The organism is Phormidium sp. FACHB-592 (genome assembly GCF_014695795.1).
In the GTDB taxonomy this organism is placed as follows: Bacteria; Cyanobacteriota; Cyanobacteriia; order Leptolyngbyales; family Leptolyngbyaceae; genus Stenomitos.
In genome coordinates this window covers 57672-114839 of the sequence record NZ_JACJOZ010000074.1, presented here as the reverse complement: position 1 = coordinate 114839, position 57168 = coordinate 57672, and the positions used below count along the sequence as shown (strand labels likewise).

Genomic DNA, 57168 nt, shown 5'->3' with positions numbered 1-57168 from the left:
ACGTATCGCTTCAATGAGTCTTGCCAGGAAACCGTACCAGAAGCGATCGTTGCCTTTCTAGACTCTACTGATTTTGAGGACGCGATTCGCAATGCAGTGTCTTTGGGGGGCGATACCGATACACTCACCTGCATTACGGGTGGCATTGCTGAAGCCTTTTATGGCGATGTCCCAGCGGCGATCGCGCAGGAAACGATCGCTCGACTCGATCGACATTTGAACGGCATTGTCGAAAAGTTCGCGACGCAGTATGGCAAAAACCCTTAGCAGGCAAATAGACTAGTAGACGGCTAGAGTAGAAATAATTGCAGGTAAAGTGCTAGCTGAACAGGACTGCTGGCGGTAAACAGGCTTTCCTACACTAGCCTTCGCTGCCGCGCAGACCTTGACCTACACGAAACCTGAGTATAATGACCAACTCACAACTCGTAAACTTTTACTTAGGGCAGAGTCCTGATACAGAAGGGCGCAAAATCGAGAGCATTTGGGCGTGGGATGATATGTGGCTGGAACACGAGCATACCTATATTCAGTGGCTCTTCCCGCTTACTGAAAAGAGCCGCTTTAATCCAGACGCTCCTGTGCTAACTAAGGTCGATATTGAGACATTTAACGCGAGTGACGACCTCAAAAACCGTTTGCTCAAGTCATTCAAGCATCTATTGCGGTTTTACGGCTTGCAGTATGCTGAAGACAATGGTGCAATTAGCGTTACAACGGCTGAAACGTTTCCAGCGCGACGAGAGAACTGGTTGAACTGGGGCAACCACAATCACCTTCGCATCACTAGAATTTTGACTAGCTTACGACTGCTAGGGTTGGACGCTTACGCGCAAGCCTTTTTCCAATGTCTCACTCAGATTTATAAGACTACATCTGATGCAATCGATTCGCGTAGTTACGCCTATTGGAAAGATGCTGTCAGCAAAGTGCTGTAGTGCTTCAAGGTTGCGTTAAGTGGTATGGAGTCTCTAAGCACAAACATAGACCTGAATTTGGTTGTGCTTCGTTCTGTTGATCTAGAAAGAGCACTCCGTTTCTATGCAGCATTGGGGATAGCGTTGTCTCGTGAGCAGCATGGCTCTGGACCAGAACATCTAGCCGCTACGATCGGTACGCTTGTGCTAGAAATTTATCCACAGGGTAGTGCAAACAAAACGCTAGGAGTTCGTCTTGGCTTTCGGGTCAAATCTTTGGTGACGACGATCGCACGTTTGCAGGCGATTAACGGCGTGATTGTATCGCCAATGCAGGAGAGCCAGTGGGGGTTACGGGCTGTGGTCTCTGATCCAGATGGACATCAGCTAGAGTTGGTTGAAGGGAACCGCTAGCTACTTTACTAAACTGTTAGCGATCAACCGTCAAATATGTCTGTAACTGCTGATTGCGTTGATTGGTGAGTCGCGTTAAGCATTGATTACGTGCTGCGTTGCCACCGCCGCTTGCCTCAAAGCCACAGGCAGAGTCACGAAAAGCAATCCAGGCAAATTGGGCGGTTGCTAGTTTGCGTTTGCGATCGGGTTCTAACCCTTGCCTGAGTTTTTGGTAAAGCTGATTAAGCTGACGATCGGCTATTTTATAGCTGACACCACTCGTACGCTGCCGTCCGGACAGATAGGCTTTCAAATCAGTGGTGCGCTGTTGTGTCACATGCCCTTTACACCCTGAGACGATCATGGGTTGCATCGAGCCGCCTTCTACCAGACTACCCACAAAGGTGCATTCCATATCGCGAAATTTAATCCAGCGCAGTTGAGCATCGGTCAGCTTTTGGCGGCGCATGGCGGAAAGATTAGGCATTAGCGCTTGATAAGCGCGATTTAAGGCGCGATCGGCTGCTTCATATCTCAAGTCAGTACAGAGGTTCATCACTGTCTGGGTTGGAGGGTTGTTGCAATCGGGTTGCTGGGCAATAAGCGATTCTCCCTCAAAGAGGCTCTGCCAAGGCGCTGATAGTAACGTGTTTGCAGCCAGTTGGGTTGCCTGACTGAGGACGATAACACTAGCTAGACCAGCCAGAGCGGTGTAAAGCCCAAAGCGATTGATAGACGTTGACATAGACGTTGGCAGAATGATGACATTGTGTGGTGGCAACAGACTGCTTCAACAGGTGTCAGAGCAATTCCCGACGCAGGCAGAGCGCGATCGCGTAAAGAGATATGTGCAGGTGGCAGTTCTAAGCATTCTGTGTCAAACCTGGTTTTAAATAGTAGTAGGGTTTTTGTGCCAGTTGGAGCCGTCCGCGACCAAACGCGGTTACACTCCAGTAAGCTTTAAACCGATCATTTTCTAGCTGCGATTTGAGTTGAGCCTATGAAGTCCTATCTGGCGGCTGCTGTGCAAATGACCAGCCTGCCTAATCTCGAAAAAAATCTAATTCAGGCAGAAGAATTAATTGACCTGGCGGTGCGTCGGGGCGCTGAACTGGTTGCTTTGCCAGAAAACTTCTCGTTTCTGGGTGACGAACACGAAAAACTGGCTCAAGCAGAGACGATCGCCGCTGCCAGCGAAAAATTTCTCAAAACGATGGCGCAGCGCTTTCAGGTGACGTTACTAGGCGGCGGTTTTCCAGTGCCCGTCGGTAACGGCAAGGTTTACAACACAGCGTTGCTCATTGACCCCAGTGGAGCAGAATTGGCGCGATACGAAAAAGTGCATCTGTTTGATGTCAACGTCCCCGACGGCAACACGTATCAGGAATCAGGCACTGTGCTGGCAGGTATACAACTACCACCTATGCATCCGTCTAAGGAACTCGGCAACCTGGGGCTATCAGTTTGTTACGATGTCCGCTTTCCAGAGCTTTATCGTCATCTCGCGCAAATGGGTGCAGAAGTGTTGTTTGTTCCTGCTGCCTTTACGGCGTTTACAGGCAAGGATCATTGGCAGGTGCTACTACAAGCACGGGCGATCGAAAACACTTGCTACGTTCTGGCTCCCGCTCAAACGGGACGACACTACGCCATGCGCCAAACCCACGGACATGCAATGGTGATCGACCCCTGGGGCATGGTGCTAGCCGATGCTGGGAATGAACCGGGCGTGGCAATCGCGGCGATCGAACCCTCTCGGTTAGAACAAGTCCGTCGTCAAATGCCCTCTTTGCAGCATCGGGTCTTCCTCTAGAGGTTAGCCGTGTTGCGGAAGATGTAAGCGCAAAACGCTTGTCTGCCACCGTTCAGGCAACGGCTTACGAACTAAACAACGTCCCTTTCGCCACTTACACCACTTAACCTTCTGCCATAGAAACTGTACATTGGGAGGGAAAAATTATTTCCAGAGCCAATGGTAGATTGCATGACTTGGTTAATGGTTCCAGCCGCAACCGACAAGGCTAGCTGGTTAGGCACATCGCTACTGGCAGCAGTGGAGGCGGGTGCTGTTGCCAGCGAAGTGGAGGCGAGTAACGGCTCTCTGGTTTTAGCTGGAGTGCTGTTAAGCCTGGTTGTTATCTTTTTGGCAAGCAAAATCGGTGGGGAACTGTGCAACCGCATTGACCTGCCGCCTGTGCTGGGAGAGCTGGTAGGTGGTGTGGTGGTTGGGGTGTCGGTACTGAATCTGCTGGTGTTTCCAGAGGGGGGCGAAGACGGTAGCCACTCGCTGATTATGAGCCTGATGCAGATGACGGCACACCTTAGCCCAGCCGCACTTACGTCTGTATTTGAAGCACAGAGTGAGGTCATCTCCGTTCTGTCAGAGGTAGGGGTGATCATTCTGCTGTTCGAGATTGGCTTGCAGTCTGATTTGAAGGAACTGCTGCGGGTCGGACCTCAGGCAACCGTTGTGGCAGTCGTTGGCGTTACGGCTCCGTTTGCTCTCGGAACAGCTGGACTGATCGTGATCTTTGGTATTCCAACCGTGCCTGCCATTTTTGCTGGAGCCGCCTTGACAGCTACGAGCATCGGCATTACAGCCAAAGTGCTAGCAGAAATGCAGCGTCTAAGTACGCCCGAAGGTCAGATCATCATCGGTGCGGCAGTGATGGATGATGTGCTGGGCATCATTGTTTTAGCAGTGGTCGCCAGCCTTGCAAGAGATGGCAAGGTGGAGCCAGCCAATGTGGCTTACCTGATTTTTAGCGCGGGTGTCTTTTTAGTCGGCTCAATTTTAGTCGGTCGCTTCCTCAGCCCGTTTTTTGTGGCGTTAGTAAATGGGATGAAGACGCGGGGGCATTTGTTACTGGTTTCCCTGATTTTTGCGTTCATCCTTGCGTATATTGCCGCAGTCATTCAGCTAGAAGCGATTTTAGGTGCCTTTGCAGCAGGACTGGTATTGGCGGAAACGGAGAAACAGCGAGAGCTAGAGGAAAAAGTTCTCCCGATCGCCGATATGCTAGTGCCCGTCTTTTTTGTTGTTGTTGGCGCTCGCACTGACTTGAGCGTGCTGAATCCGCTGGTGCCCGAAAACCGCGCCGGGTTAATCATTGCTACCTTTTTGCTGGCGGTTGCCATTTTTGGGAAGGTGATCACGGGGTTCAGCGTTTTTGGGATGCCAGGCATCAATCGGTTGGCGATCGGCGTTGGCATGATTCCTCGTGGTGAAGTGGGTCTGGTGTTTGCCGCAGTAGGGTCTGAAAGCGGTGTCCTCTCCAAGCCCTTAGAAGCTGCCGTGATTGTGATGGTGATTTTGACTACCTTCATGGCTCCACCGTTGCTGCGTGTTGTGTTTAGCCAATCCGATCAGGCTACTGCTACAGCTCTGGGAGTGCAAACAAATCCGTCTGTCACCTTAAATCCAGGTTTGGTCGATTTAGAGAATGTAGAGCCAAAATCGGAGTAGCGTAGAAAATCCGATCGCACAATTCACACATCGGTTATATTCTTACAGACGTTTCGTGTCGTAGATGTTACCGCTACCCATCGCTGACCGCTCAGAACGCTTAGTGATGACAGCTTTTCGCGCTCACAAAGCTAAATGCTGGCACTTTCGTTGACAAACTTAGATCACTGCCTTGAAACGCAACTGTTCATCGTGGAGCATTCAGAACGGAGGTTAACGACTGGCGATCGTGTCACTGTGTGATGGCAAAGCACTGTCATGGTATGCCTGGTGGATCTCATAAATGGGAAAAACCTTAGACATGAAACTAAATCGCTGCCGTCGCGTCAGGCATCTGTACGCGTCGCTTAGCCACTAACGGCAGTAAGGCGGTTCCACTTAAAAACAACCGGATTAGTTGTTTGGCATAGCGGAATGGTTGAATAGAAGGCTCTTAACATCAGCCACTGCTTGAGAACAGTGCTGATAGTCGTTGGCTCTCATTGGGTAGAGATACTGTCACCTAATGCCTAGGTCGCGACTGCTGGTTGTTCAGCCGCCTTGAAGGTGCGATCGGCACCCATTTAAGCGATCGTCCCCGTGTGAGGAGAATTGGTTAGAAAAGAATCCTTGGCTGATGTTCAGCTCTTTGAGAAATTGACGATACACCGTGAAACATCTTCCCCATTTTCTGCTCACTGCTACTTCTCTCTTGCTCCTTGCGGCTCCAGCGCAAGCCTCGCGGCTAGAATCCTGGCGATTTGACTCGACCAACAATCAGTTGGAATTCACGACTGATGAAGATGTGCAGCCTAAAGCACAGTTAATTTCTGATCCTACCCGTCTGGTGATTGACTTGCCAGGGGTTATCCTCGGTCGTCCTGCCTCTACGCAGTCCTATGGCGGTGCTATTCGCTCGGTGCGTTTGGGGCAGTTCGATCGTAGTTCGGCACGGCTGGTAGTAGAACTGGCTCCTGGTTATACGATCGACCCCAATCAGGTACGTTTTCGAGGTATTACAGCGCGTCAGTGGACAGTGCAGCTACCAACGCCCCAACTGGTATCCACAGGCGTAGCCACTCCCCCAATTGGCCGCTTGCCTGGCAGTACCAACCAGACGGGCAGCACTCAAATACCAGGCAGCACTCAAATACAGAGTGTACGGGTCACGCAAGATGGTATTTTCGTGCGTACCAATGGTGGCTCACCAAAGCTGGATGTGCGCCGGAGCAGCGATCGCGGTCAAATTACAGTGGATGTAGAGGGCGCAACCATCGCCCTGGCTGCGACACGCGATTTGCTAGTCAACCGTCTGGGCGTTAACCGCATTACGCTTAACCAACAGCAAGCCTCACCGCCTGTTGCCCGCATTACGCTCAGTGTCGATCGCTCCAGCCCCGACTGGCAAGCGTCCGTCAGCAGTGCTGGTGGTTTAGTGCTACTGCCGTCCGGTCCTGTTGCAGCCGGTGGCGTTAGTCGTCCGTCAGCCAATCTTCCTGCTGCGGCTCGTCCGGGTACATTGGCAACGATCGAATCCGTCGCGCTAGAAAACAACGACACCCAGCTAATTGTCCGTGCTAATCAGCCGTTGCGATACACCACCGGATGGGATCGAACCACAGGTGCGTATCGCGTCACGATTAATGCCGCCCAGCTAGCCAAGAATGTTAAGGGACCGCAGCTTCAGGCTTCTAGCCCTGTACTTCAACTGCGGCTGCGCCAGGAAACTGCGAATACGGCTGTTATTCTAATCACACCTGCGTCTGGCGTGCAGATTAACGACCTGAATCAGCCGAGCCAGCAAACGTTAGCGCTACAACTTCAGCGTAATCGCCCGTCTGTTGCCCCATTGCCCAATCCCTCTACTGCCAGCATTCCTGTCCCTACGCCGCCTCGCACTAACCCCTTACCGCCCCGAACAAGTCCTCCTAATCCCGTCATTCCTAGAGCAACGAATGGGCGACCCGTTATCGTGATCGATCCGGGGCATGGGGGACCTGACCCAGGCGCGATCGGCGTAGGTGGGCTGCAAGAAAAAGGCGTTGTGCTAGATATTAGTCAGAAGGTCGCCACTATTCTTGAACAGCAGGGCATACAAGTCGTCATGACACGCAGCGACGATCGCGATCTTGACTTGGAGCCTCGTGTGCAACTGGCGCAACGGGTTGATGCCACGGCGTTTGTGAGTATCCATGCTAATGCCATTAGCTTGAGTCGACCAGATGTTAACGGTCTGGAAACCTACTACTATCAGAGCGGTTTGGATCTAGCACGCTCGATCCACCAAAGTGTGTTGGAAGGCACAGGTGTCCCAGACCGGGGTGTGCGATCATCTCGCTTCTACGTGCTGCGCCGCACTTCGATGCCGTCTGTACTGGTAGAAGTTGGCTTTGTCACCGGGCGAAATGATGCTGCTAGACTGGCTGATCCAAACTTTCGCAACCAGATGGCAGGGGCGATTGCCCGTGGCATCTTGCGGTATCTGGGGCGTAGTTCCTAAACTTTGCAAAAAACAGAATTTGTGAGAATTTGGGGCTTGGCGCGTAATAAGTGACTGCTTTAGTAATTGGATTACCTCGCAGCCTTCGAATAATAACTAAAAGCTAGCCAGCTTAGCCGCAATTAAAGTGTTTGTATGAGTAGGAGGTGTGTGGAGTGTCAAGTAAACGTTTCGCAGATAGCCAAGCCAGCATAGGTCAAAGTTCTGCCCCCATCGGGTTGTTTGATAGCGGTGTCGGTGGTCTAACAGTGCTGCGCGAAGTGTATCGTCAGTTGCCCTCTGAGTCAGTCATTTACTTCGGCGATACAGCGCGGTTGCCCTATGGGAAGCGATCGCCCGCCGAAATCTTGCAGTACGTCCGGGAAATCCTGACCTGGATGGAGCAACAGGGCACCAAAATGGTCATTATGGCGTGCAACACCAGTTCTGCATTGGCGCTGGAAGCGGTGCGTTCCGAATTTAGTGTCCCTGTGTTAGGGCTGATTTTGCCAGGAGCCAGAGCCGCCGTGCAACAGGGGCGCCGCATTGGTGTCATTGCTACCCCTGCCACTGCTGCTAGCCGAGCCTATAGCCGCGCCATTCTTGAAATTAATGCAGACACCGAGGTGTGGGAAGTAGGCTGCCCTGAATTTGTGCCGTTGATCGAAGCTGATCGACTGCATGACCCGTATACGACTGCGATCGCCCAAGCGTACCTCGAACTACTTCTTCAGCAGCAAATTGACACTCTCGTCTACGGCTGTACCCACTATCCTTACTTAGCGCCCATCCTGCGTCAGCTCTTGCCAGCCAGCGTCAAACTAGTTGATCCTGCCGTTTCAGTCGTTGCTGCTGCGGCTCAAGAGCTAGATTTACTCGCGCTTAGAAATCTCCGCCTGCCGACACCCACTCGCTTTTGTGTCAGCGGTTCCCCACAGACATTTAGCCAACTGGCAGCACCCTGGTTAGGCTATACGCCGATCGTCGAATCAATCGTTCCGGCTCAGTTAATTGCTCAAGCGCCTATTTTAGAAGCCATTGATTAAACCCTTTGCGATCGCTGAATGAGCAACTTCCCGCGCCAATGCTGACTGCTTCAAAACAGCATCGGCAGTGTGTTTAACCTCTACTAAGTAGACGCAATAAATGATCGTGCTGTGCAACCGTAAACCGCTTACCTGTCATCGCCTCGTTGTATTGGGAATGAGGCACAGCTTTCAAAGCAATCACACTTACCTCAAAAATGAGAGAACTACCTATGTTAGAGACAGCACTTCGAGTTTTTCTCCAGTGCAAGTAATGCAGAATGGAACTGAACGTTGGCTGAGCCGCACTGCTAAAAGCTTAATCTGCAAAATGCTTATAACCCATGCTGACACGACGTTGGACTCTCTGCACAAGCCCTTTGACAAATGGTTGCTTTTTGCGAAAGCAGCGTTTGAGCATACTGACAAGCTTGCTCAAACGCGACAAAAAGGAAGTTTTATGTTCTAGAGGTCGGTAGTTTAGCTTAAGATAGATGGAGAATAGTTAAAGTTTCGTAATCTTATCATCTCGCCTGAGTCGGACATCCATGACCTCAGCTACTTCCTTATTTTCTCCTGTCGAAGCAGATTTGCAGGCGTTAACGGACAACCTCAAGAACCTCATCGGGGCACGCCATCCGGTTTTGTACGCCGCCGCCGAGCATCTCTTCGGAGCGAAGGGAAAGCGAGTCAGACCCGCGATCGTGTTTCTCGTTTCGCGTGCCACTATGCTCGACCAGGAGATTACGCTTCGCCATCGGCGGTTAGCTGAAATCACTGAGATGATCCACACAGCAAGCCTGGTTCATGACGATGTTGTAGATGAATCAGAACTGCGTCGCGGTGTGCCAACTGTTCATAGTAGCTTTGGCAACCGGATTGCTGTGCTAGCAGGCGATTTCTTATTTGCTCAATCATCCTGGTATCTGGCGAATCTGGATAACCTGGAAGTGGTCAAACTGCTGTCACAGGTCATTATGGATCTGGCAGAAGGTGAAATTCAGCAGGGGCTGAATCGCTTTGCGACCAGCCTGTCAATCGATGAGTATTTGGAGAAAAGCTACTACAAAACGGCTAGTTTGCTTGCCAACAGCGCTAAAGCTGCTGCGACTTTGAGTGAGGCTCCCCCAGCGCTTGCAGAGGATTTATTTCACTATGGTCGCCATATTGGGCTAGCCTTCCAAATTATTGATGACATTCTGGATTTTACAGGTTCGACAGACGCGCTAGGCAAACCAGCCGGCTCTGACCTGAAAAGTGGTAACTTAACAGCGCCCGTCCTTTATGCTCTTAAAGAGAAACCCTATTTAGAAGCCTTGATTGAGCGCGAATTTGCCCAAGCAGGTGACTTAGAGCAAGCGTTACTGCTGGTACGCGATAGTCAGGGTATTGAGCAATCGCGAGCGCTAGCAACTCAGCATACACGCAGCGCGATTGAGCATTTGTCTAACCTACCACCATCCGAATCACGGCAGGTTTTGGTAAAACTGGCAGACTATGTTCTGAGCCGTCTCTACTAGCCCCTAGCCCGCACTGCTGCTAGTACTACTCTGAGAAAGTGCCGCCAGGAAAGGGTTGCTTGTAAATTTGTAAAATGCTGTGCCAGTCGCAATAAATTTGGGTGGCGGGGAAACCAAAGTGGTAGTGGTCTAAGCCGAAATGGTGCTCGTAGCACTGCTTTTTGTGGTTGCTCAAACAGGTACGCATTGTGTACGACTCCACGTCCGGACGCAATGGTCTCTAGTGAGTTTTCTGGAAACGCCCCCCACGGTAAGGCACCCAGCGAAAAAATAACGCCTGACCAGACATTGACCCCAATCGCGCCATAGCGTAGTCGGTCGATCGCCGTCTCAACTTCAGTATTCCACTTCGCCTGCGTTTGCGAATCGACTAGCAGCGTGCAGGACAAATTGCCCCAGACCTGCTTATTCACAAAGTCAACTGCCTGCGTCAAGAAGACTCCTGTGTTGGCGGCATCCAGGCTTACGTCTGCCAGCACTCCACAAAACGCCTCTTGGGTAAGCGCATACTCCCCGGCATTAGCTGGTATCCCTGGAATGACCGTCCACGGAATAACAGCGTTGTCCATCGGCTCATCCGAAGGCTTAAGCACGATCGCCTGCGGATACTGTGCTAAAAACGCTTGATAACGCTCTTGTGCACCGGGATAGTAAGCCACTCGTGTTGGCGTTTGAGCTAACTCTTGCCGCAACTGCGACCAAAAAGCGTCTCGTTGTGCCCAATTACTGGCTGTGATAACGACCTTTGCTGCGGCACAGTTGAAGCTAGCGTTGTGAGTCACCATACCGGCTATGTGTCGTGCTTGAAACGCCAGATCTGCCTCTGACCAGACACCTGGGATAACAATCACCGGAGTGACACAACCCAGCTCAGAGGTGATCGGTTTCGTCAGTAACGGTTGTTGTGCTGCCTTGCGCTGTGACTGCTCAACGGGTGTCGCGCCCCAGACGATCGCGTCATGGGTGTGGTGTGACCCTGTAATGTGAATGGTTTGAACCAGCGGATGCTGACAAAGATGGCAACCCAACTCGGCTCCTCCATAAACAATTTCAAGGAAACCATCCTGCCGCAATGATTGAAACGCCGTTTCTAGAATGACTCCCATGTACTCGTTCACAGGATTCATTTTGAGTAAGACGACAGCATCTTCAGCAAACAGCTTGTAAAGGGCATCAAGCGGTGCGATTGATGATACATTGCCTGCTCCCAGTACCAGCGCCAGGGTGCCAGCAGTTAGCTTTTGCCGATACACTAATCCTTGTGTTGGCAGTTGTCCCGGTTGTAGCCATACCTCTCCCCTAAAGCCAAGCCACAGCAAACGATCGATCACATTGTCGGGAAAGACCTGCGCGACCCATTGCCCGTTTCGCAAGTGCTGCTGTACGGGTGGCGGTTGCCCGTTTGCCTTTAGAGCCGTCATCAACGAGCGTAGATACGCCATCGTTGCGATCGGTCCAACAAACCATTCTTCTCCAGCTAACATTGCTGCTGGATCAATACCTTTGGCACGGCACGCCGCCGCCGCCCACGCTGGTGCTACTGCTTTCACATCCTCCAGGCAGCGTTGCAGACAAAGAATACGATCAGGAATACTAACGTGCAACCAGCGATCCTTACGCTCAGTAAGACGAGCAGCGATCGCATCTGCCTGCTCAAATGTTGTAGCGGTCACTGACATAACCTGCGCCTAGCGGGATTAGCAGTTACAGCGACAAAACCATTCAAAACCTCGGGAGTAGAGAGTGAGGAATCGGGAGTAGGGTAAAACTCAACACGCCTCATTCTTCATCCTTTAGACCTCATCCTCACTTCTCTGTCATCATCCACGACCCATCCCACTCCTCTGGTGGCGGATTTTTGAGCCAGTGCTGGCAGCGTTCCAGATGCAGGTTGGCAGATTTGTCGTCTTTGTCGATCTCCAGCACCATACCAAAGGCACCCATTGCCAGGGGGAATTTGCGATCGCGGTAGTGCTTTAGCCCAGTGCCGTAATACTCAATAATACGTTTTTTAGCGTCAGGGATAGGCTCTGATTGTAGCCCTACTAATTCGTAGACGGCGACAGGGCGATTTTTGCCTTTGACTTTGATGTAATCAAGTTCGCGCGTCCAGATGCGATCGGCACAGGGTTTGAATGTGTTCTCGCTAATTACAATATCAATGCCATATTGCTTACTGGCGCTTTCAAGCCGCGATCCCAAGTTAACACCATCGCCGATCGCGGTGAACTCCATCCGCTTACTAGAGCCAATATTGCCACTGATGACGCTATCAGAATTGATACCAATGCCGATTTTGATCGGTGGTTGGTTCTCAGCAAGGCGATCGGCATTAAAGAGTGTCAGGCGACGACGCATTTCGATCGCGGTTTGTACTGCCATCCAGGCATGGTCATCCAGCGGCAGCGGTGAGCCAAACACAGCCATAATGGCATCGCCAATGTATTTGTCGAGGGTGCCCTTGTGTTGAAAGACTGCATCCACCATCGACTCGAAGTACTTGTTGAGCATTTCGACGACAGCTTCGGCTTCCAGCGTTTCAGTCAGAGTGGTGTAGCTGCGGATGTCGGAAAAGAGGACAGTGACATCTTTGCGATCGCCGCCCATTTTTGCTGCATCAGGATTTTCGAGAAGCTGTTCGGCTAGCTCTTGAGTCATGTAGCGATACATCGTGCTTTTGAGCCGTTTTTCATCGCTAATGTCATCCATCACCACCAATGCACCCGATACCGTCGCCGCATCTTTGGCATCAGCGATCGTGTTGATCGAGATATTAATGCTGTGTTGCTCGTCACCCTTGTAAGGGTGCAAAAGCTGGTCGGGGTAGTATTGCTGACGGCTCTTTTCGTCTTTGCCACTCAACCCCGTCGCAAACCATTTGGTAAAGTCAGCTTTATCGAGCTTAATAAGGTCACTAACGACTTTGCCTTCAAGGGTGTCGCCCTCGCTGAGTCCAAGTAGTTTTTTGGCACTTTCATTCGCGGCGATAATGTTGCCCTTTTTGTCGGTCGAGATGACCCCGTTGCTGAGCGATCGCAGAATGTCTCGCTGCATCTGCTCTTGCTGCTTGACCGTCTCAAACAATTTGGCATTTTGCAGAGCGACACCCGCCTGGATGTTAAATGCCTGCATAAACTCCTGATCGTTACGGTTAAAGCTTGCTCTCCAGCAGTCTGGTGCTTCGGGGTAATTGGCAGGGTCATAGGCAGGATAGTCGCCCTGCTTTTTCTTGTTGATAAGCTGCGTTACGCCAATTAGTTCGCTGTTAGCGTTAAAGACGGGCATACAGAGGATGCTGCACGTTCGGTAGCCTGTTTTTTTGTCAGTATCTTTCGACGTTTGGGAGTTGGGATCATCGTACAGGTCGAAGGGGATAATGACAGGCTCACCTGTAGTTGCCACCTGTCCAGCAAAACCTGCACCCATAGGAATACGGAGTTCCTGAAGCACACCGTTAATTGGGATTTTCGTCCAAAGCTGGTCACGATCGCGGTCTATGAGCCATAGAGTACTGCGGTCTGCCTGCATCAGTTCTTGCGCTTCATCCATCACCTTTTTCAAGGTTTCCTGGAGATCGAGACTGCTCTGGCTAAGAGATTTGGTTGCCTTCATTAAGGCGGAAGCTGCACGTTGTTGCTGTGTCGCTTTGTAGAACGAGCGCGATGATTCAATAATCAGCCGAATCGAAGGCGCAAATTCTTCAAACACCTGCTCGTCTTTGTAGGTAAAACCATCGCGATCGATTTTTTCATCTAACGACGCATAGGGATCAAGGTCTTGCTTCAGCTTGTTGATCAACTGCACAACCGCAACCAGCTTACCAGTCTCATCCAACAACGGCATTGCTAGCATTGTGTAGGTGCGGTAGTGGTTCTTTTCATCAAACCTCCGCGCTGCTTCAGAACGATGATCGTCGTAGAAGTCGTAGGGAATATTCACAACTTCCAACTTGGTGGCGACTTCACCAGCGATCCCTACTGTGGCAGGAAGTCGTAGCTCTAGATTGTTGCCCCGTTCGTCTTTTGCCACGATCGCCCAAAGCTCGTTTTTGTCTTCGTCGAGCAAGTAAATCGTGGCGCGATCAGCGTTCAGTAGCTCACTCGTTTTGAGCGTAATAGAGCGCAGCATCTCCTCTAAAATCGCGTCAAACCCTTGTGCATCAAGCAAATTGTCCAGCATGGACAGGGTTTGATGTACGACCTGGAGCTTTTGCTCGACATCGTTAACTACTTCTTTAAATCTGTCCTTTGTCAGAGGAGCTAGAAAAGCACCAAAGCTACGCTTACCTGTGACAAGCGACCCTCCTGGTGAGTGTTTCTGTCCTGTTTCTAATAGCTCTAATGAATGGTTGCCACGATGCGGCGCAGGCTCGGCATACACTGATTCGACCTGAGCTGCTTCAATGTGGCTGCGATCGCTACCTGCTTGACGGCTAGTGACGCTTTTGTTAAGCGCATCGGGCGTCATTGAGACAATTTCCACCTCTCGGTGTGCAACGTCAATCGTGATGTCTCTAGGATTGGGATCAGGCAGATGCGGCGATCTAGCGTTCATAAGCACCAACTAAGGATTGAGAGTCAAAGCGTCTATACAAGTACAAGCCTCTAAAAGGACTATGTGCCAATGCCGCAGTCAAAGGGCTAATGTAGTGGTCACGCAGGTTGACCTTAAAACTACTTTAGCCTGCATAATCTGCACTCTAAATCTAGGATGATTCTGGCACTATGGCATAAGAATGTGTGTACTGACGCTTACCGTTATGCGTATTGCTTAACTAGCTCTTCTTGTCAGAATGCCCCATAGCAGCCATCTTTGATCACTAAAGCGCTCACAGGTTGCAGTTGAGGTAAGAGATAGAAAATAACGGTACAGACACAGTCACTTCGGTAATCTCATCTGTCTCAGTAGTGTTCTCACTAACTTCAGTGGACTTTAATCACTGTATATTGTCAATTGTAAGCAAATATCCTTTAGCGGGAGACGGTTAAGATGCAAAGTCCTGGAGTATTCGATCCCGATAAACGTAAGCTGCTGTCGGCTCTAAGTCATGGGTCAATTTTTCTAAGTGGCTTAGTGATCTCTATAGCCATCCCGATCGCTGTTTTGTTTGTCTCTGATGATCCTGTGGTGAAGGACAACGCTAAAGAAGCCATTAACTTCCACTTCAATGTGTGGTTGTATGGCTTGATTCTTGTGCCGCTCTCGTTTATTACCCTTGGTTTAGCTGGGGGCATTTGGTGGCTAGTGCATTGGGGTTTGACGCTCTGGGCAATCTCTCACAGCCTCAACAAGCCTGACCAAGCATTCCGTTATCCATTCATTTTCCGGCTGCTTTAATGACTTTTACAGTTTTGGCTAGAACACTTAACGGGTAGCATCAACAAGCAAAATTGCCGCAAAAAATAAATTGCCCCCCAGGTGTAGTGCTGAAGGGCAACGGAGACAGTTAAACGCTTATGGACAGTCTCAGGGGCTTTGAGGATGAGCATGAGATTGAATGTGACGGTTTCTACAGTGTCCCTCACATGATGCCCTCTCAAGTCATGCTGGTTCTTGAGGCGTTGCAAATACCGTAACTGTACTTGGCTTTGGGCTAAACCATTTTACGATTGCTGTATCCTCATGCATTTCTTTAAGCAGCCAAACGGCTGCTTTTTTTATGCGTTAACGCGACTTCAAATAGCTAAACGCATAACCCATCCAAGACCTAAGCCCATGGATGAAAGAATTACGAGAATCCAGAAAGCTTGAGCTGTGCTGAACCCTAGTGTTTGCAGGTCAATTCTTGCCAACGCTTCACTTGCTAAAATCGTTGTAATGTGGAGAAAAAGTTTCAGCCAGAATAGAATAAGCGTTAGCATTCCTGCAATAACGCATAGAGACAAAAAAGCCACTGTGTCGGATTTGAACCAGCGAACAATGAAACGGCTAAAGCTGGTTAACGGCGATCGAAACGCGATCGACGCAACAATAATCCAAGCAAACGCTAGTGCTGCCCCGAAAAGATTTTCCTTTACTATTAGACGGCAAATACTTCGCGGCTGCACTGTTGCCGACAGCGTGCCCCTAGCAAGATCAAACGTTTGGTAGCAAGCTGAGGCTAGCCATGCCGGACTAGTCAGGTCTGGACTTGCTAACAACCAACCGAGCGAAGCATAGGCAACAAGCAGTAAGCCGAAGGAAACCCAGGGAAATTGTTTCTCCGATTCAGTATTCATGCAGTCTGACTAGAGCTGACGTTTTTCTAAGGTATCTTAAATTGACTTGTAACCGTTCTCTATCTTGATGTCAGAACACTTGTTACCTGCCAAAGTTTCCTTAGTTTAGAAAAGATTTAAGCCACGGATTGTATCCTATGAAATCCTATGAAAAGCTTGCTCCCGCTTTCAAAGCAGCGATCGCTAGTGGTCATTACTTGGATTCACAAATTACTTCTTAGCGCTACTCTTCTTGGCGCTACTTTTGGTTTTGCTACTTTTCACTTTGCGAGCTGAATCAGCACTGCGCGCACTATCCACTTTATTTGTGCTGCTGCGAATGGGTCGATCGCCACGAAGATCCTGTTCACGACGACGGCGATCGCGCCATTCTGCAAAAGTGAGATAACCAACACCACCACTGATAATGACCAGCAGCCCAAAGGTTATTAGAACGAGAACATTAAAAGCAGTAGTTTCCACGCTCGAGTTACCAACCTATCGTTCTGCCATACTAACAACGTCACACTAGAAGCCGTTGCGACCCCAGACGACGAGCGAGATAGAGAATGTAAATACTACCAACAAAGAAACCCAACCCAACGTCACAATATCCATGACCGTAGCACTACAAAACAACGTCAACGCTGATCATAGTGCAAAGGGGTACCTCTAGGCACGGTGTAGCAGAGAGATATTAGCTGATGGGCAACAGACAGGGGTGGACGTTTCGCTTTAGAATCAAATTTCTGGAACTTGCAAAGCTGCCCCATGACTGCACGGATGGAACGCGATGAATTAACCGAAACAGCGATCGCGCCCTTAAGCGCCACTACCTCTGTGTCAACCGAAACTCCGCTGGCTGAACGGCTAGAATCGGTCAAAGCCGGACTGATAGGAGCGCTGACAGCTAGTGTGATTTTTGGTGCGCTGGTACTGGCGCAGGGGTGGTTGTCGCTCCGTTTTGCCCAGTTTGCAGCATGGTCGCCTAGCGCAGATAGCTTAAGGCTGCTGATTGGTGGCGCGATCGCGGCTCTCTCTGGCTTCCTCTTTGGTATTACCTACCGCTATATCATCCGACAAGACCAGAATCCACACCTCAAATCTGGTGCTGTGCTAGCGTTTGGGCTGGTGCGTGGACTGGCACTGATGGAAGGGACGCTGCATGAGTCGATCGCCCTTTTACCAAGTGCTCTGCTGCCGCTAGTTCTCCTGGGCGCAGAAAGCCTCTTACTGTTTGCAGGGACTCGTCTTGTGCTAGATAGCGCCCTTGCCGACGGGTGGCTGAAGCCCTTTGGGGCACTCAACTCCAACAAGCGATGAAGCAGATGAGTGCTCAATCTCTTACAGCGCAAAGTCTTCAAATTCTGGCTGACCAAACAGCATCGTACGATCGACGGCTGACAAAATCTTGTTGTTGGCGCGATCAGATGTGAGAGCACTAACAACCAGATGCGCGACATCCGCACGATGAATGGAGCCAGCAATATTAGGATTTTCGGTTAGCACCGCACTCCCTTTGGGTGGCTCCGATTTCAACCCACCGGGACGAATGATTGTATAAGTTAAGCCACTGGCAGTAAGGTGGTTTTCTGCCTGTTCTTTTTCTGCCAGGACAGCACCCAAGGTTTCGAGCGCCTGTGGTGGTAAGGCCGCAGCACTGTCGCCTGTGCCAATTGACGACACTAGAATAAACCGCTTCACGCCAGCCTTAACAGCGGCATCAATTAAATTGCGGTTGCCTTTAAAGTCAGCCCGCTCGCCGTCCGTTGGCTTGCCGCCCAAGGTGCTGATGATCGCATCAAAAGGCTGTTTAGCTACCAGAGACGCGATCGCGTCAGCATCCAGTGCATCGCCAATTGCCACGGTAATACCCAGTGCTTCCAAATCTGGACGGGCAGACTCCGATCGCAGCAGTGCAACAACGTGGTTTCCTTGGGTGATAAGGCTTTTTGCAATTTCCCGCCCTACGCCTCGGCTTGCTCCTGCCAAAAAGATTTTCGTCATAGCTGGCTTCTATCCTTATAAACCGACACTTTCACCAAAGTTTACTCGATTACCCAGATCCCTGACTTTTTAACAAAGCCGGGGATCTAAGCAAACAAAGGAGGCATTGAAGTCCCTCAAACCTCAACAATCAAGGTTAAGGTATCTTCTACACCAATGATTGTGACTGTCTGACCAGGCGTTAGCTGAATGACCTGCCCGACTGAGACCAGAAGCTTGAAACGCCAAGACGTACCGCCGTAGGCGACTCGCAATAGCCCTGTATCACAGACTTCTAGTCGGGCGGCAACTCGTTGTGGTAAATGTCGGATGGGTTTGGGTCGAAAGGCATCGAGATTCATGACCGTTGCTCTCCTAATCGATATTTTTAAACCAAAAAAAGCCAGCAAGTGATCGTCACTTCGCTGACTGTGGACTTCAAGCCGCTTAGAGCCAGACGCAATGGTTGCGTAAATGGGTTGTTGTCTTTCAGCACGCAGGGGTTCTAGCCTGTACAATCGCGCCAGAAAGGGTTTTCTTAACTGCAAACACTGAGGGATGCTAGTGAGATCGCCAGTGCCCCAGTTGTTGTTCGATCTGTTGATAGAGTTGCTGTACCGCCTGCAATTCCGTATCGCTGAGACATTGCCGCTGGCAAACGTGTCCCCCTACCTCTACAAACGTTTGAAACTTGCCCTTTCGGCTACTGGTTAAAAATTCGCCATGCTGGGTTACAGACAACATTTCGATCAGACGGAAGGTTGTGTGAGAAAAAACAAACGGTAAGGCAACCAGCGTTGAGTGCGCGGTCGGTTTCGTTGGTGAGCGGCGATCGTTCTGTTCCAACGTTAGAGGCTGTGGCGCAAGTCCGACAAAGAGTTGAATTGCATCCGCGCCAGTCAAAAATTTTGCAATCGTTGGGGGCATAGCAGAGTCCTTAATGTCGATAGAGGGCAGAATCGAGTTAACTGGAGCAACCTCCACGTTTGTGGTATGGCTCCTGACTTCAGACAAGTTTGAAACGGCATCGTCACTCTCACACAACGTTAACCAAGCTATAATAAAAAGATAAGAGTCCAGATTTCTCAGATGCGAAAAGCCTTTCTCAGACTGAGATATTTTAGATTATGACTCATTTTTCTTTACTATAACTTCATTCTCACAAACCTATAAAACTCATTTTGTAGTAAAAGTTACAAAGATCTTAAAGTGGCGCTGAAATTGTCCAGAAACTTCTTACGTGAGTGAGCAAGGCTGCTTTTATGTCTAATTTCTAGCAGTAAGCGTTTTTTAATCTATCTAGTTTTGTAAGCATCCATGCAGAATCGGCGTACCATGCAACCTATAAAGAAGCTTGACACAATTTATTGTGTCAGTTTTATAAAGATTGCAGTGCTGATTTTGAGAGAATGATAAAACCTTTTTGCCTCGGTTTAAGTAACGTTAGCCCTCATGCTATAACGGGCATCTCACACAAAGATAGTTGACATCACATAGAGATAGCTGACAGACAAGTGTGTGCCTTAGGAGTGTACGATTTCATGCTCACTCTCCCTGATACCTTTATTGCCGAAGTGGCAACCCGGCATGGAGTGACCCATACAGAGCTAGAGGCACTTGTGCTAGCGCTTGCCGATCGCCCTGGTGCCGAGATTGCAAAAACTCTTGAAATTAGTGAAGCGGCAGTCCGCAAGCGCCTCGGAGAGAGCTACAAAAAATTTCGCATTGAAGTCGGTGGCAATAAGAAGCTGAACCATCTCAAGCAAAAGCTACTGGTTGAGTACGAAGCGCAGCAACCTGCTCAGTCTGAAATTTATCAGGATTGGGGTGAAGCGGTCGATGTAGAAGATTTTTGTGGACGCGAAGCAGAGCTTACTGAGTTAGATGAGTGGATTGTCGGTGATGCCATTGGTAGCAATCGCGCTGCCAATCGCTGCCGGTTAGTTGTTGTGTTAGGCATTGGTGGGATCGGCAAAACTACACTTGCTGCCCGCATTGCCCAACGAGTGCAGTACGATTTCAAATACTTGATCTGGCGATCGCTCCGCAACGCGCCACCCCTTACCGATACCCTGGCAGAACTGCTGAAGTTTCTACCTAGTGGCTCTGATGACTTGCCAGACGACGAAAACAGCCGCATCTTACGTTTATTGCAAGTGTTGCGAGAGCATCGCTGCCTGATTATTCTCGATAATGTGGAATCCATTCTGCGGAGTGGTGAAGGCAAAGATTACGATCGCGCAGGCGAGTACAAAGATGGGTACGAAATGTATGGCTACCTGTTCAAAAAACTGGGTGAAACTGCTCATCAAAGCTGTTTGCTATTGACTAGTCGCGAAAAGCCAAAGGATGCCGCTGCGTTAGAAGGAAAAAATCTTCCTGTAAAGGTGCTGCAACTGGATGGACTGAACCAGGCAGAAGCACGTTTGATCTTTAAAGATAAAGGGTTGGATGGCTCTGATGCCGAACTTGGTGAGCTGGTCGATCGTTACTCTGGCAATCCCCTGGCGCTTAAAATTGTCGCCACCACAATTTATGATCTCTTCAACAATACGGTCGCTGACTTTCTAGCGCAAATCAAACAAGAGACTGCCGTTTATGGAGACATTCGCGCCCTTCTAGATCAACAGTTTGAGCGTCTCTCCAATTTAGAAAAACGGGTGATGTATTGGTTGGCGATCAACCGTAACCCTGTTTCCTTGGCCGCTTTAAGGCAAGATATTCCCATTCCAGAATCGTCCATGCGCTTGCTAGAAGCTGTGGAATCATTGTCACGTCGATCGCTGATTACGGGACAATCTGATTCAGGCAAACTTGGTCAACTGCCTGTAATTATGGAGTACATTACCGAACAGCTAATAGAGCAAATTACAACTGAAATTGAGCAATTGCTCGAACAAACAGAAGAGGCAGTTTTAAGCTGGAAAAAGCTGCGCTTTCTCAACAGCTACGCTCTCGTGAAAGCAGAAGCGCTGGATCATATTCGTAAAGCACAAGAGAAAGAGATTCTTGCACCAATCAAGACAAAATTGCTTGATTTGTATGAAGCGGATCTCGAAGCCTCGATTCGTCGTAGTTTCGATCGCCTGCGCGGGCAGTCATTTGCCAAAAAGGGCTATGCAGTCGGCAATCTTATCAATTTACTCTGTCAAATCCAAAGCAGTTACCCTCAGGCTGATCTCAGCGGGCGCGATTTTTCTGCCTTAACGATCTGGCGTGCTTACTTAAAAAACGTCAAACTTCAGGACACCAGCTTTACAAATGCCGATCTCAGCGGTTCAGTCTTTGCCGAAATCTTAGGCTTAGCCAGTTTGGTCTCTGTTCAGTACAGTCCCGATGGCAATTTTTTTGCCACAGGGGTTGGTGATGGCGAAATTCGGCTTTGGCAGGCAGCGGACAACAAGCAAATTCAGCTTTACAAAGGGCATACAGCGTGGGTATGGGCACTCGCCTTTAGCCCTGACAGTAAGCGACTGGTCAGCGGCAGTGCCGACTACAGGATCAAAATCTGGGATGTGCAAACAGGTGTCTGTCTGCATACGCTCAACCAGCACGGCAGTAAGGTGTATAGCGTTGCCTTTAGCCCAGACGGAAAGACGATCGCCAGCGCCAGCGAAGATCAAACGATTAAACTTTGGGATGCAGCTAGTGGTGACTGTCGCGTAACGCTTAAAGAACATACTGGTTGGGTATGGTCGGTTGCCTTTAATCCGATCGATTCCCATCGCCTGGTAAGCAGCAGTGCTGATGGCAGCATTAAGCTATGGGACAGCCAAGGAAAGTGCCTCAAAACGCTGCTTGGTCATACCAGCCAGGTCTACTCAGTCCGTTTTAGTCCCAATGGGCAAATCCTTGCCAGCAGCAGCGAAGACCAGACCGTTAAACTCTGGGATATCCACACTGGGCAGTGCTTTGGAACCCTTAAAGGGCACAGCAAAAAAGTCTACGCTGTGCGGTTTAGCCCTGACGGCAAAACTCTTGCTAGCAGTGGCGAAGATCGCACTATTAGGCTCTGGAATAGCCAAAGTAGCGAATGCCTGAAAGTATTAACAGGGCACGTTAGCCAGGTCTGGTCGATTTCCTTTAGCCCGGATAGCCGCACGCTTTTGAGCAGCAGCGATGATCAGGCAGTACGGTTATGGGATGCCACCAATGGCAAGCTGCTTAATGTGTTGCAAGGATACTTGCGAGGTGTATATGCGGTTGCCTTTAGTGCAGATGGTCAAACCGCTGCTAGTGCTGGTGATGACAATATTGTGCGGCTCTGGAATATCCATCACGATCAGCATGGCACGCTACAAGAACCTAAAAGCAGAGGACGACTGCGATCGATCGCCTTCAACCCCACTGAACCCATACTTGCTACGGGCGGTAGCGATAACATCATTCGGCTATGGGATCTGAGCGATCGCCAAAGCCAGCGCTGTCAGACCTTAGAGGGACACACTAACTGGATTTGGACTGTCTCCTTTAGCCCTGATGGTCGCTTGCTTGCCAGCAGCAGTGAAGACCGCACAATTCGTCTGTGGGATATAACCACTGAGCAATGTCTCAAAACACTGGAAGGACATACTCACTGGGTTTGGACAGTAGCATTCAGCCTGGATGGGCAGATCCTTGCCAGTGGTGGTGCTGATAGCAAAGTAAAGTTGTGGGATGTGGCAACAGGACAGTGTGTGAAAACGCTGGCAGACCATGAAGAGATTGTTTGGGCGGTTGCCTTTAGCCCGGATGGTTGCACCATCGCTAGCGGTAGCGAAGATCAGACCATCAAACTGTGGGACGTTGCTACTGGCAACAGCATCCAGACGCTCAAAGACCATACCAAACAGGTGTACGCGATCGCCTTTAGCCCCGATGGTCGCCTGCTTGCCAGCGGCAGCGGCGATGCCACTGTAAAGCTATGGGATGTTTCCACAGGAGCTTGCTTAGATACACTTCGCTGGGGACATACCGCTGCTATTCGGTCAGTTGCCTTTAGCCCTGATAGTACGTTGCTAGTCAGTGGTAGTGAAGATGGCTCGGTGCAGCTTTGGGATGTGCAGAAGTGTAGTCGGTTACGCCAACTTAAGTTCGATCGCATCTATGAGGGCATGGATATTACAGGCGTCACTGGACTTACAGAAGCCCAAAAATCCTCGTTGAAAGCACTGGGTGCTGTGGAGTCGGAAGTGAGCGGGCGATCGCAACTAGATGGGTAAGGAGCGATTGCCCAACAGCTTCCTAGAAAACGCATCAACGCTTAAAGAACTTTTAGCTCAAAAATAATTATGTGCTGTAGTGCTTACTCCCCAGGCACTACAGCCACTGCCGTAGCCAATTTTTAACTTAATCGCAACATAACTTAATTTTCTGTAACATTTCGTGATAATTTAACGAGTGGAGAGTAAATCTGTATCTCCGGAGACTATTGCTTCACCTTTGGTCAATTACAAACTTAGTGGGGTAGACCTCCGATGGCAATTACGATCGATTCCGCCCGTAGTATTTTTCCCGGTACATTATCGGCTGATGCCGTGCCTGCTTTAACTGCACGGTTTAATCAACTAAGTGCCGAAGATCAACTGGCATGGACATGGTTTGCTTTTCTAGAGATGGGCAAAACCGTCACCGTGGCAGCCCCCGGTGCAGCCAGTATGCAGTTTGCTGAGGGAACCCTGAACCAAATTAAGCAGATGACCTTTGAGGAACAGACTCAGGTCATGTGTGATCTAGCAAATCATGCAGATACCCCTATCTGCCGCACCTACGCCACTTGGTCACCTAATATTAAGCTCGGCTTCTGGAATCAGCTTGGGGAATGGATGGAGCAAGGCACTGTCGCGCCGATTCCGGCTGGCTACAAACTTTCAGCCAACGCCACCGCTGTTCTGGAAACCCTTAAAACCCTGGATCAAGGGCAACAGATTACTGTCTTACGGAACTCTGTTGTAGATATGGGTTTTGATGCCAGTAAATTAGGCAGCTACACCAGAGTTTCTGAACCTGTGGTTGTGCCTAAGGAAGCCTCTCAGCGGACTCAAGTGACCATTCAAGGTCTCGACAACGTAACCGTGTTGAGCTACATGAATAACTTGAATGCCAATGACTTTGATCAACTCATTACGCTCTTTGTCGAAGACGGCGCTTTACAACCTCCCTTTCAACGACCGATCGTTGGCAAAGAAGCGATCATGCGGTTTTTCCGGGAAGAGTGCCAGAACCTCAACCTGCTGCCAGAGCGCGGCGTTGCTGAACCCGCCGATGATGGCTATCTTCAGGTGAAAGTTACCGGTAAGGTTCAAACCCCCTGGTTTGGTGCAGCGGTAGGCATGAATATGGCTTGGCGGTTCTTGCTCAACCCTGACGGTAAAATCTTCTTCGTAGCGATTGACTTGTTAGCGTCTCCAAAGGAACTTTTGAATCTGGTTCGTTAAGTAAACGAGCGATCGCTGTCAAGCGTGAGCGATCGAGCGACTGCAAGCCTATTGGCTATGGACTTGTACGGGCGTAGTCTTGAGCAGGTAAGTTCCTGCAACCAGTTCAGGGATTTTTGCTCTAAGCTTGCGCCCTACGTCATTCCAAGCGATCAATTCTCATTCCTAAGGATCGTGACTTAAAGAACCTGAGGAAATCCCTTCCTCAGGTTTCCTTTGCTTCAATCCTTCCAACTATTGTAGAGAGCGCTCTTTAAACAGCAGTGCTGAGACCGACTTAACAAACGTAATTATTCCATCCCCTTTAACGATCACACAGGTTTTAGATTGAGTCATGCAAGCAAGTGAAGCTGAGTGGACTGACATTGAAAAAACGATCGCTCGAACGGCTTTTGATCAAGCTTATAAGCGAGAAGTTGAGGCGCTACTAAAACAAGTTCAAGAAGAAACCAGTACACTCACAGAGCTAGGTGAACTCTGGCGTTTACATGACTTTTTGAGCGCTAAAAGGCACCAGGTTGAGGGTAAGTACGACTACGAATATTCCGCTTTGCCCTTTGTCTTTGCTGGGTTAGTCAAGGAAGGCTGGCTTCACCTGAGTGAGCTAGAAGGGCTAAGTCAAGACAAGCTTGCCAAGATCAGTTCTCTAGCAAGAATGTAAGACATTAAAAATCTGTGATACAGCGCTTTGCGTGAATACTGTGAAGCGGCATCTAACCGTATTGCGCTTAACATTGAGTGTTGTGGCGATCGTCTTGCTCAAGAGGGCAATTGCATTGTCTATCGCTTAGTAATGCTGTGAGCCTAGTAAGGCTTAAGCAAGCTCTGCCTGATAGTTCTCCTGTAAGAAGTTTACCAGCCAAGCTTTCGCATGATAAGTGGCGCGGCAGTCGTCTTCGTTATAGGTAAGAATTGCGTCGAGATAAGCGCGATCGCCGGTTGAAAGCCACTGAGCATACCAGTAAATCGATTGGGCACCGTTGGCGCTGGGGTCACGCCAGTCAAAACCGAGCCATCGGGCGATCGGCTTCAGCGCATAGCTTTCAACAGGCAGCGTCACCATACGTGTAACCCGCTCGTGCAGATCGACGAAGCGGGCTAATAAGGGGCGTATGCGTTGTGGTGGAGTGCCGTAGAGTTTGGCGAGTCGCTCGACCGTCTGCACTTCAAACGGGCAAAAGTGATAGACGGGAGCAGTGGGATATTGCCAGACCAAATCGAGAAACTGCTCCCACACAAGTCCCTCATCTTCAGGGCGTTCTGCCAATAACGGGTAGAAGCGTTCGGTTTGGGACTGGCGATCGACCACCAGCACGCCATGTAGATAGACTAAATTCAGCGCTGGCTCGGCTTCAATGTCAAAATAAAGTTCCACTGGTGCAGTTGGCAGTTCCGCTAGCATGGTACTGGCTAACGGCTCAATCAACAGGGCTCGATTATGTAGGGTCGATCGCGCCTGACGCACTAATTTATGGGCTGTTTCACTGCCAAAGCCTGGTAGTGGTGCAAGGCGTGCCGCATTCATTTCCGCAACCCCTTTTACCGTTGTCACATTCAACGCCTGAAGTTGGAGGTAGCGGCTGGGTGTCACGCCAGGTAGAAGAGAAAGGTGCTGTTCGGCTTTGGCGATCGCGTAGCAGTGCCCAAACCAATGGCACAGACTGCAACGGTTTCGGGCAATGAATACCTCTGGCGCTTCCGTTTGAAGCATTACCTGAATGCATTCATCAACGATCGCCTGCATACGAGGCAGCATTTCCCATAGATCGACCGAGTAAGCGCCTCGTTCCCGCAGCAGCAGCCATGCTGTTTCGGGCCATGCTCCTTGCACCTGCGCCAGCACCAGCATATGAAACGCCGTTACAATCTGATATTCCAGCTTGGGACGTTTGCCTAATTTAATCTCGGTGGGTGCATACAACCAGTCGCCAAAATGAGACTGCCCTGGTTGCTTCACCAGTAGATCAGGATTGCTTACCAGCGTTACGCCATGCGTGCCTTCTGCAATTAAGACACCCTGATGGATGCGTTCTACACCCTGCTGCATCATTGCCAGGGTTGCCGCTGCTCCAGCCTTCCAGTCTCTCGGTGCATAGCTGGGCTGACGGGCATCCTGATCAGCAAGCAGCGATCGCTGGTTCGTCTGACTGTCTTGCAGCAGCTTCAGCAAATAATCGCTGGGTGGATCACGTTGGCTGCGATCCCCATACAAGTCTAAGAACGCTCGTCGGCTACAGCGCTGATAGTTAAGTAACAGTTCGGCAGTAAGTAACATTCTTGTAAGCTAACAGGAAATGTTCAAATTGACTCTAAGTTTTGAATCGTTTGCGCCCTGAGTTACTGATAACTTCCGACTCCTGACTGCTCAGCAAAAGCTAAATTCACCTGCTAGAATGCTAGCGCTTTGTCTCTACCAGTACGTTACCATGACAGGCATTTTTACTTCTCAAAGTTCTACTTCACAAGCATCTTTGCTCACGTATCGGCAACAATTTCCTGGTTTAGCCAACAAAGCGTATTTTAACTATGGTGGACAAGGACCACTGCCAGAAGTGGCGCTCGAAGCCATCCAACAGTCTTATGTCCAGATTCAGCAGTTGGGTCCATTCTCCAACCAGAGCAACACCTGGATTGTAAATGAGGCAGAACTGACCAGACGCGCGATCGCAGCAGAACTCGGCACTACCTCTCAAACAATTACCCTGACTGAGAATGTGTCGGCGGGTTGCAACATTGCGCTCTGGGGCATCAACTGGCGATCGGGCGATCACCTCTTGCTCTCTGACTGCGAACATCCCGGCATTATTGCCGCTGTGCAAGAACTTCAGCGCCGGTTTGGCATTGAAGTCTCTATCTGCCCCTTCCAAGAAACGCTGAATGTAGGCGATCCTGTGGCAGTGTTAGAGCAACACCTGCGACCCACTACCCGCCTCGTTGTCCTCAGTCACATCCTTTGGAATACGGGACAAGTACTTCCCCTGGCAGCGATCACTGCGGTTTGCCATCGGTACCCTAGCCATCAGCCCATTCAGGTTCTGGTCGATGCTGCTCAGTCGGTCGGCGTGCTGCCATTGCAGCTTGATCAACTTCAAGCAGACTTTTATGCCTTTACAGGACATAAATGGTGGTGTGGTCCCGAAGGTTTGGGTGGGCTGTACATTCGCCCTGAAGCGCTGGCAAACCTACACCCTACCTTTATTGGCTGGCGTGGCATTACAGCAGACAGCCACGGACAACCAACGGGCTGGAAACCCAACGGGCAACGCTATGAGCTGGCAACCTCAGCCTATCCGTTGTATGCCGGAGTGCGGGCTGCGATCTCGCTCCATCACCAATGGGGCACTGCTGAAGCTCGTTATCAGCGCCTCCAAACCTTGAGTTACGCGCTTTGGCAACAGTTGGCTGACTTGCTGGGTGTCGTCTGCTTGCGATCGACCCCACCCGAAGCAGGGTTAGTTTCGTTTCAGCTACCGGGTAAGTCTCACAATCAACTAGTCTCGTTTTTAGAATCCAACGGCTTCATGCTCCGCGTGATCCTTAACCCTGACTGTGTGCGCGCCTGTATCCACTACCTCACGTTGGAGTCAGAAATCGATCAACTAGTAGAAGCGATTCGACAGTTTATGCAGAGAAGTGGGGCGTAACGTTTTGAGTTCTACTCCTGTCATTCAGCCCTAAGCTTTCCATCAAGGGCTTTGCTGGCAGATCTTTTTTGCCGTCTGTTGAGCGAGACATACGAACTCCAGTTCAGCACTTTACGGTGCATTCTGGCTTTCATGGCTTTTGCTGCTAACGTATAGCCACCATCGGCACCATCAATAAAATGTACTTGAGGACCGTTGTGTTCAAATACTAGGCAGGTCATAAGTGCACGATCGGAGACGTGGGTGCCGTAGACTAAATGCCCCGCTTTGTATTGCTCTTCAAGATAGTTGATCAGCTGTTCTCGTTGAAGCTTAGTGCCCGATATTACCATCCGCAGCATATCGTCAAACTTTCGATAGTCGGTGGCTTCTGTCAAAACCTTTTTGTAGCCGCCCCAATCCATGTCACCAATTTTAAGCTTGAACTTCATAAAGATCAGTCCTAGAAAATTCTCCAGTTTGATCTTCCATAAATAGGCAGTACGATGGAACCAACTATTTGACTTCGATCGCAGTTTTGTTTCTTTAATTAAATGCTTTGTTTGAAACGTTAGGTTAGGCTCATTAGCGACAACTGGGTGATAACTTAAATCGTTTCCGTAAATTTTTTCGATTTGCTTAATCACATTTTGATAGGCAGCACCAGCCTTACCGAGATGCTGTCCTGTCTCCATAATAATGAGGCTAAGAATCTCTTCATGCTTAGTGGGAATATCTTGCCAACGGCACTCTAGACCTGACAAATCTACATCAAGAACGGCATCAGACTGGTGCAGTCGATAAATATTTGCCTCACCAGGCGCTTTGACTAATTCGGTGGCATAAGTCATACCACCACCCATAAAAACGGCTTGACTGTAATTTTCTGAAACTTTCAGTTTTGTTGCTTTTACAGCATAGTTAGCAGCCGTCACATCGGCAACAGGCACAATGCCAACCCGTAATGTGAGATCAAACTCTAATTGGGCAAGCTGCTGGAGTGAAAGTAAGGCTTTCTTCGTGCCTGCATAAAGCGTTGGTGGAATGACAATCGACGCGCCATCGCCACCAAAGACAAAGGGAATCTCAATTTTCCGCGCTACATTCAGGACGGCAATAATTGAGCAAGCACCTAAAAGATTAATGTCTTTATAGCGCCCTTCTTCGATCGCTTTTGTAGATTCAACAATGTCTGTGACTACAACATACCAATCGTTTGGCACAGAGCGAAAGTTTTCAGGTTTAGTAATTTCTAGAAACTGCTTCAGAGGTGCCAGATCTGCATAAAAAGTTTCTGTTAGCATACGTCATTGTTTATGTAAAGTTAGCGCTAGCAGTGACAGTTATGAATACCCTGATTTAATGCCATCAAAGCCAGCTTCAACAACGCCAGTTGTCTATCAAGGCAGCAGATGCAGATTTTTTGAGACTATGAGCTTGGAAGACTTCTAGCAAACAAAATACCCTTAGGGGCAGAGTTTACAAAAAAGTTTGCGGTTTGATGAAGGGTCTGGCAAACTCTACCTCTACCCAACCGTAAATTTTTCTTGGCAAGCTTCTTCTATCTATTATGATTGTGCCTGTGAAAAAGTGGTGTTTACTCTATTGGTTGACTCGACTTTCTCGGCTAGATTGCTGAATACCCTTTAAGGAGACGTTAAACTAGCGATGGCTGCACCATTCAGCTTAATGTTCCCGCTTTTTGGGCGATCGCTCCAACATTGACTCATGCCCCGACCGATTCTCTACTTGGCGATCACAAATCATGGGTTTGGACACGCGACTCGTGCTGCTTCTGTGGCGGCTGCCATTCAGCGGCTCTATCCCGACGTGTTGCTGATTCTGGTTACAACAGCACCTCGCTGGCTGCTGGAAGCTTATATTCAAACTGATTTCATCCATCGTCCCAGGGCTTTTGATGTTGGTATTCTGCAAGCCGATAGTGTCACGATGGACAAACCAGCGACACTAGAGCGGCTCCAGCAATTGCGGGCACAGCAAAACAAACTGATTGCCTCTGAGGTCAACTTCATTAAGCAAAATCGGGTGGGGCTAATTTTGGCGGATATTCCACCGCTTGCCACCTTGCTGGCAAAGGCGGCTCAGGTGCCCTGCTGGATGATGAGCAACTTTGGTTGGGATTTTATCTATCGACCGTGGGGCGGCGAGTTTGTCGATATGGCTGACTGGATTGCCGACTGCTTCAGCAAGTGCGATCGCCTGTTTCGCCTACCGTTGCATGAGCCGATGAGCGCGTTTCCGGTGATCCAGGATGTGGGCTTGACTGGTGGTTCCCCGCGCTACAGTGTCGCTCAACTGCGAGAAACGTTTGGGCTAACGGCAAGCCATGACCGCACGGTTTTGATGACTTTTGGCGGCTTAGGGCTAAACGAAATTCCCTACCAAAATTTGCAGCAGTTCTCTGACTGGCAGTTCCTGACCTTCGATCGCAACGCTCCAGACTTACCAAACTTGATCAAAATTACTGACAACCACTATCGCCCCGTCGATCTGATGCCTGTGTGTGGACGGTTGCTCTCTAAACCGGGCTACAGCACTTTTGCTGAAGCGTGTCGGTTAGGTACGCCGATCATCTCCATCACTCGTGATGATTTTGCTGAAGCCGCCATTTTGCTGGATGGCATTCAGGACTATGTGCCCTCGCAAATTCTCGCGCCGTCTGAGTTTTTTGAAGGCAACTGGGATTTTCTACACCAGCCGTTGCAGCCTGCGCGATCGCAACCCGTCCTCACTGACGGCAATGAAACAATTGCCCAAGCCGCGATCGACTATCTGCTGACTGCTGTCTAAGGCACTACAGAAGCGTTGGCAGCAACAAAGCGTGATGGGTTACGGTAGAAGATGGTTGGTTATTCAACAGGACAGCGCATGATAGCGACAGGCACAATCAAGCTAGACCAATTTTTGAAGGTTGTGGGGATGGTGCAGTCTGGGGGGCAGGCAAAGCTGCTGATCCAGGCAGGCGAAGTGAAAGTCAACGGCGCAGTCGAAACACGGCGTGGGCGAAAGCTCGTGCTGGGCGATCGCGTTGCTACGATGGGCAACACCTTTAATGTTGAAACTGCTACCTTGCAACCGCGCAACGCTAACGAACCCACAGGGTGGGAATGAGTGACTGCTTCAGCGAACCGACGGCAGAAGCAAGCTATACTCAGCATCAGAATCTATGCGCTTATGTTCATAGGTTTAGGTGATACCTGCAAATCGAACCGATAATTCTCAATGACTGGGTTTGCCAGTAGTTGGTCACAGATGCGATCGATCTGTTCACGCGCCACTTCTTCGTTCGCTGCGTCTAATGTTAGTTCGATATATTTGCCAATTCTGATCTGTGCCACATTCTCGTACCCTAGATGCTTTAACCCAGACTGCACCGCCGTTCCGGCTGGATCGAGAACTGACGATCGCAGAGTAACATAGATTTGAGCTTGATACGTCTGAGTCACAGTTGCTTCCTGTCATAGTCTTGACGTTACTGATGCTACCGCAGGGAGAAGGCAGAAGGCAAAAAAGGTAAAAGGCAAAAGGCAGAAGGCAAAGGGCAGAAGGCAAAAAGACTCATTAGCTGTGGAGTCTTTTGGATAGAATGCTTTGTGAAAGTTGGAGGTTCTCTCAAAGTTGGAGTTAGTAATCAGTAAGCAGAATTGACTCAAATTCTTTAGCGCAGCGGCACAACATGCGATTCAAAACTCAAAACTCAAAACTTTCCCACACTCCTCACCCCTGACTCCTCTCTCCTCTCCTCCCCTATGAAAGCCAGTCGTACTCGCAGCCAGGAACGGATTATCAGCATCCTCAAAAACCTTGATCAGGCAATTTCAGCACAGGATTTGTTTGTTGAGCTGCGGAACCGTGACCAGGCAATGGGGCTAGCAACGGTGTATCGCGCCCTGGAGTCTCTCAAGCTAGAGGGTGCGGTACAGGCGCGGACGATGGCGGGTGGTGAATCGCTTTACAGTCTAGTGCAGGAAGATCAACATCACCTGACGTGCTTACAGTGTGGAGGCTCAATTCCGATCGATGCGTGCCCGGTGCATGAGTTGGAGGCGCAGTTGAACCAGTCGTATCAGTTCAAGATCTACTATCACATGCTGGAATTTTTTGGGCTTTGCACCCAATGTCAAGCCATTGAATCTGCTAGTGAGGCTGCTAATTAGCGGTCGGTGATCAGCGGTCATTGTAGGATTTAAGGCTGAGAGCTAAAGGCTGAACGCTGAAAGCTAAAACAGGGTCATGTTCACATTTCCATTCATCTATTTTTAATGAGTACTCCTGCGATCGCCCCTGTTCAAACGCTCCTACATCAAGCCGCCGCACTGCTGGTGTATCAATCTGTGCTTAAGGGCGACGTGGGGCAGGCATTTCTGACATTGTTGCAAGCCCTTCGTCATGCAGAACGGAATACAGCAGCCGAAAATATCGACTGTTTGCGGGCATACGGTGATTGGTTTAGCGCTCTGGCAGACTGCAAGCAAAGCTGGCAGGACTATCTGCTGACCCAGTTGTTGAATGCGGAGAACCCTTTCACTCAGCAGGTGCAGCGCACGGATCTGAGTGACTTAGCGCCTGCTTTAATAGCGGCGGCTCGGCATGATCTTCAGGTGTTACAGCAAATGTATATGTGTAGTAGCCAGCAGCTTAGCCAGTCCGTTAAAGTGGCGGCTCATCTTACTGTTGCGCCCGTCGCCTGGGGTCAGGAAGCTGCACCTCATCTGCACTGGTTACGATCGACCCTTGATGTCGTCGATCACTGGGGCGAGGCACTGGAGCCATTAGCTGCTCACTACCGTCAGCATGGTGTGGGCTTGTTGGCTCGTTACAAAGCGCTGCGGTGGCAGTCGGGACAATTGGTGGGTATTGCCACTCCCGATCCAATACAGGTAACTGATTTAGTTGGCTATGAGGCTCAAAAAGAAGCCTTGCTGAAGAACACAGCGTTTTTGCTGAATGGTTATCCAGCGCTACACGTTTTGCTGTACGGCAGTCGCGGCTCTGGCAAATCGTCGTTGGTGAAGGGTTTGCTGCATCGCTATGGTGCGGCTGGGTTGCGTTTGATTGAAGTTGCGAAAGCAGATCTGGTTGCTTTGCCTGCGATCGTAGAAACCTTGCGGGATCTGCCCCAGAAATTCATCATTTTTGTGGATGATTTGTCCTTTGAGGAAGATGAAGATGCCTATAAAGCGTTAAAAGTCGTGTTGGAAGGCAACCTGACCGCCCGATCGCAAAATGTTGTTGTGTACGCCACGTCCAATCGACGACACTTGATTCGAGAGTTTTTTGGCGATCGTCCTCGTCCTAGCGATGGCGATGAAATCCACGCCTGGGATACGGTGCAAGAAAAGCTATCGTTTAGCGATCGGTTTGGCTTGACGCTCACCTTTGAGCCTGCCGACCAAAAAACCTATTTGCAGATGATTCACCATCTTGCTAAGCAAGCCCACATCACGCTGGATGCAGCGGCATTGGAACACCAGGCGCTTCAGTGGGCAACACGGCACAATGGGCGATCAGGTCGCAGTGCGCGTCAATTTATTGACTTTCTCAGCGCTGATTTGGCAATGAATTAGCGATCAGCAATTAGTGATCAGCAATCAGCAATGAATTAGCGATCAAGTAGCAATGAATGCGAGCCTGCCCGCTGACGGCTGATGGCTGATGGCTAACCGCTCTTTCACGTCCGTTCCCAACGAAACTTTCGTTCTGATTCTTGAATCAGCACATCGTTAATACTTGCTTCGCGACGCTGCATCAAGCCGTTGTCGGCAAACTCCCATTGCTCATTGCCGTGAGAGCGATACCATTGACCCGCTTCATCATGCCACTCATATTCAAAGCGCACAGAGATGCGGTTTTCGGTGAAACTCCATAGTTCCTTCTTGAGGCGATAATCCAGTTCTTTGTCCCATTTGCGCTGTAAGAAGAGGGCAATTTCCTCACGACCGCTCAAAAATTCTGAGCGATTGCGCCATTGCGAATCTGGTGTGTAGGCACTTGCTACACGCTTGGGGTCACGTGTATTCCAGGCATCTTCGGCTGCTTGCACTTTTGCTTTGGCAGTTTCTAAGGTGAACGGTGGTAGAGGTGGTTTCGTTTCCATGCTGGGTTCCATGTTAGAGCGGGTTATACGGTGAATATTCGACAAAGCGCCAGCGGTATGGCAGGGCGTTGGTGGTGGCGATCGCCTGACTGACCTCAAACTCAATGAGCCGTTGGGCACCTGCAAAGGCTGCAAGGGCTTCAGAGTCCCAGATAATCTGAGCGTTGCCAGTCAGTTGCAGCGTGTTGCCCTGCTCAAAATCAAGGAACAACAAGCCTGCCTGCGGCTGTTGAAACAGGTTGCCTAATGTGTTGAACATATTGTTGCCAGCGTAGTCTGGAAACACCAACTTGTTCGCTTTTACGACCCGAACAAAGCCTGGATTGCCGCCGCGATGGGATACATCAGCACCATCAGGATGGCTACTGGCAATAAAAAAGGTATCGACCTGGGCAAGCCATTGCTGCTGAGAGGGTGACAGTGTTGAACTGACGATCGCCTCTGCCAGACCGGTTGGGGCGATCGCTGAAGCCTCAAGCTGGCGCAGTTGAATGTATTGAGGGCAGTTGAAATACACCTGCTTGGTGTGGAGATGGATTGCTCCATCGGGCTGCATGGCAATGGTACCGTTGAGCCTCAAGCGTCGTCGAGTGGCTAAATCAATGACCAGCAACCCCATCGCGTTACCAGATTGCAACGCAGCACACAGCGGATCACCCGCGATCGGCATAGCGTTAATCTGGATGCTTTGGTTTGTAATGGGCTGCACGAAGCCCGGTGCACCCGTCAATAGTGATGCCCACACGTGACCATTGGTATCAACGCTGCTGGCGATCGCCCATGACTGACTCTGCAAAAATGTCTGAGCAGCGGGCTTAATGGTAGCGTTCAGCAGATGACCCAGGCGATCGGCTTCTGCCCGCACACCGACCCTTGACTGCACTGCCTGTTCTCCAGGATGAAAGGATGTCATCAGAACCTCCTTTGTAGCGTTACTTCTTGTCTGGCTTTGGCGCAGCGTTCTACAAACCAGGCATCCCCACGTAACCGGGTAGTTGCTTGATCCGCTCGACCCAAGCCACGATATGCGGATATGCGTCTAGCGAAAGTTTGCCATCGGCGGCTAGCCCAATGTAGGGGAAACAGGCGATGTCTGCGATCGTAGGGCGATCGCTTGCCAACCAGTGCCGGGTTGCCAAATGCTGATCCATCACTTGCAGTAGCGCATAGGACTGTTTCTCTACAGTGGTTATGTCGATCGCTGTACCAAATAAATAGTGCAGTCGTGCTGTCGCCACTGTGTTAGCAATCTCTTTCGACGCGGTTGAGAGCCACTGCATCACACTGCCTAACGCCGCAGCCTCTTCGGGAAGCCAATCTGTGCCTCCATAGCGACGCGCGATGTAAACCAAAATTGCTTGCGAGTCGCGCAGCACGACCGCTCCATCGGTTAAAGCAGGCACTTGTCCAAACGGATTTAACTCTAAGAACGGCGGTTTCTTGTGTTCACCTGCCTTTAAACCAACGGTGATCGACTCGTACTCTAACCCCAATAAAGACAGCAGTAGCCGCACTTTATAGCAATTGCCAGATAGCAAAAAATCGTACAGTTTCAGCATAGAGCGATCGTTCAACAGCGGTTGCTTTGTAATTCGGTTGCTTTGTCCTTCTTGTCTGTACCAATCGTTCGGTACATGACTACTGTACTGATCGTTCGGTATACTGTCAATAGTTGCAATGAAGCTGAAGCAATGTTGAGAGAGGATGCTGTTGCCCAACTGGTTGAGGTCTTTCGCCAGTATGGTTACGAAGGGGCAACGCTGGCGCGGTTGTCAAGCGCAACGGGATTGGGTAAAGCGAGCCTGTATCACCATTTTCCTGGCGGGAAAGAAGAAATGGCAGCAGCCGTGTTGGACTATCTCCGGCACAAGCTGGAAACGGGAATGCTGGCACCACTACGCAGCGAGGGCGATCCTTCTGAACGGCTTCAGGCAATGGCTCGTAGTGTGGATGCTTACTACAATCATGGTCAGCAAGCCTGTTTGCTAGCAATGTTGGCACTGGGTGAAGCCAATGGGTTGTTTCAAGCCCAAATCCAACAGGCGCTGAATCGCTGGATCGATTCTTTGGCAGGCGTGGCAGTGGATGCAGGCGTGGAGGCAGCGATCGCCCGACAGCGTGCTGAAGATGCCATTTTGCAAATTCAAGGCGCACTTATTTTGGCGAAAGGCTTAGGCGATACAGCTCCCTTTCAACGAGTTTTGCAAGCACTACCAGAAAACCTTTTAGCAGTATAAATTACCCATTCTAAGTTGACCTGCACGTGGTATTTGTATCTACAGAGAAAATAGTAGAGACAGTGATGGCGACCAGGTTACCGTTTGTTTTTGTTAGCGCGATTATGGGCTGGAGCGCTTTGGCACTACAACTCTACCTGCTGATTGTCAGCAATATGGAAAAGGGCTTGCCTGGAATTGTTGGGGTGATGAAGTTCTTCGATTACTTCACGATTCTCAGCAACATTCTAGTTGCCACGGTTTTTACAGCAATATGGTTACAACGACGCGACGCTGGTAGTTTCTTCACTCATCCCAAAGTGAAGACTGGCGTAAGCGTCTACATCTTCATTACGGGGATTGTTTACTTTTTGCTCCTAAGGCAGACATGGACTCCGACTGGTCTGTGGTGGTTAGCAGATGTGGTGCTCCATTACGTGATGCCTGTGCTCTATGGCGTTGAATGGCTATTTTTCACACCTAAAGGACAGTTGCGCTGGCACGATACCTTTCGGTGGGCAGTCTTTCCTTTTGTGTACTTGCTGTGGGCGCTGTTTTGGGGCGCAATCTTTGGGTTCTATCCCTATCCGTTTATTGATGTAACAACGCTGGGCTATCCGCAGGCATTGCTCAATGGCGTTTTCGTGGCGATCGGCTTTATCCTCATGGGCTTGTTGCTGGTCGCTGTCGATCGCCGGCTTGGCAGAAAGGTAAAAGCCATCAAACAGCGCGACCTTGCCTAGAGGTGCGCTCTGTTCTTTTTGAATAAGCTGTGCAGATGGCAACTTCGAGCAGCCCTAAGTGCAAGGCTTCAATCAACCGTTCTGCCTTGCCACAATAGCATCGCTTCAAGGCGTAGAACTTGTTTGCCCTCATTTTTTGTGATGGTTTACACAGAGTAACGCTATGAAGATCGGTAACCTTTCTACAAGCTCTTTTTGCCTCTGTGATATTGCTGCTTATGGCATTCAGGCAAAAACAGATTGATGTGTTTAAGCTCAAGGGGTTTTACTGCAAGCCTGTTTTTTGCTGAAGTTCATGACTCAATCACTTAGTTTTACGAATAGTTTTGAGTCAACTATTGGTTGCGCTTATCCAGCGTTGTCCCGCTTTGAACTCAATGCATCTGCATCCACACGGTAGATTGCTAAGGCTTGGTTGCTAAAGCATCTACGGCTTTCAAACAGCACATTGTTTGCAGTCTCGTTGTGCTCCAAGGCATTGAAGTAAATTCATACACCTGCATTTTGGAGTAAAGCTGTCATGGCTGGATTGTGGTCGTTTACGGGCAGGTATAAAATCCTGCATATGACGTGGTTTGCTTTTTTTCTCACCTTTGTTGTTTGGTTTAACTTTGCACCGTTAGCAACAGCCGCAAAGGCTGAGTTAGGTTTAACCGATCCGCAACTGCGAACGCTCGCTATATGCAATGTGGCACTTACAGTGCCAGCCCGGATTGGGGTTGGTATGATTTTGGATCGCTTTGGTCCTCGCCTTACCTACTCTTGCTTGCTGATCTACGCGGTGTTTCCTTGCCTTGCTTTTGCGCTGGCACAAAACTTTGAGCAAATGGTTTATGCTCGCCTCGCCTTGAGCATTGTAGGCTGTGGTTTTGTCATCGGCATTCGCATGGTGGCAGAGTGGTTTACTGCCAAAGATATTGGTCTAGCAGAGGGCATTTACGGGGGTTGGGGCAACTTTGGGTCAGCAGGCGCTGCCTTTACGTTGCCTGCCATTGCTGCTGGATTAAGCTTTTTGGCGGCAGGACAGTTCAACTGGCGGTTGGCGATCGCCCTTACAGGTGTGATAACAGCAGTCTATGGCGTAATCTATTACTTCAATGTCACCGACACTCCTCCTGGCAGGGTGTATCAACGTCCGCCTAGCAACGCTGGTATGGAAGTTACTAGCAAGCGCGATTTTTGGTTTTTGTTAGTCATGAATGTTCCGCTAGTCGGTGTCTTAGGCTTAATTGCATGGCGTTTGACAAAATTGAAGTTCATTGGCAACACAGTACTCTTGCTGATTGGTGTCTTTCTGGTTGGTCTTTATCTCTATCAGGCGTACAACATCTGGCAGGCGAACAAGCCACTAATGACAGGAGTAAAGCGTTACGCTCCGGAGGATCGCTATAAGTTTGCTCAAGTTGCTAACCTTGAACTGGCATATGTAGCGTGTTTTGGGTCAGAGCTTGCGGTTGTCTCTATGCTGCCCACTTATTTTGAACGTGGGTTTGGCTTGACGGCAGCAGTGGCGGGGGCAGTAGCAGGGATGTACGCCTTTATGAACATCGTGGCGCGTCCAGGTGGCGGCTGGCTTTCTGACAAGATTGGTAGCCGCAAATGGACGCTTGCTGCAACTATTGGTGGCACAGGCATTGGCTATCTATTGTTTAGTATGTTCGGTCAAGGCGTACCCATCATTTTTGTGGTGCTGATGACTATGTTGGCATCGTTCTTTGTAATGGCAGCGGAAGGCGCAACTTACGCGATCGTTCCCCTAGTAAAGACCCGAATTACTGGGCAGATCGCGGGTAATGTAGGAGCCTATGGTAATGTTGGCGCGGTCATTTATCTAACGGTCTATAGCCTTTTGCCCCAGGGCGTAGCTGGCGACAAGCTATTTTTTCAAATGTTGGGCTGTGTTGCGCTCATTGTGGCGTTTATAAATGCCTTTACGCTTAAAGAGGTAACTGGTGACCATACGGAAGCGCCTGTGTCTGTGCCAGTGCCCATGGCAGTAAACCAGGGCGATCGCCGTTAAGCTTCGACTTGATTTAGATCTCTGAATTTCAATCTGTGATTTTGAATCTCTCATTTTCTGGTTTCCGGCTACTCCAAAATGTCGGAAACCAGAGTGATAGACGGCTGGCAAGCATAACAGTAGCAGGATGTCAGGTTTCGGCATCTAACAAGTTGACATAAGCTGCAACCTTATCCTTCATATACTGATACTCTTCTTTCTGTTTTTCGCACTCTGCCTCAATAGCTTTAATTGATAAATTGCTCCCCGACAGCATCGTAGGATGACTCGTCGCCAGTTGAACACCGATTAATGACTCTCTAATAAATTGCCTGTAGAGTTGCTCTAATTCTTTTACCTTGGCTAGTACTCCGCTCACTTCTGAGTATACTGTCTCGTAACGATCTCGTTGATTTGCATAAACATCAGACTTGGTTGTTAAATTAAGTAGCCTTTTCGCTTTGCTACGCTCAGAATCAACGCGCACTATTTCTAATTGCAGCTCACGATGTTCTTTAATTAAAGGTCTTAGTTCTTGGGCTACTCTGTACCTCACTTCTTCTGTAGAATCTAATTTAGTTGAAACTGGAAGAGAACCTTTGTAAATATCTTTTTCGCCATACCAATTAGGATCAAACTTAATGTGGCTTCTTTGCAGCCATTTCAAAAAAATAAGTCTAGGAATGCCAGTTGGCTCTCTAGCAACGGTATAACTGGTCGAGTGCAGTCTAAGCTCTCCATCATCAGTCAGCACTGGAACGATGATCTCAGCTTTATAAAGATTGTAATAAGAGCTAGAAACAGAATCTAATCGAAATCTCTCAGTTACTATACCTAGCTGTCCTAACGGTAGATTGTGCCATGAGTATTTATGAAAGCTCATGAAGGCAACAAGGTCGAACTCTAGTACAACTTGCTGTTTAATCTGCTTGATTTTAGAGATTGGATGTAGAGCGTTATAAATTATAGCTGTAGTAAAGATTATACTTCCAGCAATTAGCAGAAGTGTAAGTATAGAGATTCCCAGCATAAGATCTAGCTCGTCAATTTGTAGAATCTAATGAACTAAAACCTGGTTGATCAAATTTAAGTCTACTGACATTCCTTTAGCTATACAACTCTTTCCTAGGCTAACGACCAGGATAAGCGGTTGCAAATAATTTTGGCATCACAAGACTTCTCGTTTGTCCGCTTCATCGACTTGTTATATAGCCGATGCCAATCTATTTTACCAACCGTTAGCATATAGCTGCTCAACAGAGCCAGGGTTATGCTTGCGGCGAATCTCACCAAACTTAGCTTCATCTGTAACTTCTACATTTCCATCTGAAGTTACTGAATAAACGCCTGTTTCATAGCACTCAGCTATTGCCAACATCATATGAGTAAGATTTGTGAAAGCAAAGCTTAACGAACCATCATCACCATCTACATGAAAGATGGGGGCAGTACCATTTAGACTGTCACTGCCTGGAACAGCAAAATACTCACCATCAAAATCAAAGATTGGAAAGAGATATTTAGGGTTTCCATCTTCTTCTCGAGCTTCGAGCCAAAAAGAATCGTTAATACCTTGTGAATCTCTCAAAGCAGTTTCTAGATCTAGTAAGCAGTGATACACAAAAACACCACACCCATTATTAATGCCATTACGCCATTGATACAGTTCGTAGACTTCACGAGAGACACAAAAAGGTAGCTCACTAAGCTTTTCTTCAATTTCTCTGGATGATAGACCTGGCAGAAAACCTGATGCGCAAGTAGGACTATTTTGTTGAAGCCATTCTATAATCCGGTTCAGAGCATCGGTTAAAGCTGACATAATACCTCCACAGAAAATTTTAGATTAGCTTGGCTTTAAACCCTGATGGCTAAACTCATATAGTTATTGGTTTCAATAATATTTACCTTAATGCCAGAATTGCCTGTTATACAGCCACTATTGTCTAAATGGGCATCGAGCATGGCAGTAAACCGGATGGCAATGTGACCATGATTATGGTTAGTCAACTTCTAGTGAATCATCGGCACAGCAAGATAAAAGAAAGAGGGGTTGTGGCGCGATCGAGCAGGATGGGAAGGGGCAATGATGGGTATTTAGAAGAACTAGCTTCACCATAGCTTGCTCTTGCTCTCAAGCGCTCTATGAGGTTAGAGGAGGGCGTAAAGGCGACATACTCCCTAGTTTTGCACAAACACAGAGACGAGTCTGATACCACACTTGAGTTGAGGTCGAAGCAGCGATCGGGTGTTGAGCTAACAGTATGCTTTGGCTTCCACACAGCTTTGAGGTGACTAACATTCTAGGCGCTGCTGAGTGGGGAGATGATTTGCCATGCACTCCAGGACGCAGCCACGCTAGATTTTGCAGTAGATGAGAATTGTGCAGTAGATGAGAAAATAGCCGTTGCCAGACAAATTTGAACCGTTGTAGCAAACATTGCTTGCAAAGCTAGAGCGATTTGAATCTTTGTTACTCCGATTCAAGTCTTCGTTACTCTGATTCAAGCCTCCGTTACTCCGATTCAAATCCTTGCAGCGACGGTTACTACTCGTATAAGAAAGAATTAAGCGTTTGCAAGAAACATATAAGTCGTTGCAGCAATTATTTAAACCGTTGTTACAACGGTTCAAGCATTCATAAGCCGGGCTTAAGCCATGCCTACAATGATTGAAACAGACTGATTGAAGCAACGGCTTTGGCAAGCGCTCACACCAATGCTTGCAATTTCCTTCACAAGTCTTTGCGGGGGTGTATGCCTCTGGTGTTTTTTGGCATTGGTATCAAAGGCAGCGATTGCAACCAAAGCACTGTCCTCCGTAAACATCCCTATTTTTCTACGACGATCACTTTTGCCTGCTCTGAATCCTGCTGGTTTTTGCTCAGGTGAGTCCGGCGATCGCGTGTCTACAGTGTGGTTGTACAGCTAATTACAGGGGGCATCATGGCACGTCGCAAACGAAATTCTGAAGTGTTAGAACGCGCCGATCGACGCATTGAAAGTTTGCGTTCCATCAGCGCAGAGCTTGATTTTGGCAGTGGGCTCACTCTGAAAGCCTATACCAGCACCATCGATAGGTTGCGGTCTAAACTTGCCGCATATAACACGGCTCTATCTTCAATCGATAAGCTTGCCGACGATGTAAGTAGTGCCGAGCAACTTGTCATGGCAATGTCCGAAAAAATGCTGCTGGGTGTTGGCAGTCGTTACGGTAAAACCAGTCAGGAATATGAAATGGCAGGTGGTTCTCGCCGGAAGGTGAACCGCCGTACTAGCAGTGCCAGCCCTTCCACGCCCTCAACCACAAGTTCTGTACCAACCGCTTCGACAAACGGTTCTACCAATGGCACCTCGCCTGCAACGGTCAGTTAAAAGCAGAACTGCGTTCAAAGCCTAACAGCCATCTTCAGGGTGCTCACACGCATTAATGAGCACCCAACTGCTAGAACCATTTTGCCCAGTGTTCTTTTTACTAGAGGGGAGTAAGCTTGCGTGCAATGTGAGTGCCTGAGATCAAGTGTTCGCCACGCTCCGTATTCTCTCACGCATATTTTCCTCACGCATATTTTCTGCTGACTCTGGTGTAACCGCTTGTCGTGGTGGATCTAGTCAAGGCATAGAATAAAGGCAGAATGGCTAAAGCACCCACTTGATACCATGCAATGCTTGGACTACTTCAGAGCAATCGATCGCTCGTTCAACCGCTTGAAATCAGCAATGGATAAATGGCTAGTGTTGGGAATAAATTGATATGGGAGGTAAAAGGATGCTCACGCTCAACACCCAACTTCCTGAAAACACGCTTGCTGAATTCTGCCAACGCTGGAAGGTGAGCGAGTTTGCCCTGTTTGGTTCCGTCCTCCGAGACGATTTTCGCCCCGACAGCGATATTGATGTGCTTGTCACCTTTGCCCCCGATGCAAAACGTGGGTTAATGACACTAGCAAAAATGAAGTACGAGCTAGAAGATTTACTAGGGCGTGAAGTAGATCTGGTTAGCAAATACGCTATTGAAACGAGCCATAACTGGATTCGGCGCAACGAAATTCTAGGGACGGCTCAGGTAATTTATGTCGCGAGATAACGCCTCATTACTAGACATTGCCAAAGCTGCCCAGCTTATTCTGGAATTTACTCAAGGATTAGAGAAGCCGGAACTGGCAGCAAATTTAGAAAAACAGTCCGCCATTCTCTATCAAATTGTCATTATTGGAGAAGCTGTCAAACGGCTATCCATCGATTTCCGCAATCAGCATCCAGTCGTTCCCTGGCGGGAAATTGCCGGAATGCGAGACATCCTGACTCACCAGTATGATCACGTCGAAGTCGATGAAATTTGGGGAGTAATTCAAGACGACATCCCTCAGCTACTGTCTATGATTGAGCCTTTGCTACCTGCCCAAGAACCCTGATCTCACCATTGAATCAAAAGCATTGCCCTTTGAACGCATAGAAACACTACCCGTGAAACTATAGCGATCGCAATGATGTTTCAAGAACGTCAGCAGCCTTCTGGAGACTGTTCACAGGCTCCAATGCTGACCCAACGGCTGGAACCGTCCGCCCAGTGTTCTTTCTTCCAAAAAAGAGTGTGGCAGACGGAATCATACAGAATAGCTGCAACACAACATGGCTTTTCTTTGGGCATTTGCCTCCCTTGATCCAGTTACTTCATTTGAGTGACCTAGTTTATGTGACTAGTGACTTGATTGGGAACGGCGTACTTTAAATGCAAAGACTTTCAATCGCTTCCGCAAGTGCTGCGCTAATTGAAAGTGATCAGTATGTAACACTTTTGCTGCGTGGGTTCTACCCGTTACTGCCCGTAGCAGTGTACTAACTTTGCAAGGAAGGTATCCCATGGATCAACCCTTTGAGAGTGATGTAATGGAGGATCTGGCGGCAGAGACACCCATTTCATCGGCTGACGAGTATGACGCGATGGAAGAAGAAGGTTTTGATGCCTTTGGTGATGACCATGCGTTTACCGATGGTATGGATGAATTTGCACCGGAGGGTGCTGCTGCCTTTGAGGAAGATGCTTTCGGAGACAATCTAGAGGGCGATCTGTGGGATGACCAGATGGCATCTGGTGACGAGTTTAACCCCCATCGCACAAATCAGCGAGAGTCTAACCGGACGCAACATGAGCAAGGACAACGCCGCCGAGGGATAGATCGCGGGGGGGAACGGGGTGACGATCGCCGCCAGGTGCCGCGCCGCAGACCCTCAGGACACCGTGGACCCTGGCCACCACGCAGAAACGCCTTCTCAGATGAATCGTTCTTCGACGAAATGAATGAATTTGAAGACGGCTTTGAGGAGAATTTTGAAGATGAGTTTGCATCAGGTGATGCCTTTGCTGAGGATGGCTCCATCAATGCCATGGATGCGATGGAAGCGGCGATCGCCGATGCCCTGGAAGCTGAAGACAGTGACGAGTTCTTACGTCGTGCTGTGCAGGGAGTGCGTCGGGCAGCACAGGTGGCGCGTCAGGTCGGTCGAGGTGTTGGTCAGGTGGCACGGGTGGTCGGTCCTGTTGCCAGCATGATTCCACTGCCGCAAGCCCAGGCAATTGGGGCGATCGCCAACATTGCTGGACGCTTGTTGGCAGATGGAGCCGATGAGTTTGAGGTACTGGACGAAATACTATCATTCGCCGAAGCCGAGAACGCGGTGGATGCTGCTGCTCCCATCATTGCCGGACTCACTGTTCGTACCATGATGCCCCGTGCCGCTCGATTGAATCGAACGGCACGACGGCAACTGGTTCACAGTGTGCGTCAGTCTACGCAAACTCTGGCTCGTCGTCAGGGGGCACGAGCCGTCAGAGCTGTTCCCCGCGTAGTACAAGCTGTTCAACGGACTGCTCAACGCCGCCGAATGCCTGCTCAACAGCTTCCTCAAGCCATTCGTCGTGCCGCTGCCAGCGTTGCTAGAAACCCTCGCTTGGTAAGTCGGTTAGCGCAGGCAACCCAACACGCTTCAACTGTAACCCGTCGGTATGTGACGGGAAGCAGTACAGGCATTCCACAACGCTTAGTGATTCGCGGTCCGGTCGAAATCACTATCAGAAGCCGTTAGGGAGAACAAAAGATGTATCAGGCGTTTGATAGTGATTTGATGGATAACTTGTTCTACTATGTGTCGCCACAAACTCACTCCCATACAAACAAATTTGATGCCTTCGAGGGCTTAAACGAATTCGATTGGCTTGCTGAGTGGAATGGATTTGAGGATGAGGATGTAGACTACGCTAGAGGTGGTACTGCGCCAACAGAACCTAATGATGGAGTGTCTAGAGACACAATTCAAGCAACAATAAATGCTCAGGTGGATAGGCAATTGCGACAATGGGGACTTACTGATATTCGGGCACATCAGCCTCAGGTAGTTCCCAATACAAGACCGAATCCAAAAAATCAAGGACCACTGACTACAACGTCTAATCAGCCAGATCATCAAGCAAACGATCTAAGAACTGGAGAACACGTAAATGTTGAAGTCGAGGTTCTAAATCCTCAGCGTCGTAGGGAAAGCCGCGCAGCGGCAATCAGGCAATTTGAACGGGTAGTACAGAATGATCCAACTGCACGTAGCGTACTTTTAATACATCAGCCTCAACTTGATGGGAACAACCGCCCAATTAGAGAGGGACGACTTGTTGAGAAGCGTGTCTACGATCCTACTACTAGAAGAACAACACAGAGTACGGAACCACTGCGAGAGGAGGATGTTCACACTCCAAGACATTCGCCATCGCAACAACAACGGGCAAAACGATCGCCCCAGAGTCTTCCGCAGCAACAGCGTCCAGCCGGAGGGCAGCGTCCACCGCAAGGTCTTCCGCAGCAACAACGTCCAACTGGAGGACAGCGCTCACCTCAGAGCCGTCCCCAACAAGGTCGTCCAGCTAGAGGACAACGATCGCCCCAGAGCCATCCTCAACAACGTCGTCCCACTAGAGGGCAGCGTAGCTTTGATGCTTTTGCAACATTCTTTTAAGTCAGCTTGAAACGGTGTGAATTAATTAAGGGCTAGAAGTCCTACTAATCCTGTCTTTCTACAATTATCGAGAGGGAAACTATGTATCAAGCCTTTGAAGCCGATGTTATGGATGATTTGTTCTACGAGGCAGAAGGTCCATCCCAAACGCGCCGTTCTGCCCAAGCCTATGATGCGTACGACGATTCATTCGATGCGTTTGATGAGGGCGATGGTTATGATGCTTATGATAGTTACGATGCTTATGATGCTTACGATGAGGGCGATGCGTTTGAAGAAGCGATGGCAGATGCCCTGGAAGCAGAAGATAGCGATGAGTTTTTCCGGCGCGTAGCGCGTGGCATTCGGGGTGTCACTAGAGTGGCTCGTCAGGTTGGACGCGGCATTGGCAGTGTTGCCCGTGTGGTTGCACCGATCGCCAGTGCCATTCCCTTACCACAGGCACAGGCAATTGCTCGTGTTGCCCGCGTTGCCGGACGTTTGTTAGCAGATGGTGCCGATGAATTTGAAGCGGTAGACGCGCTGGTAGATTTGGCAGAGGCAGAAGATTTGATGGATGCAGCGGCTCCCGCGATCGCTACGATGGCGGTTCATGGCACTATGCCTCAAGCGGCACGACTGCCCCAGGCAACCCGACAACAGCTCGTTCGGGCAACGACCCAAACGGCTCGCACGATCGCCCGCCAGCAAGGAACTCAAGCAGTACGAGCCTTACCTGCTGTGGTGCAAACTGCTCAACGAGTTGCTCGCCAGCAGGGCGTTCCTCCCACAGCCTTACCACGGGTCATTCAGCAAGTGGGGCAGCGTCTCAGCCGCAATCCTCAAATGATTCGTCGTCTGATTCGCTCCGCCAGCCCTGCGATTCGTCAACATATCTGTGCTGCCTGTGGCAGTCGTCGTACTCGCCCAGCAGCAGCCCGTCGTGGTGCCATGTAAGCGGTACCGTGCTGTTGGTCAACAGGAATCCTATGCGAGGAAGCTGTGATGGAAACGCGTTTGTTCCTACATACTAAAATTCTGGCACTGGCAGCACGGGCACGCCGACTGGTGCAGGTGGATTATGCCTCAGTGGGCATTCGTCCACAAGACATCCCTTACGCGCCGTCTCCCGCACACTTTCGAGCAGCTAATCGTCGACTGGCAAAAATTGACCAGGAAACACAGCGCCGTTTAGAGCAGGTAAAGCAAACCTGGAAGACAGCCCCACCTGATCGGGTCTTGCGAGATATTGCGCTAGTGGAGCGAGAAGTGGATCGATCGCGGCGTGCTTTCGGACTCTTCTTTGAGGTCTTTGGGCAACGAGGCACCACCTTTGCTCCAGCTCTTGCAGCTCACGATGTCATTGCGGTTGATTGCTATGCCCCAATTCGACAAGCGGCTCCGGCTCTTTTTCGCGGTCCCCTGCTGAAACCGGTTTGCTACATGGAGCATGGCTTTTCCCCCGCAACCATGCGGCGAGGTATCCAGTTGAATCGGTTATTGGGAGAGCAAAATCCGTTTCCCATCATTCGGATTCCGTGGGATCGCGATAATCCCTGGCAGGCAGTCTTTCTGCACGAGGTCGCGCATAATCTTCAGGCAGATTTGGGCATCTGGCAAGAAAATCGACGTGCTGTGCTGGAACGCACTCTGCGGTTTACTGGCGACCCAACGGTTACTCGCACGTATGCAACCTGGCATAAAGAAATCTTTGCTGATCTGGCAGCGATTTTGTTAGGTGGTCCGTCGGCTGCTTGGGGCATGGCGGTGTTTCTTGCCCATCCGGCTCCACGTACAATGACGTTTCGACCAGGGGGTGCCCATCCCACTGCCTATCTGCGGATTCTGATTCTGGCAGAGATGCTGCGGCAGATTGGGTTTGGGGCGGAGGGCGATCGCCTCCAGCGAGTTTGGCAAACACTGTATAACCCGAATCGCGCTCATCGCATTCCTGCCACTCTCTTGCAGACTGCCGACACTGTAATTCCGCAAATTGTGGATGAAATTGCCTTTCAAACTCGGCGCAACCTGGGACAAAAAGCACTGGTGAACATCATTCCCTTTAGCCGTGACGATGAGCGGGCAATTCAGGCGGGCGCCAGACAACTGGTGCAAGGGAGAGTGCCCACCGAGCTACCGCCACGCTTTCTGGTTGGTGCCTCTAGCTATGCGCTGGCAACTGGGCAAACCTCACCTCGTCAACTCTCTCAACGGGTGATTACCCATCTCACTCGGTTGAATACGCGCTCTGCTAGTACGTTAGCAGAGGCTCAGGCAGCGGTTCGCACAGCGATTTCGACTGTCGCATAAAGATTCACCTATCTTGCTCTGGAAGTGAGTTAAAACGATGGCAACCCCCTCTAGCAACCCTTTGAGCCACGCAATGTCACAAAATAATGGCGCAACGCCAATGGATAATTCTGCTCAACGCATGGCATTTGACAACCTGCTCCGTCGCGAGTTACGGGTGAATGATCCCAATGATGCAAAGCAAATTGAGACTGCATTGCTAGCGCGGTATAGGAGCACTTCACGGGCACTAGGTCTTGCCCGCGAAGCGGAAGGATTACCGTTTCTACAGGCAGCATCCGTACAGGCAACTGTAGTTCCAGTGACGACATCGAATGACTTGGATTTGGAGCAGGCGATCGCTGATATTGAGCGTGATCTAACTGAACTGACAACTAACACTGTCTTAAAAGACATCACCCCTGAATTGCAAGGGTGGGCAAGCGCCATTCGATCTGCTATCTCAGAAGGAGTCAGCGCTGCCCGGTTTGCTCTGGATGCGCGTCAGCGAGACAAGGCTCTAGGCGTTCGCCGCACATTGGGTGACTATGCTCGTGTGGCTCGGCTTGTTGGCACCCTCACCCCAGCTCGCAGTATCAACTATCGCAAACTGGCACAAAGTTTAGACGAGGTGAGTTCTGTTCTCCTGGTGATGCTGGGTGAGTCGCTGGCAAATGGCGGAGTCAGTGGTGGACGCTTTTTACTCCAGCTTCCATTTAGTGAGTTGCAAACTCGTCGAGATGCCGTGATCGCTGCACTTCGTAATTTAGTTGGTGGAACGCAAGAAGCCTACAGTCAAAACGATTGGCCAAGGGGCATTGATGCCTATCGTAGGCTTCTGAGTTTTCTGGATTCTCAAGGACAGGGCGACTTACGGGCACTGCTGGTCGAGAATGAAATGGCAAGATTGCTCGACACTCTGATTCATCGGGCAGAAAACGGGAGAGCGCAGGGGTTAAGAGCACTGAGCGCGACGGCACAACTAGATTTGGAGCGGTTTCGTCGTCTGATCATCATTGGCAGTCGGTTGAATCAGAATCTGCTTGATGACAATGGTATCAATAATAGCGGCAATGTCGTCTTTGATTCGCCACCACTAGCCTCATTTTTAGAGGCCATTGGACTGTTTACCGACGCCTTTGGTGCAGGCGAGACAGGGGCTTCAGGTGGCTATCGACTGTTGCGAATTGCCCGTCCGCCTGTGTTGTTTTATGGTCTATATGGTTCAGCCAGCGTAGATGATGCAGAACAGCGCCTAGTTCAACTGATTATTTACCGCAATATTCTTGCCGATCAGTTGGATAACCTGGCTCAATTTGGGTTGCCTGCTCACATTGCCAGAGTGCAAGTGTTGCTTGACAAGATTCTCTACAGTGTCGATCGCGGCATTGACCTGTATGCGGTCGGCACAGAAGATTTTGGCGATCCAGAGCGTCGAGCCGCCGCCAACCTTTATTTGATTCGCGCCTTCTTTGATAGATTTTTTGGTGGTGGGGCTGGCTTTACTGGAACTATCAGAACGCTTACAGGTGAAATCACCAGCAGCGAGTCCACCGGTAGTTTTATGAGACGGTTAAACAATGAATTTTCGCAAATTCTTGTGTCTATTAAAAAAACACTGAGAGCGATTCAGCGAGAATTTATACCGCTTGGATTAAGACAGAATGAGAATGGGGATCAGGATCAGGATGCTCCTAGCTTTGTGTTTAGCTTTTCCTCTGTTGATAATCTCACATCAAAGGTAAGAGATTTCCAAAAAATTGCTAGCCAGGAGTTATATATCCAAAAAGATATGGAGAGTCGCTGGAGAAATTTGGTGCGAACGATGGCACCCAGCACTATTCTCTACAGCACCGAGGGAAATACAGACATTTTTGATGAGCTAACCCTAATGATTAGTAGGGCGATCGAGCTAGTTCTAAATCAAGAAATTCCTACAGAGGATGCTGAAGAAAAATCGCCATCCAATCCATTCATGGAGAAAATTGTCTTGCCACCAACGCCAGAAACGAGCCTAGAGCGGATTGCTGATCGCTTTGCGCCTGATTCTGTGCGCCGCAATCGTGAGACCTAATTTGGTGCTTTAGAACAGGTGTTTAAGGCTAAGACTGCAAGATTGTAACCAAGGATTTTTGCCATGAGCTACCAAACCACAGAAACTATTCAGCGCTTATGGAATCAGTTTTTACGAGATCAACTGGCAGCAATGCCACCCCAGGAACGACAACAGTATGAACAACAGTTTGAAGACCGCTTTGGCGAACTCCTGAAGGATGCCGCTGATGGTACGGGTAGCCAGGATGGTTTTCTAGATCTGGTAGGGTTTGGTGGCAAAGGTGCTGTTCCCTTTGAGAATATTTCCTATCCTTACATTCAGCCTGATTTTGATGACTCGATCGTGCCCAGCCAACTCCATGCTGCCGCAGAGTTGTACTACATCTATCAGCACGAACGGATGAAAGTGTTCCAGGTGGTGCAGGTGTTACAGCGCCTTTTCCGCGAAGGCAGAATGCGGATTCAGCGCGGACCCGGTGCGCGGGCACTTTACCTGCTGGATAAATGGAAACCACTGCGGTATAACCAGCGCGATCGCATGATTGCCTACCGTCGCGCCTTCAACTATGGCAGAGTGCAGGCACCCGTTGGAGCGATCACAAATGTCAACTTCCATCGCCAGTTTGTGGGCTTTATGGTGGCAGTGTCGCAGTACTTCCGCGATTTGTTGATTGGTGAAGTCATTCGCGGTGGACCGTTAATTGAGCAGCGCCCGTTTGGCAGCATCGGTACAGTGCAGCGTATTGGGTTAGATTTGCGCTATGCCCTCGATCGCTCCACCTATGGCAATATCCTCGCGCTTACAGTGGAAACAGGGCATTACCTCAACGAAGTTCTCAAACTCTTAGACACCCCTGACATCAAGAAATCTTTTGATGCCAATACTAAATGGGATGTGATTGAAATGGTTTCTAATCGCTACCTGGGCGGCATTGGAGAACCATCTCAACGGGCAAAAATGGCAGAGAGTGGACGACGCATTCTACAATTTATTGCCGATAACGACTTCAAGACAGCACTTGACCCCATTCTCTTCCAATCTGAAATGCGACCAATGGGATCTCACGCTGAAGCCTGGGTTGCTGCCTATCGCATGACCCCAGAGGGACGCGGTTTCTCAGGTGTCACCCCAGCCTTAAGAAGCGTCCTCGGTGCACAATCGGCAGTCGTTTAATGTGTGGTTTGATTCATCCATTTGAGGATTGTAATCATGACAGCAGCGTTAGTATCCGATTTTTCCATTACCCTCAATCAACGTCGCTGGGCGTGTGTGCTTGATCCAACTCTTGCCTTATCTCATTATGGATTGCCTTTAGTGAAGCAACTAGGCGAGTTGATGGAACTCTGGATTGTGCGCGAACTTTGGCATATTCTGGACAATCCTCAGTTTTACCTTCATCAACCCAGCTTAATTTCGAGCGTGCAAATGCCCATCACCTTGCCGTCGTACGGCAACAGTTCCCAGCACGTTGTGCAAACGCTTAAAGAGTGGGAACGTCTTCGGACTAGCACCGATCGCAACTCCTGGAATATTCATTTCTTAGCCGATGTGATTGGGGAGTCTTGTGTTCCGACTGGCATCGATGCCGACATTATTTGGCGTTGGGAATCGCTGGCGCAAAGTTTAGACACTCGCTTAGATCAGCAAGTTTCTAAACTAGATATTCTGACCCTTGCCTTCCGTGATCTAGCAGCGCTGGCAGCCGCGAGACCCGCTTGTATTCTGACTCATCGTGTCAATGAAGAGGCTCCCGCGCTTTGCAAAACACTCCAACAATGGGGTATTGCCTGTCAACCAATTGAACCAACCAATGCGATCGCCGATATCGAGCGAGAACAATTTCGTAACTTGCTTGTTCATGCGGGGCTCTCCAAATTTCTCTGGGCAGGATTGAATTTGGCAGTTTTGCATTTGGTTGTTCCTGCCGCTGCCACACTCAGCACAACCTTTGCCCAGGATTGGTCAGATGAGTATTCCTTTTCAGAAATTGATGAATCGACAGTCGATCAAGGACTGTCAACCAATCTCTGGCAGGGTGCGCAAGGCTTCTGGTATTCCATCACTTGAATTATGAAGGATCAACCCGCTAATTACCGCAATACGCTTCAAATCAACCAACCTGACCTGGTGATGGTGGCAGTGATGGGTCAGGTTGCTCATCCAGTGGCTACCGGAAATCCTTACCGGATTGGGCATGATGGCGTGCCGCGGGTGTTGCCTGCCACAGGTGGCATCGTTCTAAATCAGCGAGTGGGCGATCGTTGTGTGGGTTTGATGGGTGATCACATTGAACCTGGTGCGGCGTTGCACAATAATAATCGGGAAGTTATTGGGGCACGCAATGGACCCAATCTGGCATTAGTAACCTACGCCTGTGTTGGTAACATCGCCAGGGTAATTAGTGGTCCCTGTAACGGTAAACGCGGGTTAGTTACTGGCAAACATGGGGGTGTTGATCATGTATTAGTAGACTTTCCAGCCGCTGTATTGCAGCGCTTACAAATTGGCGATCGCGTTCAAATTAATAGTTATGGTTTAGGACTGCAAATTTCAAATTATCCAGAGATTAACGTTACAAATTGTTCCCCCTCACTGTTGCAACGATGGGGTATACGCGAAAATAATCGTAGGTTGCAAGTACCCGTTACGCATCGTATTCCCGCCAAAATTATGGGTTCCGGATTGGGAAAGAATTCTGTTTGGCGAGGAGATTATGATATCCAATTATTCGACCCCCATGTCCGGGCTCGCTACCACTTAGAAACATTACGTTTTGGCGATTTTGTTGCCATTTATGATGGTGATACACGCTTTGGTCCTTCCTATCGGCAGAACCGAATCACCATTGGCATTGTTGTACATGGAGATAGTACTGTAAGTGGTCATGGTCCTGGTGTAACGGTTCTCTTAACAGGTCCTGCAAATCGCTTACAGCCAATGGTTCACTCACGCGCAAATCTTGCTGCCCTCTTCGATTTGCGCGCTCTGCCGACCGCTAGAGCGTACCAACCTATTACGGCAAATTCTAATCTCAATCTAACGTTGAACGTTGAACCTGCTCGATCTCAAACTAAGTTCTCCTATCTCAGGTATTAATTGTTCCCTGTCGTAGTTTTAACTTCCTTTTGCCCCTATGGAGGTTTATGAGAGAGAACGCTCCAATCCGTTCATCTTGCCCGTTAGCAGCTGATATATCTACATCACCTACTATTCTGAGCAAGTTCCAAATCGACAATTATCAGTTTTTAGTTATTAGTTTAGAAACTAATTCAAGTGCTCAATCTTCCTTAGATCAATCAACTCATTCATCCAAAATCTATATTGAGGTTGATCGATTTAAGGTGCAAGGACAACTTTACGCGATCGTAAGGGTTGAGTCATCCTCTGATTCTGCTGGAGCTGCTTTAGCCAACTTATTGACAGAGCGAGAGATCCAAATTGCTACATTGGTTGCTTCAGGGCAACCAAATAAGCAAATTGCGAAGCAGCTTCGCATTAGCGAATGGACAGTCTCAACCCATCTACGTCGTATATTTATGAAGCTTGGTGTAGACAGCCGCGCAGCGATGGTTTATCGCTGCGCGGCTCTCATTCAACAATTGAAGGGGCAACTAGAGACGATGCAGCAACTATAGCAATGTCCGAACAATCATCGGCAAGCTAACAGGGTTCATCTGACTGCTCACAAGCACCAATGCTCACCCAACTGCTGGAACCGTCTGCCCAGTGCTCTTTCTTCCAGATCGGTGCGTTGTGCTTCAACGTGTTGATCGCGTACTGGCACGCCTCAAACGCCTCCGCACGATGGGGGCAGCCGACTGCTACCAGCACGCTAATTTCACCAATTGCCAGCCGTCCTGTGCGGTGATGAATGACAACACGAGTTGCCTCTGACCAGCGCTTGTGGATGTCGTTTGCAATTTGGCGAAAGATTTGCAGTGCCATCGGTTCATACGCCTGATATTCCAGCGCTACCACAGGTTTCCCATCTGTTTGATGGCGCACCGTACCGCTCATCACCACGATCGCTCCATTGGCATCATCCTCTGCCAGTGCATACACATCCGACAGTAGCAACGGTGCAAAGGTAATGACCAGGCTATCATTGCTGGCTGTAGGAATGGAAACGGGAGACGGTCTGGTTTGCATAGGGGCAGTATGAATCACGGCTATATGCTCTTGCCTCAGCGACATTCCAGTATTGCAAGAGAAGGGCGTTGGTAGCCTCAAGTGTAGCGCCTGGATGCGATCGTTTGAAGTGCGATCGTGTGAGTTGGTCGTTCTAAGTCTCAGCAAAAGGCTGTTGCCGCTATCAGCAAGCTTTTGAGACCAAACGTCAGCTTTTGCACTTCTCTTAGAGCAATTCAGAAAGTACTAGCTACAGATTTTCCTGATTGATCTCGCTTAATCTTTCTTATGACGGGAAAGCCGTAGGCAGGGGATCTTGCTTTGTACTGTGTAAAAAGGGCATTGGTATTGACCCATCCAACTGCTGTCATCAAAGGCTAGAGAGGTTAAGGTAGTACCGACTGAATTAAGACGTTTGCTTATCTCATTACTGTTTTTCTGTTAACAAACGCTTGAGACGCAAGGGCTAACGATCGTTGTTGAGTATGGCAAGAAAAAATTGATCAGGTGACAGCAATGCTAAACCCAACACTCTGTGCGCAAAGATCACTGACAAATAGTTGGACAAGCCTTTCCTGGCAACTTTTTGGTTGGCTGACAACACCTGCACTAGTGATTCCGCCTTTAGTGCTCATTATTGTCTTGCCGTGGCTGTTTCGCCGTTTGCGCTGGCGACGACGCATTAGTGGGCTAGGCGCTGCGCTGTTAGCGGCTTATTTATTGGCGCTATCACCAATAATGCTCAAAATTGGCAGTCGGGCGCTAATTACATTCTTGCCGTCTGATGCTGGTCAACCTGCGGATGCGATCGTGATCCTAGGACGCGGTAAAGCAATGAGACCCCAACGGGTTGATGTTTCAGCGCGGCTTTGGGAGACCCGTCGCGCACCGCTGCTCTTTGCGAGTGGTTGGGGCGATGCCCAGGAAATTGCCACAATGCTAGAGAAGAAAGGGATTCCTGCGGATGCGATCGATGGTGAACCGTGCTCTCGCACCACTGAAGAAAACGCTCGCTTCACCGCTGCCATTTTGCAACCGAGAAATGTGCATCATATTTTATTGGTGACTGATCCACCTCATATGCTGCGATCGCTCCTGACGTTTCGCAGCCTCGGCTTTGATGTGACGCCGTACACCAATCCACTGCCTCAGGGTTTGAATGCTAGAACGAAAGCCTTTCTGGTCTTTCGAGAATATTTAGGCATCGTTGGCTATAGTTTGCAGGGGCGCTTTCTACCCCGCGAGCCATCTGCCGCTGATCTTAACCCAACTGCGATCGTCCCCCTGAAGGAGACTCCACCGGATCAGCTTGTGGCTCCGGCAGTGGCAGGTTAAACAGCTATTGCTCGCTTACCCAAACAACAGTCTGTCCATTGTATAGACGCGATCGCGCCCCCAGTCATTTCGAGACCCGTTGCGTCCTTCTATCACAACAGGTACTCAATCAGCGTGCTCCGCAGCAGCACTGAGCAAAGCCTCTATTTACCTCACAAAAAACTTATAGAGCAGCCAGTGAGGTTCATCAGGACTACAAACTATGCAAGTACAGGCAGCCTAAAATGAGCGCAGTGTTGTAACAAGCCCGTTACTAACACACTGTTTTGCTACCAATCCAGGAGTTAGATGTGATTCAGATCTTTGCTATCAGTAGCCAGATACTAAATTCTGATGCTTGCCCCCGGTTACGTAGCAAATGGGTCATGCTTACCCAGCTAATCTCCAAGCGCTTGACGCAGCCGCTCTCTCTACCGACTCGTCTTGCAGTGTTGGGGCTGCTCCTTCTGGCTGTGTTGTGGTGCATCTGGCTCTTACGACAACCCTCCAAACGAGCACAGCTCCGCCGCTGGAGCCAACAGTTCCGCTGGAATCGACGGCGTACCCAGATTGTTGTAGCGCTGACGTTAGCTTGCCTCATCCTTACCTCACCACCCGGACTTGCCTTGGCAACACAGGCATTGACTAGCCAAATTCCGGCTGATTCAGGTGCAAAAGCAGACGCAATCGTGATTTTGGGCCGAGGTCATCGTTTCATGCGCGATCGCATAGATGCAACGATGTCGCTCTGGCAGGCACAACGGGCACCGCACGTTTTTGTCAGCGGGCGTGGCGATGCAGGGTTGCTGATACGCCAACTGCTAGAGAACGGTGTTCCCAAGGAGGCAATTAGCGGTGAGAACTGTTCGCTCACGACTGAAGAAAATGCCCAGTTCACAGCCGATTTACTCTTGCCTCAAAACGCTAAGCGCATCATTTTAGTCACAGACTCGCCTCATATGCTGCGATCGCAACTTACTTTTGAGAGTTTGGGGTTTGAGGTTATTGCATACCCTAGTTCTGTGCCGTCTAATCTAGGCTACCGAGAGCGTTTAAACATTATTGCCAGGGAATATGGTGGCATTCTTAGTTACGTTCTCAAAGGTCGGTTTGGTGAGCGTGAAGTGGCTGTAAGCAGGCATGAACCGTTAGCTGCAAAGGGATAGGTTACTTGCGCGATCGCGTTTTCGCCTTCGCTTTCGGCTCAACGGTCGCTTTTGGTTCAGGGTCAGCTTCGGGTTTCGCAGCCGGTTTCGGTTCAGCGACAGGTTTCGGTTCAACCGTAGCACCATTAGAGTGAGGCGATCGCGCCTGC

The 57168-nt window shown here is 49.6% G+C and carries 56 protein-coding genes (2 of these 56 running past the window's edge); 36 read left to right on the top strand and 20 right to left on the bottom strand.

What is annotated here, in order from left to right:
* The 3 genes from H6F86_RS19405 to H6F86_RS19395 all read left to right on the top strand — a co-directional run.
* Window positions 1–267 carry the 3' end of an ADP-ribosylglycohydrolase family protein gene (locus H6F86_RS19405; protein WP_190450346.1) on the top strand. It extends 516 nt beyond the left edge of the window, so only the last 267 of its 783 coding nucleotides appear in the window; its start codon lies off the left edge, out of view; its stop codon occupies window positions 265–267.
* A gap of 143 nt (window positions 268–410) precedes the next feature.
* On the top strand, window positions 411–938 hold the full coding sequence (locus H6F86_RS19400; RefSeq protein ID WP_190450345.1) for an opioid growth factor receptor-related protein: 528 nt from the start codon (window positions 411–413) through the stop codon (window positions 936–938).
* A 63-nt stretch (window positions 939–1001) separates the two neighbouring features.
* Window positions 1002–1331: a VOC family protein gene (locus H6F86_RS19395; protein ID WP_199305385.1), complete on the top strand. Its 330-nt coding sequence runs from the start codon at window positions 1002–1004 to the stop codon at window positions 1329–1331.
* A gap of 16 nt (window positions 1332–1347) precedes the next feature.
* On the opposite strand, the gene H6F86_RS19390 is transcribed toward H6F86_RS19395, so the two are convergent.
* Window positions 1348–2058 (bottom strand): lysozyme inhibitor LprI family protein, encoded by a 711-nt coding sequence (locus H6F86_RS19390; protein WP_190450343.1) that lies wholly within the window; start codon window positions 2056–2058, stop codon window positions 1348–1350.
* 13 nt (window positions 2059–2071) lie between these two features.
* On the opposite strand from H6F86_RS19390, the gene H6F86_RS32890 reads away from it, so the two are divergent.
* From H6F86_RS32890 to sds, 6 genes are all read left to right on the top strand, one after another.
* On the top strand, window positions 2072–2206 hold the full coding sequence (locus H6F86_RS32890; protein ID WP_277881195.1) for a hypothetical protein: 135 nt from the start codon (window positions 2072–2074) through the stop codon (window positions 2204–2206).
* 107 nt (window positions 2207–2313) lie between these two features.
* A complete protein-coding gene (locus H6F86_RS19385) occupies window positions 2314–3126 on the top strand; it encodes a carbon-nitrogen hydrolase family protein (protein WP_190450342.1) in 813 nt (270 codons plus the stop codon).
* 171 nt (window positions 3127–3297) lie between these two features.
* Window positions 3298–4779 (top strand): cation:proton antiporter, encoded by a 1482-nt coding sequence (locus H6F86_RS19380; RefSeq protein ID WP_242033602.1) that lies wholly within the window; start codon window positions 3298–3300, stop codon window positions 4777–4779.
* 649 nt (window positions 4780–5428) lie between these two features.
* Window positions 5429–7258, top strand: a complete 1830-nt coding sequence (locus H6F86_RS19375; RefSeq protein ID WP_190450341.1) for an N-acetylmuramoyl-L-alanine amidase — start codon at window positions 5429–5431, stop codon at window positions 7256–7258.
* A gap of 191 nt (window positions 7259–7449) precedes the next feature.
* On the top strand, window positions 7450–8283 hold the full coding sequence (murI, locus tag H6F86_RS19370; protein ID WP_347240847.1) for a glutamate racemase: 834 nt from the start codon (window positions 7450–7452) through the stop codon (window positions 8281–8283).
* A gap of 527 nt (window positions 8284–8810) precedes the next feature.
* Window positions 8811–9782 (top strand): solanesyl diphosphate synthase, encoded by a 972-nt coding sequence (gene sds, locus H6F86_RS19365; RefSeq protein WP_190450339.1) that lies wholly within the window; start codon window positions 8811–8813, stop codon window positions 9780–9782.
* Here sds and H6F86_RS19360 read toward each other — a convergent pair.
* Together H6F86_RS19360 and H6F86_RS19355 are read right to left on the bottom strand one after the other, a co-directional pair.
* Entirely contained in the window at window positions 9779–11455 is a 1677-nt protein-coding gene (locus H6F86_RS19360) for an aldehyde dehydrogenase family protein (protein ID WP_347240711.1), read from the bottom strand. The two genes, sds and H6F86_RS19360, sit on opposite strands and share 4 nt — an antisense overlap.
* A gap of 133 nt (window positions 11456–11588) precedes the next feature.
* Complete coding sequence (locus H6F86_RS19355) at window positions 11589–14336, bottom strand: adenylate/guanylate cyclase domain-containing protein (protein ID WP_190450337.1); 2748 nt, start codon at window positions 14334–14336, stop codon at window positions 11589–11591.
* Between the two features lie 435 nt (window positions 14337–14771).
* On the opposite strand from H6F86_RS19355, the gene H6F86_RS19350 reads away from it, so the two are divergent.
* Window positions 14772–15119, top strand: a complete 348-nt coding sequence (locus tag H6F86_RS19350; RefSeq protein WP_190450336.1) for a DUF4870 domain-containing protein — start codon at window positions 14772–14774, stop codon at window positions 15117–15119.
* A gap of 338 nt (window positions 15120–15457) precedes the next feature.
* Here H6F86_RS19350 and H6F86_RS19345 read toward each other — a convergent pair whose 3' ends face one another.
* The 3 genes from H6F86_RS19345 to petN all read right to left on the bottom strand — a co-directional run bounded on the left by H6F86_RS19345 (window position 15458) and on the right by petN (window position 16597).
* Window positions 15458–16000 carry a hypothetical protein gene (locus H6F86_RS19345; protein ID WP_190450335.1) on the bottom strand — a complete coding sequence of 181 codons (543 nt, stop codon included), beginning with the start codon at window positions 15998–16000 and terminating at the stop codon, window positions 15458–15460.
* A 210-nt stretch (window positions 16001–16210) separates the two neighbouring features.
* The gene (locus H6F86_RS19340; RefSeq protein ID WP_190451106.1) at window positions 16211–16462 is read right to left on the bottom strand and encodes a hypothetical protein; all 252 of its coding nucleotides are present in this window, start codon (window positions 16460–16462) and stop codon (window positions 16211–16213) included.
* 45 nt (window positions 16463–16507) lie between these two features.
* Window positions 16508–16597, bottom strand: coding sequence for a cytochrome b6-f complex subunit PetN (gene petN, locus H6F86_RS19335; protein WP_190450334.1), 90 nt, complete (start codon window positions 16595–16597; stop codon window positions 16508–16510).
* A 153-nt stretch (window positions 16598–16750) separates the two neighbouring features.
* Between petN and H6F86_RS19330 the strand changes: the two genes are divergently transcribed.
* Window positions 16751–17302: a hypothetical protein gene (locus H6F86_RS19330; protein ID WP_242033601.1), complete on the top strand. Its 552-nt coding sequence runs from the start codon at window positions 16751–16753 to the stop codon at window positions 17300–17302.
* A 21-nt stretch (window positions 17303–17323) separates the two neighbouring features.
* On the opposite strand, the gene H6F86_RS19325 is transcribed toward H6F86_RS19330, so the two are convergent.
* From H6F86_RS19325 to H6F86_RS19315, 3 genes are all read right to left on the bottom strand, one after another.
* Entirely contained in the window at window positions 17324–17986 is a 663-nt protein-coding gene (locus tag H6F86_RS19325; RefSeq protein ID WP_190450333.1) for an SDR family oxidoreductase, read from the bottom strand.
* 116 nt (window positions 17987–18102) lie between these two features.
* Window positions 18103–18327, bottom strand: a complete 225-nt coding sequence (locus H6F86_RS19320; protein ID WP_190450332.1) for a hypothetical protein — start codon at window positions 18325–18327, stop codon at window positions 18103–18105.
* Window positions 18328–18526: 199 nt separating this feature from the next.
* Entirely contained in the window at window positions 18527–18892 is a 366-nt protein-coding gene (locus H6F86_RS19315) for a hypothetical protein (protein WP_190450331.1), read from the bottom strand.
* Window positions 18893–19506: 614 nt separating this feature from the next.
* On the opposite strand from H6F86_RS19315, the gene H6F86_RS19310 reads away from it, so the two are divergent.
* From H6F86_RS19310 to H6F86_RS19300, 3 genes are all read left to right on the top strand, one after another.
* On the top strand, window positions 19507–23166 hold the full coding sequence (locus tag H6F86_RS19310; protein ID WP_190450330.1) for an NB-ARC domain-containing protein: 3660 nt from the start codon (window positions 19507–19509) through the stop codon (window positions 23164–23166).
* Between the two features lie 255 nt (window positions 23167–23421).
* Window positions 23422–24381, top strand: a complete 960-nt coding sequence (locus H6F86_RS19305) for an orange carotenoid-binding protein (protein ID WP_190450329.1) — start codon at window positions 23422–23424, stop codon at window positions 24379–24381.
* A 334-nt stretch (window positions 24382–24715) separates the two neighbouring features.
* On the top strand, window positions 24716–25042 hold the full coding sequence (locus H6F86_RS19300) for a hypothetical protein (protein WP_190450328.1): 327 nt from the start codon (window positions 24716–24718) through the stop codon (window positions 25040–25042).
* A 153-nt stretch (window positions 25043–25195) separates the two neighbouring features.
* Here the strand turns inward: H6F86_RS19300 and H6F86_RS19295 are convergent, their stop codons facing one another.
* Complete coding sequence (locus H6F86_RS19295) at window positions 25196–26656, bottom strand: TM0106 family RecB-like putative nuclease (protein ID WP_190450327.1); 1461 nt, start codon at window positions 26654–26656, stop codon at window positions 25196–25198.
* Between the two features lie 151 nt (window positions 26657–26807).
* On the opposite strand from H6F86_RS19295, the gene H6F86_RS19290 reads away from it, so the two are divergent.
* A complete protein-coding gene (locus H6F86_RS19290) occupies window positions 26808–28025 on the top strand; it encodes an aminotransferase class V-fold PLP-dependent enzyme (RefSeq protein WP_190450326.1) in 1218 nt (405 codons plus the stop codon).
* A 20-nt stretch (window positions 28026–28045) separates the two neighbouring features.
* On the opposite strand, the gene H6F86_RS19285 is transcribed toward H6F86_RS19290, so the two are convergent.
* Window positions 28046–29308, bottom strand: coding sequence for a DUF3095 domain-containing protein (locus H6F86_RS19285; RefSeq protein WP_190450325.1), 1263 nt, complete (start codon window positions 29306–29308; stop codon window positions 28046–28048).
* Window positions 29309–29732: 424 nt separating this feature from the next.
* Here H6F86_RS19285 and H6F86_RS19280 point away from each other — a divergent pair, with 424 nt between their 5' ends.
* Both H6F86_RS19280 and H6F86_RS19275 read left to right on the top strand, forming a co-directional pair.
* Window positions 29733–30815 carry a glycosyl transferase gene (locus H6F86_RS19280; protein WP_190450324.1) on the top strand — a complete coding sequence of 361 codons (1083 nt, stop codon included), beginning with the start codon at window positions 29733–29735 and terminating at the stop codon, window positions 30813–30815.
* Between the two features lie 78 nt (window positions 30816–30893).
* Entirely contained in the window at window positions 30894–31136 is a 243-nt protein-coding gene (locus H6F86_RS19275; RefSeq protein ID WP_190451023.1) for an RNA-binding S4 domain-containing protein, read from the top strand.
* Between the two features lie 53 nt (window positions 31137–31189).
* On the opposite strand, the gene purS is transcribed toward H6F86_RS19275, so the two are convergent.
* Window positions 31190–31471 (bottom strand): phosphoribosylformylglycinamidine synthase subunit PurS, encoded by a 282-nt coding sequence (gene purS / locus H6F86_RS19270; RefSeq protein ID WP_190450323.1) that lies wholly within the window; start codon window positions 31469–31471, stop codon window positions 31190–31192.
* Between the two features lie 303 nt (window positions 31472–31774).
* Here purS and H6F86_RS19265 point away from each other — a divergent pair, with 303 nt between their 5' ends.
* Both H6F86_RS19265 and H6F86_RS19260 read left to right on the top strand, forming a co-directional pair.
* Complete coding sequence (locus H6F86_RS19265; protein WP_190450322.1) at window positions 31775–32182, top strand: Fur family transcriptional regulator; 408 nt, start codon at window positions 31775–31777, stop codon at window positions 32180–32182.
* A 105-nt stretch (window positions 32183–32287) separates the two neighbouring features.
* Window positions 32288–33592 (top strand): ATP-binding protein, encoded by a 1305-nt coding sequence (locus H6F86_RS19260; protein WP_190450321.1) that lies wholly within the window; start codon window positions 32288–32290, stop codon window positions 33590–33592.
* Window positions 33593–33696: 104 nt separating this feature from the next.
* On the opposite strand, the gene H6F86_RS19255 is transcribed toward H6F86_RS19260, so the two are convergent.
* The 3 genes from H6F86_RS19255 to H6F86_RS19245 are packed head-to-tail and all read right to left on the bottom strand — an operon-like array spanning window position 33697 to window position 35681.
* Window positions 33697–34122, bottom strand: a complete 426-nt coding sequence (locus H6F86_RS19255) for a nuclear transport factor 2 family protein (RefSeq protein WP_190450320.1) — start codon at window positions 34120–34122, stop codon at window positions 33697–33699.
* Window positions 34123–34135: 13 nt separating this feature from the next.
* Window positions 34136–35035, bottom strand: a complete 900-nt coding sequence (locus H6F86_RS19250; protein ID WP_190450319.1) for a pyridoxamine 5'-phosphate oxidase family protein — start codon at window positions 35033–35035, stop codon at window positions 34136–34138.
* Between the two features lie 49 nt (window positions 35036–35084).
* Window positions 35085–35681: a glutathione S-transferase gene (locus H6F86_RS19245; protein ID WP_190450318.1), complete on the bottom strand. Its 597-nt coding sequence runs from the start codon at window positions 35679–35681 to the stop codon at window positions 35085–35087.
* Between the two features lie 75 nt (window positions 35682–35756).
* On the opposite strand from H6F86_RS19245, the gene H6F86_RS19240 reads away from it, so the two are divergent.
* The 3 genes from H6F86_RS19240 (at window position 35757) to H6F86_RS19230 (ending at window position 39101) form a co-directional block, all read left to right on the top strand.
* Window positions 35757–36359: a TetR/AcrR family transcriptional regulator gene (locus H6F86_RS19240; RefSeq protein ID WP_242033600.1), complete on the top strand. Its 603-nt coding sequence runs from the start codon at window positions 35757–35759 to the stop codon at window positions 36357–36359.
* A 65-nt stretch (window positions 36360–36424) separates the two neighbouring features.
* Window positions 36425–37081, top strand: coding sequence for a Pr6Pr family membrane protein (locus tag H6F86_RS19235; RefSeq protein ID WP_190450317.1), 657 nt, complete (start codon window positions 36425–36427; stop codon window positions 37079–37081).
* A gap of 520 nt (window positions 37082–37601) precedes the next feature.
* A complete protein-coding gene (locus tag H6F86_RS19230) occupies window positions 37602–39101 on the top strand; it encodes a NarK family nitrate/nitrite MFS transporter (RefSeq protein ID WP_190450316.1) in 1500 nt (499 codons plus the stop codon).
* Window positions 39102–39231: 130 nt separating this feature from the next.
* On the opposite strand, the gene H6F86_RS19225 is transcribed toward H6F86_RS19230, so the two are convergent.
* From H6F86_RS19225 to H6F86_RS19215, 3 genes are all read right to left on the bottom strand, one after another.
* Entirely contained in the window at window positions 39232–40110 is an 879-nt protein-coding gene (locus H6F86_RS19225) for a hypothetical protein (protein WP_190450315.1), read from the bottom strand.
* A gap of 198 nt (window positions 40111–40308) precedes the next feature.
* Window positions 40309–40902 carry an SMI1/KNR4 family protein gene (locus H6F86_RS19220; protein ID WP_190450314.1) on the bottom strand — a complete coding sequence of 198 codons (594 nt, stop codon included), beginning with the start codon at window positions 40900–40902 and terminating at the stop codon, window positions 40309–40311.
* Between the two features lie 35 nt (window positions 40903–40937).
* Window positions 40938–41090 (bottom strand): hypothetical protein, encoded by a 153-nt coding sequence (locus H6F86_RS19215; RefSeq protein WP_242033599.1) that lies wholly within the window; start codon window positions 41088–41090, stop codon window positions 40938–40940.
* Window positions 41091–42025: 935 nt separating this feature from the next.
* On the opposite strand from H6F86_RS19215, the gene H6F86_RS19210 reads away from it, so the two are divergent.
* The 12 genes from H6F86_RS19210 (at window position 42026) to H6F86_RS33205 (ending at window position 54046) form a co-directional block, all read left to right on the top strand.
* The gene (locus H6F86_RS19210) at window positions 42026–42454 is read left to right on the top strand and encodes a hypothetical protein (RefSeq protein WP_190450313.1); all 429 of its coding nucleotides are present in this window, start codon (window positions 42026–42028) and stop codon (window positions 42452–42454) included.
* 394 nt (window positions 42455–42848) lie between these two features.
* Window positions 42849–43166 carry a nucleotidyltransferase family protein gene (locus H6F86_RS19205; protein ID WP_190450312.1) on the top strand — a complete coding sequence of 106 codons (318 nt, stop codon included), beginning with the start codon at window positions 42849–42851 and terminating at the stop codon, window positions 43164–43166.
* Window positions 43153–43494, top strand: coding sequence for a DUF86 domain-containing protein (locus tag H6F86_RS19200; RefSeq protein WP_190450311.1), 342 nt, complete (start codon window positions 43153–43155; stop codon window positions 43492–43494). Before H6F86_RS19205 ends, H6F86_RS19200 begins: the two co-directional genes overlap by 14 nt.
* Window positions 43495–43942: 448 nt before the next feature.
* Window positions 43943–45166 carry a hypothetical protein gene (locus tag H6F86_RS19195; protein ID WP_190450310.1) on the top strand — a complete coding sequence of 408 codons (1224 nt, stop codon included), beginning with the start codon at window positions 43943–43945 and terminating at the stop codon, window positions 45164–45166.
* Window positions 45167–45178: 12 nt separating this feature from the next.
* A complete protein-coding gene (locus H6F86_RS19190; protein WP_190450309.1) occupies window positions 45179–46087 on the top strand; it encodes a hypothetical protein in 909 nt (302 codons plus the stop codon).
* An 81-nt stretch (window positions 46088–46168) separates the two neighbouring features.
* Window positions 46169–47023 carry a hypothetical protein gene (locus H6F86_RS19185; RefSeq protein WP_190450308.1) on the top strand — a complete coding sequence of 285 codons (855 nt, stop codon included), beginning with the start codon at window positions 46169–46171 and terminating at the stop codon, window positions 47021–47023.
* A 48-nt stretch (window positions 47024–47071) separates the two neighbouring features.
* Entirely contained in the window at window positions 47072–48376 is a 1305-nt protein-coding gene (locus H6F86_RS19180) for a hypothetical protein (RefSeq protein ID WP_190450307.1), read from the top strand.
* A 37-nt stretch (window positions 48377–48413) separates the two neighbouring features.
* Window positions 48414–50429 (top strand): hypothetical protein, encoded by a 2016-nt coding sequence (locus H6F86_RS19175; protein WP_190450306.1) that lies wholly within the window; start codon window positions 48414–48416, stop codon window positions 50427–50429.
* A 63-nt stretch (window positions 50430–50492) separates the two neighbouring features.
* Window positions 50493–51584, top strand: a complete 1092-nt coding sequence (locus H6F86_RS19170) for a hypothetical protein (protein WP_190450305.1) — start codon at window positions 50493–50495, stop codon at window positions 51582–51584.
* 36 nt (window positions 51585–51620) lie between these two features.
* A complete protein-coding gene (locus tag H6F86_RS19165) occupies window positions 51621–52478 on the top strand; it encodes a hypothetical protein (RefSeq protein WP_190450304.1) in 858 nt (285 codons plus the stop codon).
* A gap of 3 nt (window positions 52479–52481) precedes the next feature.
* Complete coding sequence (locus H6F86_RS19160; RefSeq protein ID WP_199305384.1) at window positions 52482–53507, top strand: DUF4438 domain-containing protein; 1026 nt, start codon at window positions 52482–52484, stop codon at window positions 53505–53507.
* Between the two features lie 245 nt (window positions 53508–53752).
* A complete protein-coding gene (locus H6F86_RS33205) occupies window positions 53753–54046 on the top strand; it encodes a LuxR C-terminal-related transcriptional regulator (protein ID WP_199321968.1) in 294 nt (97 codons plus the stop codon).
* A 25-nt stretch (window positions 54047–54071) separates the two neighbouring features.
* On the opposite strand, the gene H6F86_RS19150 is transcribed toward H6F86_RS33205, so the two are convergent.
* Window positions 54072–54560 carry a molybdenum cofactor biosynthesis protein MoaE gene (locus H6F86_RS19150; protein ID WP_190451017.1) on the bottom strand — a complete coding sequence of 163 codons (489 nt, stop codon included), beginning with the start codon at window positions 54558–54560 and terminating at the stop codon, window positions 54072–54074.
* 495 nt (window positions 54561–55055) lie between these two features.
* Between H6F86_RS19150 and H6F86_RS19145 the strand changes: the two genes are divergently transcribed.
* Window positions 55056–55874, top strand: coding sequence for a YdcF family protein (locus H6F86_RS19145; RefSeq protein ID WP_190450302.1), 819 nt, complete (start codon window positions 55056–55058; stop codon window positions 55872–55874).
* 365 nt (window positions 55875–56239) lie between these two features.
* Window positions 56240–57019: a YdcF family protein gene (locus tag H6F86_RS19140; RefSeq protein WP_190450301.1), complete on the top strand. Its 780-nt coding sequence runs from the start codon at window positions 56240–56242 to the stop codon at window positions 57017–57019.
* A 1-nt stretch (window position 57020) separates the two neighbouring features.
* Here H6F86_RS19140 and recN read toward each other — a convergent pair whose 3' ends face one another.
* On the bottom strand, window positions 57021–57168 hold the 3' portion of the coding sequence (gene recN, locus H6F86_RS19135) for a DNA repair protein RecN (RefSeq protein WP_190450300.1). 1820 nt of this gene lie beyond the right edge of the window; only the last 148 of its 1968 coding nucleotides appear in the window; the start codon falls outside the window, past its right edge; its stop codon occupies window positions 57021–57023.

What these genes read in the sequence shown, in the direction of transcription:
- H6F86_RS19400 (WP_190450345.1), top strand. Translation starts at nt 411, where the DNA reads ATGACCAACTCACAACTCGTAAACTTTTACTTAGGGCAGAGTCCTGAT.
- H6F86_RS19390 (WP_190450343.1), bottom strand. Translation starts at nt 2,058, where the DNA reads ATGTCAACGTCTATCAATCGCTTTGGGCTTTACACCGCTCTGGCTGGT.
- H6F86_RS32890 (WP_277881195.1), top strand. Translation starts at nt 2,072, where the DNA reads ATGATGACATTGTGTGGTGGCAACAGACTGCTTCAACAGGTGTCAGAG.
- H6F86_RS19385 (WP_190450342.1), top strand. Translation starts at nt 2,314, where the DNA reads ATGAAGTCCTATCTGGCGGCTGCTGTGCAAATGACCAGCCTGCCTAAT.
- H6F86_RS19380 (WP_242033602.1), top strand. Translation starts at nt 3,298, where the DNA reads ATGACTTGGTTAATGGTTCCAGCCGCAACCGACAAGGCTAGCTGGTTA.
- sds (WP_190450339.1), top strand. Translation starts at nt 8,811, where the DNA reads ATGACCTCAGCTACTTCCTTATTTTCTCCTGTCGAAGCAGATTTGCAG.
- H6F86_RS19355 (WP_190450337.1), bottom strand. Translation starts at nt 14,336, where the DNA reads ATGAACGCTAGATCGCCGCATCTGCCTGATCCCAATCCTAGAGACATC.
- H6F86_RS19350 (WP_190450336.1), top strand. Translation starts at nt 14,772, where the DNA reads ATGCAAAGTCCTGGAGTATTCGATCCCGATAAACGTAAGCTGCTGTCG.
- H6F86_RS19345 (WP_190450335.1), bottom strand. Translation starts at nt 16,000, where the DNA reads ATGAATACTGAATCGGAGAAACAATTTCCCTGGGTTTCCTTCGGCTTA.
- petN (WP_190450334.1), bottom strand. Translation starts at nt 16,597, where the DNA reads ATGGATATTGTGACGTTGGGTTGGGTTTCTTTGTTGGTAGTATTTACA.
- H6F86_RS19330 (WP_242033601.1), top strand. Translation starts at nt 16,751, where the DNA reads ATGACTGCACGGATGGAACGCGATGAATTAACCGAAACAGCGATCGCG.
- H6F86_RS19325 (WP_190450333.1), bottom strand. Translation starts at nt 17,986, where the DNA reads ATGACGAAAATCTTTTTGGCAGGAGCAAGCCGAGGCGTAGGGCGGGAA.
- H6F86_RS19320 (WP_190450332.1), bottom strand. Translation starts at nt 18,327, where the DNA reads ATGAATCTCGATGCCTTTCGACCCAAACCCATCCGACATTTACCACAA.
- H6F86_RS19315 (WP_190450331.1), bottom strand. Translation starts at nt 18,892, where the DNA reads ATGCCCCCAACGATTGCAAAATTTTTGACTGGCGCGGATGCAATTCAA.
- H6F86_RS19310 (WP_190450330.1), top strand. Translation starts at nt 19,507, where the DNA reads ATGCTCACTCTCCCTGATACCTTTATTGCCGAAGTGGCAACCCGGCAT.
- H6F86_RS19305 (WP_190450329.1), top strand. Translation starts at nt 23,422, where the DNA reads ATGGCAATTACGATCGATTCCGCCCGTAGTATTTTTCCCGGTACATTA.
- H6F86_RS19300 (WP_190450328.1), top strand. Translation starts at nt 24,716, where the DNA reads ATGCAAGCAAGTGAAGCTGAGTGGACTGACATTGAAAAAACGATCGCT.
- H6F86_RS19295 (WP_190450327.1), bottom strand. Translation starts at nt 26,656, where the DNA reads ATGTTACTTACTGCCGAACTGTTACTTAACTATCAGCGCTGTAGCCGA.
- H6F86_RS19290 (WP_190450326.1), top strand. Translation starts at nt 26,808, where the DNA reads ATGACAGGCATTTTTACTTCTCAAAGTTCTACTTCACAAGCATCTTTG.
- H6F86_RS19285 (WP_190450325.1), bottom strand. Translation starts at nt 29,308, where the DNA reads ATGCTAACAGAAACTTTTTATGCAGATCTGGCACCTCTGAAGCAGTTT.
- H6F86_RS19280 (WP_190450324.1), top strand. Translation starts at nt 29,733, where the DNA reads ATGCCCCGACCGATTCTCTACTTGGCGATCACAAATCATGGGTTTGGA.
- H6F86_RS19275 (WP_190451023.1), top strand. Translation starts at nt 30,894, where the DNA reads ATGATAGCGACAGGCACAATCAAGCTAGACCAATTTTTGAAGGTTGTG.
- H6F86_RS19265 (WP_190450322.1), top strand. Translation starts at nt 31,775, where the DNA reads ATGAAAGCCAGTCGTACTCGCAGCCAGGAACGGATTATCAGCATCCTC.
- H6F86_RS19260 (WP_190450321.1), top strand. Translation starts at nt 32,288, where the DNA reads ATGAGTACTCCTGCGATCGCCCCTGTTCAAACGCTCCTACATCAAGCC.
- H6F86_RS19255 (WP_190450320.1), bottom strand. Translation starts at nt 34,122, where the DNA reads ATGGAAACGAAACCACCTCTACCACCGTTCACCTTAGAAACTGCCAAA.
- H6F86_RS19250 (WP_190450319.1), bottom strand. Translation starts at nt 35,035, where the DNA reads ATGACATCCTTTCATCCTGGAGAACAGGCAGTGCAGTCAAGGGTCGGT.
- H6F86_RS19245 (WP_190450318.1), bottom strand. Translation starts at nt 35,681, where the DNA reads ATGCTGAAACTGTACGATTTTTTGCTATCTGGCAATTGCTATAAAGTG.
- H6F86_RS19240 (WP_242033600.1), top strand. Translation starts at nt 35,757, where the DNA reads ATGACTACTGTACTGATCGTTCGGTATACTGTCAATAGTTGCAATGAA.
- H6F86_RS19235 (WP_190450317.1), top strand. Translation starts at nt 36,425, where the DNA reads ATGGCGACCAGGTTACCGTTTGTTTTTGTTAGCGCGATTATGGGCTGG.
- H6F86_RS19230 (WP_190450316.1), top strand. Translation starts at nt 37,602, where the DNA reads ATGGCTGGATTGTGGTCGTTTACGGGCAGGTATAAAATCCTGCATATG.
- H6F86_RS19225 (WP_190450315.1), bottom strand. Translation starts at nt 40,110, where the DNA reads ATGCTGGGAATCTCTATACTTACACTTCTGCTAATTGCTGGAAGTATA.
- H6F86_RS19220 (WP_190450314.1), bottom strand. Translation starts at nt 40,902, where the DNA reads ATGTCAGCTTTAACCGATGCTCTGAACCGGATTATAGAATGGCTTCAA.
- H6F86_RS19210 (WP_190450313.1), top strand. Translation starts at nt 42,026, where the DNA reads ATGGCACGTCGCAAACGAAATTCTGAAGTGTTAGAACGCGCCGATCGA.
- H6F86_RS19205 (WP_190450312.1), top strand. Translation starts at nt 42,849, where the DNA reads ATGCTCACGCTCAACACCCAACTTCCTGAAAACACGCTTGCTGAATTC.
- H6F86_RS19200 (WP_190450311.1), top strand. Translation starts at nt 43,153, where the DNA reads ATGTCGCGAGATAACGCCTCATTACTAGACATTGCCAAAGCTGCCCAG.
- H6F86_RS19195 (WP_190450310.1), top strand. Translation starts at nt 43,943, where the DNA reads ATGGATCAACCCTTTGAGAGTGATGTAATGGAGGATCTGGCGGCAGAG.
- H6F86_RS19190 (WP_190450309.1), top strand. Translation starts at nt 45,179, where the DNA reads ATGTATCAGGCGTTTGATAGTGATTTGATGGATAACTTGTTCTACTAT.
- H6F86_RS19185 (WP_190450308.1), top strand. Translation starts at nt 46,169, where the DNA reads ATGTATCAAGCCTTTGAAGCCGATGTTATGGATGATTTGTTCTACGAG.
- H6F86_RS19180 (WP_190450307.1), top strand. Translation starts at nt 47,072, where the DNA reads ATGGAAACGCGTTTGTTCCTACATACTAAAATTCTGGCACTGGCAGCA.
- H6F86_RS19175 (WP_190450306.1), top strand. Translation starts at nt 48,414, where the DNA reads ATGGCAACCCCCTCTAGCAACCCTTTGAGCCACGCAATGTCACAAAAT.
- H6F86_RS19170 (WP_190450305.1), top strand. Translation starts at nt 50,493, where the DNA reads ATGAGCTACCAAACCACAGAAACTATTCAGCGCTTATGGAATCAGTTT.
- H6F86_RS19165 (WP_190450304.1), top strand. Translation starts at nt 51,621, where the DNA reads ATGACAGCAGCGTTAGTATCCGATTTTTCCATTACCCTCAATCAACGT.
- H6F86_RS19160 (WP_199305384.1), top strand. Translation starts at nt 52,482, where the DNA reads ATGAAGGATCAACCCGCTAATTACCGCAATACGCTTCAAATCAACCAA.
- H6F86_RS19150 (WP_190451017.1), bottom strand. Translation starts at nt 54,560, where the DNA reads ATGCAAACCAGACCGTCTCCCGTTTCCATTCCTACAGCCAGCAATGAT.
- H6F86_RS19145 (WP_190450302.1), top strand. Translation starts at nt 55,056, where the DNA reads ATGCTAAACCCAACACTCTGTGCGCAAAGATCACTGACAAATAGTTGG.
- H6F86_RS19140 (WP_190450301.1), top strand. Translation starts at nt 56,240, where the DNA reads ATGCTTACCCAGCTAATCTCCAAGCGCTTGACGCAGCCGCTCTCTCTA.